This is a genomic window from Baaleninema simplex PCC 7105 (assembly GCF_000332355.1).
Lineage (GTDB): Bacteria > Cyanobacteriota > Cyanobacteriia > Cyanobacteriales > Geitlerinemataceae > Baaleninema > Baaleninema simplex.
Map to the genome: position 1 here is coordinate 255,114 of NZ_KB235958.1, position 50,134 is coordinate 305,247.

The window sequence follows — 50,134 nt, forward strand, 5'->3', positions numbered from 1 at the left end:
CGATAGTCTACGCTGGGGGAACTTCCTTCGTAGGCGATGACGACGCGCAACTCGCTTACGAATTTGGACAATAAGGCGAGTAACGTCCAAACACCGAAGGCGTTGGAAAACACGACATCGGGTTTAAATTTTGACAGTCGCCCGACAATTTGTAGGGGAAGATAGGTGAAGGTACTGCCGTAACCTTTATCGGCTTTTTTGAGAGCGACGAGTTTACGTTCTCCGACAATATCGACGCGAAAAGAATCTTCTAGTCCGGGGGCGAATCCATGCCAGCGACTGGTGTAGACGGTGGTATTGGGGAATAAGTCCGTGAGACATTTCATGGCAGGTTGCCAGTAGAAAAATGCCGAGGTTAACAGCCACGCGACGCGCACTGATGCGGGATCGATCGCTCCCGTTTCTAACGGCGTAGAAGACTCGTTCGTTGCAGTCATGACGATACCTCAGTAGACGCCTTTTGGTTGGAGCGAACTGTCCCATCTGTCCTGACTTGACGGGTTTCTGAATTCGGTTTTTCGTAAGCCGATCGCCGCAAGCGAAGTTGTACGTCTTCGAGCAATTTGCGGTTGGCAGACATCACGTCCGCCACTAACCCGAACATCCACAATTGAAAGCCGATGAGGATTAAAATTGCCGCGAGAATCAAACTCGGCGTGCGGGCGCGATCGGGTTCAAATAAAATCAACCAGCGAATACACAGCAATATCCCCAAGGTGAAGGGAATACTTCCCGCGATCGAAAAGAACCGCAGGGGGCGATAGGTCATGAAAATTCGCAGGATCGTAAAGATCGATCGCTGGATGTAAGCGGGAATGCTTTTCACCAGTCGCGAGGGGCGTAAATAGCCGTTGGTTCGGATGGGAACTGAGGCGATCGCCATTCCCTTTTGTCCCGCTTGAATGATGGTTTCGAGGGTGTAGGTATATTCGTTAAACACGTTTAACTGCATCGCCGCGTTGCGAGAATAGGCGCGAAATCCGCTGGGGGCGTCGGGAATTTTCGTGTTGCTGGCGATGCGAACGACCCAACTTCCGAGGCGTTGCAGGACTTTTTTCGCCGGGGAAAAATGCTCGATCTCGGTGATGGGGCGTTCTCCAACGACCATCTCGGCGGTTCCGTTGAGAATCGGTTCGATGAGTTTGGGAATATCAGCGGCGCAATATTGGTTGTCGGCGTCTGTGTTGACGATGATATCCGCCCCCGCTTTGAGGCTGGCGTCGATACCCGCCATGAACACTTTCGCGAGTCCCTGGTTGTGGTCGAAACTGACGATGTGGTCTACGCCGCAGGCTTGGGCGACTTCGACGGTGCGATCGACGCTACCATCGTTGACAATCAGCCATTCGACCCGATCGATCCCTGGAATGTCGCGGGGGAGTTCGGAGAGCGTCACCCCCAGGGTGGCTTCTTCGTTGTAACAGGGAATTTGAATAATCAGTTTAGTCATTGCTGACGGAGAGGGTGGAGTATACCAGGGATTTTATGCGCGATCGATGGGATTTAGGGGAGAAGGGGAGAGGGGGAGATGGGGAGATGGGGAGAGGGGGAGATGGGGAGAGGGGGAGATGGGGAGAGGGGGAGATCTGATAAGGCTATGACTTTTACTTAGGAGGTATCGAAAGCCAAAGAAGCCCCAGGATAGGGAGAAGTACGGTGGCGTCCCCAACTCAAGGGAAGTCCTTGAAAGAGGCGGACGACAAAAGAGATACAGCCAAGGCGCCAACAAGAAAGAGTTCTCGGTCTGAGGGTCGCGGCGGCCAGACCGGTCGAGTCAGAGTCAGTCCGAGGGGAAGTCGAAGGCTTTTGGGAGTCTTCCCGACAAGCCCCTTCGGTGATGAGCCAAAGTAAAGCCACAGACATGGCCAGCCAAAGACACTCAGCCCGGTGAGGATGAGTCAAACGGGTGCGTTGCCAATTAAAGCCATCGCTCTTGAGATCGCGATAAGCCGCTTCAGTCCAAGAGCGAAAGCCATAAAAGGCAGCCGAAGCCGATTGAGGTGAGGCGTCACTCAGCAACAGCCAAGGGTCTTTGTAATCCTCGTCCCATCGGGCTAACAGGGTACAATCGAGAGGATTTTGGCGAAAGCAGCGTACCGGTTGACTAAAACTCTCACCAACTCGAACCACTTGCTCGAGAGGTTGCCAGTCGGCGAGAGTTTCCCCCGAGCGCACTTGGTAATAGCCTTGTGAGTTAATACGTAACAAAGGATGCCATCCCAGAGCCACAATTTCCTCATACAGCCAACAAGCATAGAGTCCTCGATCGGCCAAAACCCAAACCCTGACCGACTCGGGAACCACTCCGCTCAAGCGACGGAGCAAGTCTTGCCACAGGGGCTTCCAGGGGTGTTTCTGGGAAGCTTTCACGATTTTCCAGGCCACGGGAATGCCACTGCCGCGATAGAGTACGTTGAGTGACAAGACGATAAATTTTTGACCGATATGGGTCGCATCTAAGGCCAGGAACAGGTCGTCGCTCTCTCCTAATAGCTCTAAGACCCACTTCAGCAGCGGCGCGAAACAACTGGCTACATCTAGCTCAGCATATTTACGACCGTAAGCTTGGCGTTTTTCTTTGTACCACTGTTGTAGTCTTTGACGTACGTTGGTGAATTTTTCCCCGTTGACTTGGGCAATACACTCTGACACTTGAGTCAGACTTGAAGAGCGACTCATCATCATGCCAAAGCTCCAGGTGGCTAGCCCTGATACTTGTGGCAAGGAAAGATTCGGAAAATGACGACTGACTTCTTGCGACCACTGTTTGAGGTAAGCTGAGTTGTATTTCATGGCTTCTCCTAAACGAGTCTACGGCTTTCTCTTTGTCGGCTCTTTCTCTCTCTCTTACAATCATAGCCTTGTCAGGAGGGGGAGATGGGGAGAGGGGGAGATGGGGAGTGTGCATTGGCGGTGCGTGACGATTTTTCGGTCTGGTGTTCGATACCCGATTTTTCTCTTGTCTGTGGGCGGTGTACATTGGCGGTGCGTGACGATTTTTCGGTCTCGCGTTCGATACCCCATTTTTCAAGTCACGCACCCTACGGATTGTTACCTGAAAAAACCGCGATCGCACCGTATTTGTCGGCTTGGGTGAAGGTTTGTCCGCCCCACTCCAACTCGGTGGCTTGTACGTCGTCGTTTTGGTTGGCGACGATCACGCAGGGGGTAAACTCGCCGTTGGGATAGGGTAAGTCTTTGGTGGGGTTAGCCTCGACTAAACGCAGGTGTTCGATGCGAAAGGGACTGTCGAGACGCTGTTTTAACAACATCCATAGGGGATATTCCCAAGCGTCGCCGTCGTAGGACAGACCGATATCGGTACAGCCACTTTCGGCCAGCCAGTCGACGGTTTGGTTGTAAGATTGGCGAATTTCCGGCCGGGGCGTGAAGTATTGGTCGTTGCGGGAGGTATTGAAAATATTTTCAAGGCGATTTTCTTCGATGTATTTACTGTTGGCGACGATGGGACGGGTTTCGTTAAACAACAGCCATAGCAACGACGCCAAAATTAGAAATACGGCCACGGCGTTCGTGAGTTGCGGTTTGACGACTCGTTCTAACACCACGGCGATAAACGGCGATAGTAAGACGAACAGCGGTAGATGTAGCCGCGATCGCCAGGGCGACCAGATAATGAGGGAACAGAACAGAAGAAAACCCGCGACGATCGCAGCGAGATACAACGCCAGTTTCAGCCGTTGGTTCCACTCGAACCGCTTCCAATTTCCAAAAAAGGCGATCGCACTGAGAAATCCCAAAATCAGATGGAGGGGATTTCCGGCTAAGTCTTCGTGGTTGACGCGACTGTGAATGTCGAACTGTTGTCCGGGGGGAAAAGTGGTGTTGGGATCGCTGACATCCGCCCCGATGAGATTGTGGAACTGTTCGACGACGCCAATCAGGATCAGGTTGATTTTACGAACGGGGGTACTCAGGTGTAACGCCAGGTTCCGCGAGACGTTCGACAGCAGGAGTTTGAGACTCCAGCCCCCCATATCGTAGGTTTCCGTTGCGCCTAGAGGCGAACCGAAGGCGGCGAAGTTGCGAGAATAATGACCCAGGTTCAACCCGAGGGCGATCGCTCCCATAATTACCCAGGGTTGCCAAATCCGCGTCCGAAACCGCCAAATGCTGGAAATGGCAAACCACAAGCCGAAGGGAAACAGGTACAAGTAGGCAGTACCTTTAGCTAAGATCGCTAAGCCCAAACTCGCCCCCATTTGGGGAACCTGGGACATTTTGCGCTCGTTGTCCCAGTACCGCAAAACGTAGTAGGCGAAACAGGTCATCCAAAACGCGCCCACATAGTCGGTTTGGGTGCTAGAACTCTGTAAAATTCCCATCGGAAGCGTTACGCAGACGACGGCGGCCAAAATTTGCCCCCGCAATGACGCCCCCAACTCTCGAGCGATCGCCGCGACGCCGAACAAACTCCCCACCATCGCCAACCACTGGACGAGATTGGCGAAGCGATCGCCCCCGCTGAGAATTTGCAGTTGAGTAATGGTGAATCCGGCAAAGGGCCCTTGGTAAATTTGTCGGGTGATGGCGGTGGGATAGTGAGCGACGCTTTGATTTTGCATCCAATGCACTACCCGCCCCATGTGGTACGTCATCGAATCCCAGTTGTTGGGGGGGGCGATGAGGGCGATCGCCGCGATGGTGGCGACGAGGGCGATCGTGCAGCCCACGAGGAACCACTGAAACCACGACGAATGCGACATTGAGGTTTTGGGCATCTCCCGAGGCTGATATTTCGCGATGTAGAAAATCGCCAACAGGTCGAACAGTCCCCAGGCGAGAGTCAAACTCACCCCCGTCAGGGCTTGGAACGCCCCAAACAGTTCTGTAGTGACGACGACGAACGCCCCCCAACACAACGCCCCAGACAGTACGGCGTCCGTCCAGGGGTTGCCCCGTTTGCGGAAAACGAGAACCAGCAGGGCTAAGGCGAGAAACGGTAGAACGACCAGCATCGCAATCCCTTCATTGCAAGAACTTCACACCCGACGTAACGGTTCGTCCACGGCCTCGAAGATAACGCGGGCGAATTCTTCGGCCACGTTTTCGAGGGCAAAGGCATCGAGACTCGACTCAATGCACGAAATGTTGTTTTTGTCAAGTAGCCATTGCGTCAATCCTCGGGCGATCGCATCGGAATTCGTCGAATCGACGCTGATGCCTAGATGGTAGCGTCGCACGAGTTCTCCCATTAAGCCGTAGTCGGAACTGAGAACGGGTTTTCCGGCGGCCGCCGCCCAAATTAAAATCCCGCTCATGCCCACGTGACGCTGGTAGGGAGCGAGAACTAAATCCGACAGTTGGAAATAGGCCGGAACGTCGGCTTCGGGGACGAATTCGTACTGTTGCAGGATTTGCACGGGTCGATCGATCTGCACTTCGGCGATCTCGGCTTCGATGCGATCGACGATGCGAGATTCCCCCACCAGCAACACACAGAGTTGTTGGCAGAGTTCCGGGGGCAGTTGTCGCAAGCTGGCGATCGCCTGTAACACCCCTTTCCGCTCGTTCAATGCCCCGAACAACAAGGCGACTCGCCGTTGGGGTTCGATGCCCAATCCGGCGCGAATTTGCGAGACTCGCTCGTCGGAAACCGGATGGAAATCCAACGGATCGGGGAGGGGAACCGCTTTCGGCGTCGGGGAAAGGCGATCGACGGCTTCGACGGAAAAGCGATCGAGACAGAGCATTCGATGCAAGTTGGGATGGCGTAACACCCGCTTCAACACCAGGGTTTCCCGCCAGCGTTGCAGTTGCTCTTTACGAGACGGGCGATCGCCGAAAAACTGGTGGTAGTGGAACGTCGGACGAAAGTAAATCCCCGAAAACGGACAGGGTAGCGACGCCCCCAACGCCAAGGGAAGCAGGTACGTATCGAAATACATCACCACGCAATGAGCCGCCTCGAGCCGTTCTGCCGTGCGGCGCAACAGCTCCCATTCGTCGAAATAGCGGCGTAGGCGTCCCCATTTTGAATTCCGAGACGGTAAAGCCGCGAATTCCTCCTCAGAAATTGGAACGACGCGAGTTCTCGCCGTCTCGTTTGCCAGTTCCACCACATCGGGATGTTCGGTGACGAATGATGGAGATACGACTAAGGCGATCGCGCGATCGTGTCGCCGCACGTATTCGATAAGATGTCGTAAATAACTCGGGTGATGTCCCCGAACCGACAAATCGAACAAAACCGTCGTTTTCCCCGACGGAGACGCGACGGCGGATTGGTTCGGAAAACAAACTGAAGGAGATCGTTCTACCATCGACTTTTCGAGCCTTCGAGACTTGGGATACCGTCGATCGCCATCTCGACGTGCCGAGCGTTGAGTCCGAGCGGAGTCGAGGACTCAAGCCCGTCGCACCCCCGGCTCGAACCCACCCAATCCGCAATTTCGCGGAGGCTGTAGCACCCAGGCGGCAACCCAAAGCAAAATAACATTTCAGGTACGAGTGTACTTCTGCACCTTTAAAGTCAGTGAAATTACGTATAAAATTCACAAAACTTTTAGAATTCACAGGCGAATGTAAAATTCGCGCAAACTCTCCGAACGGGTCGCGGTGGCGCGGTTACAGTCGGGAGTAGCATCGAAAGAAGAACCTCAGTAATGTTATGGGAGACGAGGATGTCGAACGTGACGGGAGCCGAAACCACTCCAGTATCTGCCGACCCCCCCGCGAACAGCGCTCCGACGATCGCCCTCTTTCTCAGCTACTTGGGGGGAGGCGGTGCCGAACGCGTAATCCTCAACCTCGCTCGAGGACTGCGCGATCGCGGCACGAACGTCGATATTGTTTTAGGGAAAGCCTGGGGACCTCACCTCAGTAAAATTCCCGACGACGTGCGCGTGGTGGATTTAAACGCGGGGCGAACGGTGGCGATGTTACCCGCTCTCGTCGGCTACCTCGATCGCGAACGTCCGGCGGCCTTGTTGTCGGCCATGCACTACGCCAACGAAGTGGCGATCGCCGCCAAATACCTCAGTCGAAGTTCCACGCGTATCCTCGTCAGCGAACACAACACCGTCTCGAAATCCTTCGGCAACCTCAAGGGACTCAAGCGGTTCGCCATTCCCTTCGCCGTCCGCTATCTCTATCCCCTCGCCGACGAAGTGGTGACGGTTTCTAAAGGTGCAGCGCAAGCCTTAGCTCGAGCCAGCGGTTTAGACCGGGTTCGCGTAGTGTACAATCCCGTTATCACCCCCCAATTGCGCGATCGGGCCGCCGAGGCGATCGATCGGGCCTGGTTTCGACCGGGAGAACCTCCGGTATTTCTCGGCGTCGGGAAACTCGAAGCTCAAAAAGACTTTCCCAACCTGATTCGTGCCTTCGCTAAAGTTCGGCAAAAACAGCCCTGTCGCCTGGGGATTTTGGGCTGGGGACCCGATCGCGACGCTCTCGAAGCCCTGATTTCCCAACTCCATCTCGAGAACGACGCCGCCTTACTCGGTTACGCGGACAATCCCTATGCGTACATGGCGCGATCGAAAGCCTTCGTCTTGTCCTCCGCCTGGGAAGGCTTACCCACCGTCTTAATTGAAGCCTTAGCGTTAGACGTTCCCGTGGTTTCGACCGATTGTCCCAGCGGCCCGTCAGAAATCCTCGACGGCGGCCGGTATGGAACCCTCGTTCCGGTTGGAGACAGCGACGCCTTAGCCGAAGCCATGACGGAGGTTCTCGAGGGAGGGGGTAAATCGGCACCTCCTGAGTGGCTCGATCGCTTTACCAACGAGAGTGCGGTCGCAGCGTATTTGCAACTGATGAAGGTGAACGCCCCATGAGTCATCCGACGGTTAGCATTATCGTTCCCTCCTACAATCGCGCCTATATCCTCGATCGCGCGATCGACAGCGTTCTGGCGCAAACCGTCGCAGACTGGGAACTCATCGTGGTAGACGACGGGTCGAAAGACAACACGCAACAGGTGGTCGAACAGTTTGGCGACTCGCGAATTCGCTACCTCCGCCACGATCCCAATCGAGGGGTTTGTGCGGCACGCAATACTGGAATCGAGGCCGCCAGCGGAACCTACGTCGCCTTTCTCGACTCCGACGATCGGTGGCGTCCCGAAAAGTTGGAAAAGCAACTGCGCGTCTTCGCCAATTCGCCGCCCAAGGTTGGCGTCGTTTACACTTGGCTGGGGTTTACCGACGCCCAAGGAAATCTCAAGCGCGTCCGCAATCCTCGCGATCGCGGAAATTTGCGAGAAAACCTGCTGTTTTCTAATTTAATCGGCACGCCGTCGACGGTGATGGTGAAACGAGACTGTCTCGATCGCGGCGTGTGGTTCGATCCACGACTGCGATGCGGTGAAGATTGGGATTTTTATTTACAACTGGCGCAAGTTTGCGACTTCGAGGTCGTCCCCGAAGTGTTAGTGGACTACTGCGACGACGAAACCAGTCGTTCTACGGACGGTGCGAAAGCCACGAAAAACAGTCAAATCGTCGTAGAAGGTCATTTAAGATTATTTGAGAAATATCATCGCCCTCGGGATCTCGCCGCGACAACGTTAGGGACGTTAGAGCCTCACGAAAAAGCCGCGTACTTGTTCGATCTCGGGCGACGGTTGATGTGTCATGGAAGGCTGGCACGGTCTTCAGAAGCCATTCAACGGGGTCAGTATTATTTGGGGTTAGCTTGTCGGGTGAATTCCAGACAGCCCTATTTAAGAATGCACTATCTGGTTTCGCAGTTCGGCGGAAACTTTTACGGGAAAGCGATCGAGTTTGAGAATATGTTGAAACGGTCTTTAAAGTCTGTACTTCAACCGATTTTCAAAAAATACAATTTTTCAAAAAATATATAAAAAATCGATCGTTTTAAATTTTTAAAAAAGTATTTGTTAATACAGAATTTGAACTCAAATACTGTATTTTTAAACTCCAAAAGCCCCTCTATCCCCCCAACGCAGCGGGGGGCTAAGGGGGATGGAGTGAAGACTTCTTGAAATCCAGCGTATTGAAACAGGATGGAGTATGATAGTCTCTACATTTTTTGAGATTTGGGTTTAACAGGAATTAGGCGATCGCGATCGTCTGGATCGATGTCGTATGCTGCCCCAAAACCCACGACAAATCGTCCCGAAACCGGCGTTAAAACAAACAACTGAAAGTCTTCTAAATTCCGCAACACGTCGATGAGAGCGCCGAATCGTTCTTGAAAGCGATCGAGCGTTCGATTCCAAACCTCTGTATTACGAGCGATCGTCGCGACGCGACACTCGAAGGACAAACGGCGACGGGCGAAAATTTCCTCAGTTTTGGACTCGTCTTCAATCAGTAAAATACTCGCCTGGGGATTGGCAAGTAAATTTTTCGTGTGACTTGACAAACCGCTGATGTAGATATACAAATTCTGGGTTTCGTCCGTGACAAACGGAGCGTAACTCGCGTGAGGTTTTCCCGAAGTATCGACCGTACTCAGCATTAAACTGCGGAGCGATCGCACGAAATCTCGATATTGAAGTTGCGCTGTTTCGAGAGAACTCATAAGTTTTATCGCTACAGTCTTGACTGAGAACGTGCACCGGCCAATTTCAGGCGATTTCCCCAACTCGGTTTGAGTAGTACGACAGCTTAGTCGAGTTGTGTGAGGTTATTTTACAACGAAGCCCGATGCTTTCTTTAGCAACACGAGATCCCATCTCGAAAAAACCGAGTCCTTAGCCTTTACGCCTGCTGCCAGAGGAACTCAGACACAATAGGAACATTTAAAACCACTGAAATCACGTCCCGGGTTGAGCTACGGCGCGATCTTGCCACTCCGAACCAACAGAAGAGTTAGTCTAACCTACGGCTCCATTAAGGGCGTCCCATTCTCGCTGAAGTGAGTTTTTCAGCGTACCACATACCTGCAGGAGTTCCATTATATGTGAAATTACCAGACATAGCATTTCCTGAAAGGCGACCACTCCCCTCCCCTGGTGGACGAGACGTATAACCTGCGAAAACCTGGGGTTCGCTCTCACGTTCAAATTCAACTCTCATGACTCCCCACCGTTTGCCTGCACCACGCTCTAGAGTCATGACTGTACCTTGGATTTCAGTAATACGTCCTCTCAAGTTAACTAGAAATCCAGATATAGAGTTTCCTTGCTGCTCTACCACCAGTACCCCGTTGCTAGTCCCGTGTACGAAGCGCCATGTTCCAGTTAAGTCGAAACTCGTTTGGGCACAGGCTGGATTGCTACAAAGAGCGAGGAGAGCAAGAGATACAGCAATCAAAACCTTAATCGAAATCTTAAAGTTACGATACATCGTACTTAGCAAATCTTGTTAGAGGTTTAGTAATGCTAATGGATTCTTAAATTTTACCTCCATGAACTGAAGTAAAAAGCGTCTAACTCTCGATTAGGCTGCAAGTGCAGGATAACTTCCCCACTAGAGGTATTGTTAAGCACTGACGATCGCCCTCCAAGACTCTAGACAGTTATCCCACAGTGACTAGATAAAACGCTAGATTAGGGACGTTTTCTCCTTCGTAGCACATCCCTTCGCACCTCGTCGAACACCTCGCCGAACGTCCTTCGACACCTCCCATCAACAAGGGAAGGATGGGTGGAGTTGTGATCGCACAAGTGAGATACACCCGTCCTCGGATGTTTCACCACCTTTCAAACTGACGAGTTGAAGCTGACGTTAAGATCTGCTCCCAACACCAAACCGCATCCGATAATAACACTAGCCTCAGACCCTCTCGCGTCTTAACTGAAAGCGTCTATGTTAGCCCTGTTAATTTTATTCTTCACCGTCCTGCTCTTAGTGGCCTTTACTCCCCTGCTCGGCTACTTCGACAACAAATGGATTTTGCCGTTGATGTGGGGATTGTTCGCCGTTTTTACCCTACTCGGATGGCTGGTTTTCCTGGGGATCGGTTGGCTGAACGTCTAAAATTGACGTTCTCGGCTCGTCTGGTGAGGGTTCGAGGGATTGTGCCGAACTCGACACCCAACGTTCGATCGCCTCGGGTAACGGTTGGCGTCGTCGCTTGTGAGGGTCGATGCAAACGTGGCGCGTGGTCGCACGGCTGGCTCGGCGAGAGCATCCCCTTACGAAAATATCGTAAATGACTTCAAATTCGCTCGAACTGAGTTGATTGGGGGCAAGTCGAACTTCGATCGCGTCGCCACAAAAAAGCGGTTGAAAAAAATCGATTTCAGCCCGCACGATGGGAACGGCCACATCAGAACCGCTAAAAAACGAACGCAGATCGATTCCGGATTCAGCGATCGCGGCTTCGTAAGCTTCGTGACAGACTGACATTAAACTGGCAAAATATACGACACCCGCCGCATCAGTATCGGCAAAGCGGATCGTGCGGAAATAGGTCATGGGCAGTTAAACTAAACGAGCTTCCCTTTTACCTCGAGTCACGTCTTCGTATCGGCTCTCGAAGCGAGGACAGGCCAAACCCGCAAACGGGACGGGGAGAAAGACGGCAGCGGTCGTTACCGCATCCGGTCGAGACGTTCGACGTTCGTTTCAACACCTCATCATAATCGAGTCGAGTGCGATGGTTCGAGCTGAGATTTTCACCCAAGCTAAACAAGGCAATCCCGAGGCGATCGCCTCGTTAATGAACCAGTCGCTGCAAGTCAAGCAGATTACGGTCAACGTGAGAATCGACGGAAATCATCTGTCGGCGATCGCCACGGGAGAACGACCGCCAGATCGAGATTTTATGGTCGATTTCGTCCGCCGGGGGTTGGAAAAACTCAACACCGGCTCGATCGACCGCGTTACGGTTCTCGCTTTCGTGCGCGAGAGTACCGTTCCCCTCTGGCGCGAAACGATCGCCCTCGAGACGCCGAGACCCCCCGACGCGATCGCCTCCCACCCCCTAGACTCCTCGACGAACGGATATCGCCACCGACAGAGTCCAGAGACGCTCTTAGCCTCCCCCGTCCCCCGCAAACTCGCTCGCAAACGCGCTCGCCGACGCCAACAAACGAAAACCGCCTTCGATCGCCTCAAACTCGCAATCGGTGTTCTCCTGTTTTTCATCGTCTCGGCACTCTCGGTTAGTTTAGCTGCGATCGTCAAACTATTCACCACCCTGCTGGCTGAAAATTCTCTGTATCGCATTCAGTTTCTCGGCGATCTCATGCGCGGTATCGAGATTGCCGAAATTTTCAATATTTTAGTCTTTGCGATTCTCGGCTTGGGATTGGGACTCGCCACCGTTTTCGTCCCCAGAAAATTCGGGATTCGCTTTAACGTCGCCGTCGTCATCGTCCTGCTTCCGGTGTTGTTGAGTGTCGGTCCGATCGTACGTTACGACAACTGGATTCAAGAGTTTTCGACAAACGAAAATATTTCGGCGATCGAGTCTAAAGACCGTACCGATGACTATCTCGAAGGCAAAGTCTCTCAAACGGGAGTTTTTGGATTTTATTTACACACCGCACGTTATCCTTCTTTACCTGTACGTATCGCTCAATTAGATTCTGTCGATATTCTCGAATCGAGGGTCGTTTCCCACGTTGAAGGCAAAATGGGACTGACCTCTAAAAAACTTTCCCTTGCCTTTGCTATTTGTATGTGGGGAATTCGCCTGTTTTACTTTTTCGTGTCGGCAATTACAGTTATCGCCCATTTCGGACAAGGGGTCGATTTAGCCAATCGCATTGGCGATCGTTAACGATCGCTTTGGGTACATCTCAAAAATGTAAATTCATCGAATTGGGCGCACTCAATTTCCAGATCCCCGGCATCTCCAAGATGCCGGGGATCTTATACCGGAAGTGCTAATCGGGAATTTTGCCACCCAAAACTGATGTTTTTGCAAAAGTGAGATGCACCCCTTCGTTTCCTCCATAAGTGCCATGAACACCAGAGAAATCAATAACTTCGCCGGATTTACGATCCTGTTAGTTATCCTCGTTCTTCTCACCTTCGGGATTTTGCAGTGGTTGGGGATTCCTACCGGAAACTTCGTCGATTGGATTGTCGGCGTGGCGAGTTTTTGGTGGTTAGTCGCCATCGTCACCATCCCCTGGAACGTTTACTTCAACGCCAAACAAGTCCTCGCAGACGCCGATCGCTCTCGCGAAAGAGGCATTCCCATCGACGAAAAACAAATCCGTTACGTGAAAGTCGTTGTGCGGCGATCGCTTTGGATTGCCCTCGGACTTCACGTCATCTCTGCCCTCGGCTTGTATCTCCTCGCCGCCACCGGAATCAGCGTGATCGGCTACATCAGTTCCGTCGCCACGCTGCTGTTTACCGGATTGCGCCCCGCCGTCGCCTTTTATCAATATTTGGCTTATCGTCTCACGGCGATCGGGCGAGAATTCAAATATCCTCGTCAAGATATCATCGAATTACGAGAACGCTTAGCACAAATCGAAGAAAATGTCAAGTCTTTGTGCGATCGCCTCGATCCCGAAAAGCCCGATTCCGTGGTTTCCACTCAACAGCGTCAATTCGACGGAATTCGCCAAGACTTAAGCCGTCTGGCGAGTTCTCACGAAACCCTGAAATCCGAGAACCACGCCGAACATACCCGGATTTCGAGAGACGCCCAAAACGCGATCGCCCAACTGAGTGCAGACGCCCAATTCCTCGATCGCGTCCGCGAACTCATTCGCTTTTTCAAAGAAGCGTAGGGGAATCGATCGTTGATAGTTGATAACGGGGAAAATTGAGATGACTTACAACAATCCGGCGGATTCGTAAAGTTGGCGGAGAATTGCCATAATGCGATCGCCGTAGGTGATATCAGAAGACCAACGCCCCGAAAGTTGACCCACTAACGGCGCAATTCCTCGCGTGAGAAAGCGGAATCGAGGGTCAACAATTTCCTGTACCAGCGGTTCCGTACTGGCGTAGGCTTTCAAATGCTGAACGTGGGCGCGGACACCGATGCGGGCGCTGGAGAAGGACGCCCCACCCGCACTTCCGGCGGCGTCTCCCAATCCGGCGAAGTTGTTTTGCGCCGCACTAACGCCCTTTCCAAACCGCAGATAGTCCGTTTCCAAACACATCTGCGAAAAAGCAATATCGTAATTGACTCCTTCGATACTGGCTTCTTCTCGATATAACGTGGCGATGTCGGGAAACTGCGTCGCAGCTTGGGGGTTGTCCTTTTTCAGAAATACCAGAAGTTGAACGTCCGTCGTGTTTCCAATTCCCATGATGCGATCGATCTGTCCCTTACAAATCGGAAGAACCGATCGCAGCGTCACCGCCCGACTTTGATTGTCCCATCCCACCGCAATGTTGAACTCGCGCAAATCGACCGCTTTCACGTAAACGATATTGCGATAGTAAATCCGACGCACGAACGACGCCTGTGTCAAATCCACCCCGAAACTGTCCGCGATCGCAATAGGAATATAGGAGTTTCCATTGACAGCGATTCCCGGTTCCCCGTACTCGTGACCGTTGACGCGGATGTTAATCTGCGGGTAGACGATGGTATCCGGGGGTTTTTCGGGCGATCGATTCACCCAAGACAGCAACCCATCCGCCAACCCCGTCGCAATCTCATCGCGACGGTTTTGAATCAAATAACGATCTTCGGGATTCGTCAAAAACCCCACTTCCACGTACAACGAAGGAACCGTCACCGCCCGACAAAACAACAAACTCCCCGTTCCCGTCACCGCATCGGGACGCGCCCCGCGATTCGTCAGTTGCGGAACCCGCTGTAACAGGGCGCGAAGTAGGCGTTCGGCTTCCTGACGGCGTTCGGCGTTATTGGTGATGTAATACACCGTCGTTCCCTTCGCTTCCGGGTTGAGGGCGGCGTTCGTGTGTAATTCCACCGCCACATCGTCAGAACGGGCGCGACTGTTAATCCAATCGATGGTTTGCTGCTGGCTGAGGTCGTCGGGAACCGAGAGAACCGTGACTTTCCGGGCTTGCAGTTCGCTCATAACGCGATCGCGCAACAAAATCATCTCCTGCGCCTCAGTCGTACCGCCTGCGGTAATTCCCGGATCGATTTGTCCGTTCTCGTAACCCCCGTGACCCGCAGAAATAAAAACTCGTCCCATAACCGTAGGGTGTGTGTTTTACAGTGAACAGTGAACAGTGAACAGTGAACAGTGAACAGTGAACAGTGAACAGTGTTTCAGTCACCCGTCACCCGTCACCCGTGAAGAAAGTTTTCAGTTGTAGGGTGCGTGACCTAAAGACACGGGCAATGTGCCGCGAAATCGGCCAACTTGTCACGCACCGAATCCGTTTCTCCCCCTCTCCCCCTCTCCCTTTCTCCCCCTCTCCCTTTCTCAGCTTACATCCGCTCTAACACCTCAATTCCCAATAGGGACAGTCCCAATTTCAACGTCCGGGCGCTTAAATCGCACAACACCAAGCGAGAGGTGCGTAACGGTTCCTCCGCTTGCAACACCGGACATTTATCGTAAAACTGGTTGAATTTCTGACTCAACTCGAACAAATACTGACACAGGCGGTTCGGTAACAACTCCGAAGCAACCTCGTCGAGAATCTCCGACAAACTCAACAGATGTTTCGCCAGGACGAATTCCGGTTCTTCCTGTAACGACATCGACACTTCGCCCAAATTCTCGAAATCGATCGCGCCCTTACGACTGATTCCCTGAACCCGCACGAACGCATACAGTAGATAGGGGGCAGTGTTCCCCTGCAACGAAAGCATCTTGTCGTAACTGAAAATGTAGTTGCTGGTGCGGTTTTGACTCAAATCGGCGTACTTCACCGAACTGAGTCCCACCACGTTCGCCACGTTTTCGATAAACTCTTCGCTTTCCTGGCGTCCTTCTTCTTGGAGGCGTTTTTCCAAATCCGCACGGGCGCGACGTACCGCTTCGTCCAGCAAATCTTTCAGGCGAATCGTTTCCCCAGAACGGGTTTTCAGCTTTTTCCCGTCTTCCCCTTGCACCAAACCGAAGGGAACGTGCGTCGCTTCGACGCCTTCGGGAATCCAACCGGCCCGTCTAGCCACTTGAAACACTTGGTCGAAGTGGGTTCCTTGTCCCGCATCGACGACGTAAACCACCCGCTGCGCCCCGTCTTCGCGAATGCGGTAGCGCAAGGCGGCTAAGTCGGTGGTGGCGTAGTTGTAACCGCCGTCAGACTTCTGAACGATGAGAGGTTGGGGGTTTCCTTCTTTATTTTTATAGCCTTCGAGAAAGACGCATTTCGCCCCTTGGTCTTCGACAACTAACCCCTGTTTTTCCAGGTCTTCGACGACTTGGGGTAACATTTCGTTGTAGAAGGATTCGCCCCGTTCCTGAAGCTGCACGTCCAGGCGATCGTAGATTTTCTGGAATTCCCGCCGCGACTGATCGCAGAGTAATTCCCAAGCTTGACGGGTTTCGGTATCTCCCGATTGCAGTTTGACGACGGTGTTGCGGGCGGTTTCTTGGAATTCGGGATCTTCGTCGAAGCGGATTTTCGCTTTTTTGTAGAACGCCACCAAGTCGCCGATGTCGAGGGCGTCGGGTTGGGTGAGGGCGTCGGGATAGGCTTCTCGTAGGTAGGTAATCAGCATCCCGAATTGGGTTCCCCAGTCGCCCACGTGGTTGAGGCGGAGGACGTTATCGCCGTGGAATTCGAGAACGCGAGCGATCGCATCGCCGATAATGGTCGATCGCAGGTGTCCCACGTGCATTTCTTTGGCGATGTTGGGACTGGAGAAGTCTACAACTGTCGTCTGAGGGGTTTCTGTGGGGTCGATTCCCAGGCGATCGCTCCCTTGCATTTTTTGCAGTTGCGCTTCGAGGAATTCCCGTTTCAAGCGTAGGTTGATGAATCCGGGGCCGGCGATTTCCGGCGGTTCGCAGATCTCTGACACCTCGAGGCGATCGACAATTTGTTGGGCGATGTCGCGGGGTTTCTGTTTGAGGCGTTTCGCCAGCGACATGGCGAGGTTGGCTTGATAGTCGCCGAATTTGGGATTGTTCGTCGAGGCTAACAGGGGATCGGTTCCGGCGAGTTCCTCACCGAAGGCGTCTACGAGAGCGCGATCGAACTTTAAACGAAGCTGTTCGGGAATGGAAGACATGGAGCGTTAAAAATCGAAACCTGAAATCGAGACGTTGAAGAGTCAGAAGGAGAGAAATGGAGGGATCACGCTTGCGTCGCCGCCAGCTTATCGAGTAAATCCTGTTGGATGACTTCTGAAGGGCGATCGCCGTCGATGCGAAGGAGTTTGTTGCGCGGTTTATAGTAGCCGGTAATGGGAATCGTGCGCTGGTGGAACAAATCGATCCGCCGTCGGATGATTTCCGGGGCGTCGTCGTCGCGGGAGCGATCGAGCGATCGTTGCATCAACACCGGAACCGGGGCGTCTAACCAAATCGCCCAGTTTAATTCCTGTCCGAGATCCCCCAGGAGAAAATCCAGTTCTTCGGCTTGAAACGCTGTTCTTGGGTAGCCGTCGAGAAGCCAGCCATTTTCCGTATCCGGTTGCGTGAGGCGATGGCGAATTAGTTCGATGGTAATCGGATCGGGGACTAAATCGCCTTTTTCCACATAGGGCGCCGCTTGACGACCGAGTTCCGTGTCCGATTCGATCGCCGCGCGAAAAATTTCCCCCGTCGCAATCCAGGGAATCCCTAAGTTTTCGCATAACATCCGACCTTGCGTCCCTTTTCCGGCACCAGGGCCGCCCAAAATGACCAATCTCACAAATTCTCTCCTACACTAGACAACTCGGACGTTTCAGACGAGCGCGTGTCCCCGTCAAGTATACGATCGATCTCGTAACGAAATCGACCGCGCCCCGAGACCCTAGCGATTTCACGAAAACTCGTTCTTCCCCAAAATCGATCGTCAAAAGCGATCGTCAACGCGATATCCTAGTCAGTTGGTGGGTACTTTCTCGAAGCAGTGATTAAAAACGATACCTGGATTGCTCAAATGGCAGACAGGGGGATGATTTCCCCCTTTGAACCGCAACAAGTTCGCCACGCCGACGACTTCCCTGTGATTTCCTATGGGTTGAGTAGTTTTGGCTACGATATTCGTCTATCCCCAGCGGAATTTCGGATTTTTCGCCACATCCCTGGAACCGTCGTCGATCCCAAAAACTTCAACCCGGAAAACCTCGAACCGACGAAACTTTACACGGACGAAAACGGCTCTTATTTCGTTCTTCCCGCCCATTCTTATGGGTTAGGCGTCGCCCTCGAAAAACTGGATATTCCCAACAACGTAACCGTGGTTTGTTTGGGAAAAAGCACGTATGCACGTTGTTTTCGAGGCGATACGCGCGTTGCTTTGGTAGATGGAACGGCGCCGACGTTAGAAGAAATGGCGCGACGTTCCGAAGATGGCGAGCAATTTTGGGGCTACAGTATCGGTCTTCACGGACGAGTTATCGTCACACTTCTAGAAGCTCCGAGATATATCGGTCGGGATTCGTTAATGAAGGTGACGTTGGATAACGGTCAGTCCATTTTCTGCACGCCGGATCATCAATTTTTGACCCGAGACGGACGGATGGTCGAAGCGCATACTTTGCGCCCTCAAGATTCGCTGATGCCTTTGTATCGACAATTGCATCGCGGTTATGAAATGGTTTATCAACCGCTGAACGGGCATTTGTATCCGACACATCGGTTAAGCGATGAATGGAACGTTCGCAATGACATCTATGCCGACATTAGCGATTCCCATCGCCATCATATCGACTTTAATCGATTAAATAACAACCCTTGGAATATCATCCGAATGGATGCGTCCGAGCATATCCAACTTCACAATCGAGAATCCTACGGTGCAGAGTTCGACCCCGTCGAACACGGTGAATCGATTAAAGCTGCGATCGCACAATTAAAACAAGACCCGCAATGGAACGCGATTTTTTCACAGCAGCAGCAAGATAAAGCTCAGGCATTTTGGCACGATCCTAAATACGAGCAGCAGCGTCGATCGTTACTCGAACGTCGCCAGCACTGCTCGGAACAAACCCGCCAAGCCCATCGGCAAGCCATGATTCGCTATTATCAGGATCGACAAGCCCGTGCTTTAACCGCAGAGTTAAGCAAAAAGGCTTGGGCGCAAGACGATGGAACCCGACGGAAGCAGCAATCCGACTGGATGAAAGAATTCGTCGATCGATCGAAAACCCGTCACGATATTACAGGAGAAGCGGTTCGAGAGGCATTAGATCGCACGGGTTCGATTCGTGGCGCAGCTCGGTTGCTGAATTGCGATCGCTCGGTATTTCGGCGCTTTCCTGAAGTCATCCAGGCATTTCGAGGAGAATCTCATCAACCTGCAACACGCAATCACAAAGTTGTTTCGGTTGAAGACGTTCCCGGTACGCACGATGTTTATTGTTTGACCGTTCCGGAAGCAGGTAATTTTGCCTTAGATTCGGGGGTTTTCGTTCACAATTGCGGAATTATAGCAAATATTACGCCCGCCGAAGCCGCGTGGAAAGGTCATTTAACCTTAGAATTTTCCAACTCCTCTAGCGCAGACTGTCGAATTTACGCCAACGAAGGCGTGGTTCAACTGCTCTTTTTTGAAGGAGAAGCCTGCGATACGAGCTACGAAGATAGAAAAGGAAAATACCAAGACCAAATCGAAAAAGTGACCTTGGCAAAAGTTTAGAACTTGTAGATTAAAAATTGTAGGTTGGGTGGAACGGAGTGGAACCCAACATCCACAACTTTCGGAATTTCAACGATTTCTTAATTTCAAAAATTAGTGAAATTGAAAATTGTGAAATTCGATTGGGTTATAATCCAACATTCTAAAACCCCACAAAACGCAGTTGGAAGAGTTGGGTTTCGTTCCTCAATCCAACCTATAAGCAACAACTTTTGACGCAAGAACACTGCTGAATCGTCCGACATCATGAAATTAGCCACAGCAAAAGATCTACTCGAAAACTGTCCTAAATTGCGCGTAGAAATCGACCCAGACGGTACGTCGCCCTCTCCCAACCGCGCCATTTGGAAAGGACAACATCAATGCGTTTACGAAGGATTCGCATTTGACGACAAAGCCCCCGACGAACGCCAAGCCGGAAAATCCGTCGTCAACACCCTATTAAAAGCCAACAAAGGGCATTATTCCCCCTTACGATGGGCGCACGTCGTCCTGCATATGAACGGTTTCGACCACAACACGATTATGCAGTTCGTTCGCCACCAAGATAGCGCCCATCTCGTGCAATCGATGCGCTACACTGGAAAGCGAATCGCCGCCTGGTGCAAGCAACAAAAGGACAGGGAATCGATCGATGGAATCGAAGAGATTCACTATCAACGTCCGGCGGGATTTACCTATGTCGATCGCTACGGACAAAAAGTAGAATACACCGAAGAGCTTCGCCAGCAAGATTTAAAACGAGCGGCGCAGTCCTATTTTGAATATGCTGAACAAGTCGATCTCGGATATCCTTTCGAGATGGCGAGAGGCTGTTTGCCCACGGGGTTTCGGCAAAATTACACCCTAGCGGCGGATTTACAAGCTTTATTACATATTCTCGATCAGCGCACGAAAAAAGACGCGCAAATTGAGGCTCAAGTGTTAGCCGATTTGATTTTAAATCAGCTCGATCGCTGGGTTCCTGAAATCGCCCACTGGTATCGCGACGCTCGTTATGGAAAAGCGATTCTCGCTCCTTAAAACTTCCTTTTTTCAATCCTCCATCTCGGAGGATTTCTTGTATGTTTTATTTAGGTTGGGTTTCGTTCCTCAATCCAACAGCCTAACCGTTAATTTGAAACGGTTTTATAAAAAGTTTTCTGATGAATTTTTCGCGATCGAGTCTTTTTAGACAAGGATTTCACGAAGCAAATTTATTATCAAATAAAACATTTTTTGTCAACAAAATTTAAAAAGAATTAAACCGCTCGATCGCCCCCCTCAGTCCAACGACAAAAGCCAGATCCCCGGCATCTCCGAGATGCCGGGGATCTTTTCCGTCCCGATACCCGAGACTCCAACAAGATGGAATAATGGCAGATGGGAGATCTCTCCTTGGCGAAGTCAGACAAAATCCATGAAGACACGCGCGTTTTCTCCATTTTCCATTTCCATTTTGGCGGTTCTGGTGCTAACCGTCGTCTGGAGCGTTTACTGGTTCGGGTTCCAGAGTTCCCTGACCCTGCTGCGGGGTGCGCCGATTTCCGAACCCGTAGCGGCGATGTTCGTTCCCAAAGACGCCCCCCTGGTGATGTCGCTGTTTGCGAACCCGCAGAAACTCCAGAACTTGCGACAACTGCGAACCCCTCTGAGAAAACGCGGTCAAGCCCGCGCGGAGTTCGATCGCCTCAAACGCAGTCTTCTCGCGGACACCGATCTAAACTACGAACGGGATATCAAGCCCTGGCTGGGGAACGAAATCACCCTCGCCGTCACCACCCCCGACCTCGATCGCGACCCCAAAAACGGAACTCAACCCGGCTATCTGCTGGCGTTGGAAGTCAAAGACGCCGAACAAAGTCGCGAATTCCTCGATTTATTTTGGCAAAACAAAGCCGTTTCCGGGCGCGATCTCCAATTCGAGCAGTATAAAGGGGTCAAACTCATCTACAGCACGAAAATCCAACCCCCCAGTCGCGACGGCTTGCAACTAAAAGACTTCAACCCCTTCGCCAAATCTAGCGCCGGAGAATGGTCGAGTGCAGTCGTCGGCGATCGCTTCGTCTTGTTCGCCAACGCCCCGGAAGTCCTCCGCAAAGCCATCAACGACGTACAGGTTGACGATCTCAACCTCAACGGTTCCCCCACCTATCGCAAAGCCCTCGATCGCATGAGCGATCGACGCATCGGCTTACTTCTCGGAGACGTTCCCCAACTCGCCGCATGGCTGGGAGGCGAATCCGTGCGCCCCGACTCCCAACTCCCCGACACCCTCGCCGTCGGCTTGACCCTCTCCCGTAAAGGTCTCGTCGCCGATACCGTCTGGGCCAGCGAATCCGACGAGTCCACCGTCACCCCCCAACTCGATCGCCCCGTCGCCGCCCTCAACTACATCCCCGAAAACAGCGCCCTCGTCATCGCCGGACGGGATCTCGATACCCGCTGGAACCGCCTTTCCAACGCCCTCTCGGGAGACGACCTCTTTTCTCGCCTCGTCTCGCAACCCCTGTCCGAACTCGAAAGCCGTTGGGGTATTTCTCTCCCCGAAGACATCTTTAGCTGGGTCGAGGGAGAATACGCCCTCGCCTTACTTCCCGGTGTCGATCTCCACGAAACCGACTGGCTGTTTGTGGCCGAAGACTCCGACGCCGCTGACGCTTCGATGCAAAAACTGGACGACGCCGCCCTCGAAAAAGGCTACAGCGTCGGCCCGTTTACTCTGAAAGACCAGCATCGCATCCTGGCTTGGACGCGCCTGGTGACAAAAGAAGGAGAAACCGCTGAAGGAAACTTGCGCTTGCGCCTGGAAGCCGACGTGATGGGCGTGCGGGGACAAATCGACAACTATCGCATTCTCGCCAGTTCCATCGAGGCGATCGATCGCGCCGTCAGCGCCCCCCGTCGTTTCTCTTTACTCAGCGATAAAGGCTTCTCCAAAAAACTCGGCATTTTTCCCACTCCCAACGATGGCTATCTCTATTTAAATTGGGAAAACGGCAAACAACCCATTAAAGAACGAATTCCGTTTTTGAAAGTGTTAGAACTAGCTGGAAAACCCGCTTTAGAACATATTCGATCGCTGACCACTAGCACCTACGGTAGCGAAAACGGCGTTCGTCGCGCTGAAGTCCTGTTCGAGTTCTCCCCTTAACCGCGAGTTCTCCAGGCATTTTCAGCATCCCTCGGGTGCATTTTCGCCAGAAGCCCGGTATCTTCCAAGTCCGTAACTCCCGTCAGATACCGGGTTTCTCAAATTTATCAAAATGGGTTTCTCAGACAGATTTCAACAGAATCGAAAACACCGCCGATGGAAAACCGCGATCGCATCGTTGCACTTTTAAAATACACGAGTTTGGGGCGAGACCTGTCCGAGACCGACATCCAAAAACTACTCGAAGTCGGAACCGTCTGCGACGCCGACACGGGACATTTACTGTGTGTCGAAGGAACCCCCAGCGATTCCCTTTGCGTTCTCCTCAACGGCGAAGCCGAACTGCTCAAAAACGACGCCACCGGAAACCCGCTGCTGTTGGGTAAAATTTCCCAAGGCGAAACCATCGGCGAGTTGGGGTTCGTGTTGAACTATCCCCGTCTCGGAAGCGTTCGCACCACCTGTCCGTCGTTGATTTTCGTCCTACACCGCACCGAATTCGATCGCCTGTTCTCCACCAGTCGCGTCGGCGTCAAACTCGCCCTGCGCCTCTGTGAACTCGCCCACCGACATCTGGGCCACCTCGTCGAAAAAAACGATCGCTTCGTCCGCGACTACGGCGACGCCCTCACCAACCTCGATCGCCTGCGAATCGCGCCCCCAGATACCGACACGCAACCGTTACGAGACACCCTCACCCTCGAGATCGATCGCCTACGAGAACAACACCACCAATTGCAACAACAACTCTATCCCGTCCACCAACCCCAAAAACCCAAACGCCGCCCCAATCGAAAACTTCAGATCGCGTTAGGATCGATTCTCGGCTTAGGGGCGATCGCCGGAATTCTGTATCTCATCTTCGAGATCGATCGACTGCGCGACAAAGCCTCCGAACCGCCTTATCCCGCTGTCCTTCCCGACATTTCCGACGCAACCCAATGCACCGGAGACGGACGCTATTGGTACGACGAACAATGTTTCGACTTCACCCAATAGTTGGTAGGGAACGGGGAACGCCGGATCTGGGAACGGGGAACAATTGAGGAACCTCGATTCTCTGTGTCCCGATTCTCTGTGTCCCGATTCTCTGTGTCCTCTGTGTCTCTGTGGTGCAAAACGCCCTCCACTCCTCCACACCCCGCTAACCGCATCATGACCGATTTCGCCAACCTCCCCCTGATTCCCGCCGCCCCAGAAGGCTTTAAATCTGGATTTATCGGCATTATCGGCCGTCCCAACGTGGGAAAATCCACCTTAATGAATCTGATGGTGGGACAAAAAATCGCCATCACCTCCCCCGTGGCGCAAACCACCCGCAACCGCCTACAGGGAATCCTCACCACCCCCGAGGCGCAACTGATTTTCATCGACACGCCGGGAATCCACAAACCCCATCACCAACTCGGAAAAGTCCTGGTTCAAAACGCCAAAATCGCCATCGAATCGGTAGACGTATTGCTGTTTGTCGTCGATAGTTCCGTCGAAGCAGGTGGCGGCGATCGCTACATCGCAGCGTTACTCAAAGACGTATCCGTTCCCGTGATTTTGGGACTCAACAAAAGCGACGTACAAGCGCAAGATAAAGTTGAAGCGATCGATCGCTCTTACCGCGAGTTAATCGGCGATCGCCCTTGGGAACTGGTGAAATTTTCCGCCCTAACCGGAGAAGGCGTCGAACCGCTAAAACACAACCTGAGCGATCGCCTCGAACCCGGACCTTACTACTATCCCCCGGATTTCGTCACCGATCGCCCCGAACGCTTCGTCATGGGTGAATTAATTCGCGAACAAATTCTGTTGTTAACCCGCGAAGAAGTTCCCCATTCCGTCGCCATTTCCATCGAGCGCGTCCAAGAAGACCAAAAAATCACCCGTGTTTTTGCTACGATTCACGTCGAACGATCGTCTCAAAAAGGCATTATCATCGGCAAAGGCGGACAAATGCTCAAACGCATCGGTTCGGCGGCGCGAGAGCAAATTCAAAAGCTGATTAGCGGTCAAATTTATCTAGAACTGTTCGTGAAAGTGCAACCGAAATGGAGACAATCCCGCTTGCACTTGGCAGAATTGGGCTATCAAATCGAAGAATAGACAGACAACGAATCGACCCTCAAAATCTGAAAATCTCCCCCTCTCCCTTTCTCCCCCTCTCCCTTTCTCCCCCTCTCCCCCTCTCCCTTTCTCCCCCTCTCCCCCTCTCCCTTTCTCCCCCTCTCGAATATGTCCACCTCTCCGGTTGATTTACAAAAACCCTCAAAAAGCTCTGTCGGAAGCGCGATCGCCGCTGCATTGCGCCTGTGGTTGCGTTCCCAAGTCGAAACCGTCGATCGCATCGAAATCGACCTCAACGGACGCAATCGCGACATCCTCAGCGGCTACGTTCCCCAAGTCTCCATTTCCGCCCGACGCGCCGTCTATCAAGGCTTACACCTGAGTCACATCGACCTCTGCGGCGATCGCATCCGTATCAATCTGTGGCAAATTCTCAAAGGGAAACCCCTGCGGTTACTCGAACCCGTACCCGTCTCCGTGCGCTTGCACCTCCACGATCGCGATCTCACCCGTTCCCTCGCCTCGCCATTGCTGCAAACGCCCGTACAAGAATTGTTTCAAAGCGTTCTTCCCGACGCCGTAGATTTCTCCACCGCAGAGGTTCGATTCGATCGCGCCTCCCTCATCCTCTCCGCCTCCACACCGCAACCGTTTACCCTCAGTACCGAAGTGCGCGTCGCCGAAAACAACCAACTGCAATTTCTGACGCCACAACTCGAAACCGACAGGCGACAAGACTTTCCCACGATTACCGTTCCCTTCGATTCCCAAGTCCAACTCGACGAACTGAGGCTCGATCGCGGTAAACTCTCCATTTCCGGTTGTCTTATCGTTCGCAGCGACGAACCGTAATTTCAGCCTTCGGTGTTTTGTCGCACCCTTGCCGAGCGCGAAGTGGTAACATCGTTCGAGTAAGTGCGCCCCGCATCCAAAATCCCGAATGTTCGACGAACCTTTACTGCAACAGCTCGTCTGGACGGATTACCGTCTCGCCGTTTTCCTCACCGTCTCGCTTCCCTTGGTTTTGCTGATTTGGGCGTTCGTCCAAAAAGCCGAAGCCATGCAACGCCTCCTCGTCATCTATTGGCGTGTCGCGAGTTTGTTGGCGATTACCGTCTATTTGGCGATCGCGTCGCTTCCCATTAGCTTCATTACGGGATTCATGGCGCGTCTGTTAATTCCCGCCTCCCTGTGGTTTTGGGTCGATATCAACGACGAAATCGAAGACCGTCCGCCCTCTCCGTTAAAATGGACGATGACCGCGTGGCGTTGGGCGGTGACGCTTTATTGCATCATTGGCGCGATTTTTCAAGCCTATTCGTTGCGGTGCGCCGCATTGACGACTGACGCTCTCGTAGAGGATTTCGCCTGTCGCGTCTGGTTGGAAGCACCTTGGGGCTATAAAGCCATGTTCCACCCCAACGGTTCGCCGCAAATCCTCGGCTTCTTTGCGATCGTCGGTTTGGCGGTTTACGTCATTTGCTTGTTGTATTTCTGCTTCGTTCGCCTGGGTAAGCAAGGGCGATCGGCTTTGGGATAGGGTTTAGCATAACCTCGAAAAATTATGGCTTCTGCGATCGCGCGTCTGGAACAGTACACCATCAAACGCCCCCAAGAGGTGCTACTCGTCTCCGCCACAGTAGAGGGGGAAGAGGACGAAATCGTCATTTTCAAGGGGTTTTCCAGTTCGCTAATGCGTCCGACAGCGTTCGATCCCGACGTGTCGGTACTTCCCGACGATGCGACAATTGAGAAGATCGATCGCCTGCAAAGTCCCTACGTTCCCGAAAATCCCCAGTACATCGAACAGGGTTTAACTTGGGAAACCATGCAACCCTATCTCGAATCTGTGGGAGTTTAAGGTATTGCACATAAGTCATTGCAAAACACTGAGGTTCTCGTTTGCAACCTCAAGCCAACCTCGAATCGCATCTTCGAGATTTGCCAAAACTTCTTCCCAGGTATCGCCTTCAGTGATACACCCAGGTAGTGCAGGAACTTCAGCCCAGTAACCACCTTCTTCTGCTGAATGAACGATCGCTTTAAGTTTCATCGCTCGTTTACCTCATACCTTAGAAAACTTCAAAACAAGTTAGAGTATTAAAAGCTAAATTTTATTGTAGCAAATCTTTTTCTCAAAACTCATTCTCGTTGTTCTCGTGCGCTCGTTTCCCGATTTCGCATGGGAATGTAGTCGGGAGGACTATTACCTCCCCACCACCCGAAAACATCAATCTAAGCAAAAACAACCGTGCGATTGTTGTAAGACAAAACGCGACGATGCAAATGCGATCGCACCGCTCTCGCTAACACCATCCGCTCCAAATCTTTCCCTTTCCGAATCAAATCGGCAACCGTATCCCGGTGACTGACGCGCACCACATCCTGCTCGATAATCGGTCCTTCATCGAGATTTTCCGTCACGTAATGCGCCGTTGCCCCAATAATCTTAACCCCCCGTTTGTACGCCCGGTGATAAGGTTTTGCTCCTGCAAACGCCGGAAGAAACGAATGGTGAATATTGATGACTTTCGGAAATTTTTCGACAAAATCCGAACTGAGAATCTGCATATATTTCGCCAACACCACGAGGTCGATATCGTACTGTTGCAACAGTTCCAGTTCTCGGGCTTCCTGTTCCGCTTTCGTCTCTTTCGTAATGGGAACGTGATGAAAATCGATACCAAACTGTTCGGCGATCGGCTGCAATTCTGTATGATTGCTAAGAATTAACGGGATTTCCGCTTGAAACTCTTTCGCCTTTTGACGCCACAACAAATCGAGCAAACAGTGGTCTTGTTTCGTCACCCAAATGGCGATGCGCGGAACGTCATCGGAAAAATGGAGTTCCCAGTCTGCTTCCAAAGGCTTCGCCACCGCATCGAAAGCCGGGGCAATAATCTCTCGAGGCAGGTTAAAACCGTCGAGTTGCCATTCAATGCGGCTGAGAAACAGTCCGGCGGAAAAGTCCGTATGATGGTCGGCGTGGATGATATTTCCGCCGTTGGAATAGATAAAATTGGCGATTTTCGCCACGAGTCCCTGGCGATCGGGACAAGCCAAAAGTAAAATTGCAGTGGAACCGTTCATGAATCGTTGCAGTCGATCGCTGCGCTAGTGCGGTTTTCGAGGGTTTGCTATCAAAGGTTGCACAAATTGCAAACCCCGATTATACACAGCTTCTCGAGCCTTTTATGCCGAACGGGGAAGTTCGATTGCCCCTTGCTGTTGTTGCAGTCGATACATATGCTCGAACAACCGCCAGCAATAGGCTTCGGAGAGTCCGCAAGTCACAGCCCCCCGTAACACTACGTTGAAATACCAGTCGTTGGGGGCGAGTTCGCGGGGAAGTTTGTTCACGACAACGTAAGTCCGAACGTCGCTATAGTGGCGATCGCCACACTGTACGGCGATGGTTTCGCGGCGATAGCCTCCCGTGGGGATTTCTTCCCGTTCGTCGAGGCGATCGCTCAAACGCCAGGGAAGACGGTACAGAACCCCCTCAACGCGAGCGTTATCGTCGCGCACGACATCGAGAACGCCACAGTTGCGACGGCGCGATCGACGGTTGAAGGCGAGGCGATATCCGTCGAGAACCGCCGTACCCACCACGTAGTCTCGCGTACTTTCGCCGAGGGTTCGCTGTAGGTCGATCGGACACATACAACTACCGTAGGCGAAATAATAGAAACTGGTTTCGGACAATACTCGATGGTGGGGTGTGCGATCGAGACAACGTTTGCTCGATCGTGCGATTTCGCTTGGCGACAGTCGATCGGGGCGATCGCTCATAGCAAACCTCCTAAACGTGACAGAGATAACAGCTTGACTTGTAGGCTGTTTGTAAGATTGCGTTGGATAAAATTCTCCACCCATCTTATCAAAACCACAGTATCTCGACCGAGAAACCGTAGATTAACTTAACAAAGCGCCACCAACAACAACGACGCACCGAAAACATCGGTACGCCGTCGATCGAGATATTGAAAAATCAGAGAATTTTAGAGAATTTAGAGACACAAAGCCACAAGAGAACCGAGCTTTCTCATCATCCCCTCATTTCCCAATTAAGCCGGAACCAGAACGTCTTCAAGAGACATCCAACGGAAGACGCGATCGCCGCCCACTTCCACCACCACTTTCACGCGGGGTTCAATTTTCGGAAGTGCCGTCAAATATTCAAGTTCCTGACGAGACAACACTCTTCCATCGAAAATCCACAGCAATAGACCTTTCGATCGATCCGGAAGCGTATCCAGTTGAGTTTGCACGATCGGGGGAACGTAAGCGATCGGCCCCACCGCACCGTCACCGAAATCCTTTTTACCCAAATGAGGGGGACGAACGCCGTGAACGCCCATCAAATAAGACGCCAAATCGCCCAATCCCCGAGCGCAGAGCGAAATACTCGTATAACCCGCAGCCCGAGCGCGTCGTTGGTAACGTCCTTCAAAGCCACCTTCGAGGGGAACGTAAGCCCCCAACGCCCCAAACTGTTCGAGATCTGATAGAAATTTTTTGCCGTTTGCCAGTAATATCATGCCTTTGAAACTCTCTATAGATTGCCATCGACGCGCCTAGCGCGAGACCGCCACAGAACCGTCCGACAAGACGCGATCGCAAATTACCGCAACAATCCTTTAAAAAAGTATAGCCCCACAGCGGGATTCCCACGAGGATACGGCCGAGTCAGCCTACAGGATAGCGATCGCATTTTACCGACCTTCAGTTGAGGAAACAGGGAGCGGGCAACAGTAAGGGATTTTAGTTAGATGCGAGCGATCGGTGTCAGTGAGTATCCTCGACCGCCTGAAGAGTCAGAAGCTCCGACGTAGCGATGGTGTTGGGCGAGGTTAAATCCCCTCCAACACCTGCACGATTCCCTGTTGCCTTTAAATTAAATTCTCCCCGAACTAGACAATTAAGATAGACTCGCGTATACTGGGAAATTGCGACTGAAAGTTATAGAAAAACGTTAGCACTATATACTATAGTGCGACTCGATCGCGTAGCCTACGGGACTGGCTTACTGCCCTCAACAAGGCACCAAGTCGCAAGCGTAGAGGTCTTCCCGCGCCCGAACCGTCCATGTTATCGGCGTCTGGGAAAATTCGGAAACGGTTCCCCAACATCAGTTGCGAACCCGCTCCGGAGATACTGGGCGAACCCAAAGTTTACCTAAGTCTCAGCCGAACTCGGCAACCTCGAAACAGCTTTAACGGACACCCCAGTTCAACGTATCGAATCTCCTCGATCGCGGCAACCGAAGTGGTTCTAGAGAACCATCTGCGGTTGTCGCGTTATAGGGGTGTCAAACGCTGCGAGCGATCTGTGGGTGAGGCATACGCCAACCTATCTTCGTATGTGTAGTGGCTAAACAAGGAGAAAACAGTACCGTGTCTGTTGGGATTCTCGGCAAAAAAGTCGGCATGACGCAAATCTTTAACGAGGAAGGCATAGCCGTCCCCGTTACCGTCGTTGAAGCCGGACCGTGCAAAGTCACGCAAATCAAAACCAAAGAAACTGACGGGTACGAAGCCGTACAAATCGGCTACGACGAAGTCAAACCTAAAGCACTGAACAACCCGCTACTGGGTCATCTCAAAAAATCCGATTCCCCGGCTCTGCGTCACCTGCGCGAATACAAACCCGCCAGTGTCAGCGAGTACGAACTCGGACAGTCCGTCACCGTCGAAATCTTTGAAAACGGACAAATCGTAGACGTAACCGGTCACAGCATCGGCAGAGGCTTCACCGGATATCAAAAGCGCCATAACTTCAAGCGCGGGCCCATGTCTCACGGGTCGAAAAACCACCGCCTCCCCGGTTCGACGGGCGCCGGAACGACCCCCGGTCGTGTCTATCCCGGCAAACGGATGGCCGGTCGCAAAGGAAACGATCGCGTCACCGTCCGCAAACTGACCGTCGTTAAAATCGATGCCGAACGGAACCTGCTGCTCGTGAAAGGGTCCGTTCCCGGAAAACCCGGAAGCTTAATCAGCATCGCCCCCGCCAATATCGTTGGCGCCAAATAGTCCTTCCATCCTCGAACGAGTAACAGACGATCGACATGGTTAATTGTGTAGTTCGCAACTGGCAAGGCGAAGAAGTGGGACAAGCCACCTTCGAACTCAAAGTTGCCAAAGAAGAAAGCGCCGCCCACATCGTCCACCGCGCCCTCGTGCGTCAAACGACCAACGCCCGCCAAGGGACGGCTTCCACCAAAACTCGCGCCGAAGTGCGCGGTGGCGGTCGCAAGCCCTGGCGTCAAAAAGGCACCGGTCGCGCCCGGGCCGGGTCGAACCGGTCTCCCCTGTGGCGAGGCGGTGGGGTCATCTTCGGTCCCAAACCGAGAGAATACAACCTCAAAATGAACCGAAAAGAGCGGCGTCTCGCCCTGAGAACCGCCTTTTCCAGCCGTGCCGAAGATCTGATCGTCGTCGAAGAATTCGCCGAACAGTTTTCGCGCCCCAAGACGAAAGACCTCGTCAACGCCTTCGAGCGTTGGGGCATCGACGCCGACGGCAAAATCCTAATGATTTTGCCGGAAATCCCCGACAACGTATATCTGTCGGCTCGTAACGTCGAGCGGCTCAAAACCATCGCCGCCACCAACCTCAACGTCTACGACCTGCTTCACGCCGACAAAATCGTGACCACGGCCGCAGGATTAGCCAAGATTCAGGAGGTTTACAGTGACTAAAACCGTTTCGCAGCGCGACCTAGCCGATATCATCCGTTGCCCCCTCATCACCGAGAAAGCCACGCGGCTGATGGAGAACAACCAATACACCTTTGACGTCGCGCTCAAAGCCACCAAGCCCGAAATCAAAGCGGCCGTCGAAGCCATGTTCGAGGTCAAAGTGGTTTCCGTGCAAACCCTCCGCAAACCGCTGAAGAAAAAGCGCGTCGGACGTTTCGTCGGATACAAAGCCCAGTACAAACGCGCGATCGTTCGGCTGGCCGACGGCGACTCCATCGACCTGTTCCCCGACGTTTAAAACTGGCGTCCGAACCCTCGCCCCTTCTTTCGTAGCACACCAAACCTGAGACAAACATCATGGGTATTCGTTCGTACCGACCCTACACCCCGAGTACTCGCCAAGCCACCGTCTCGGACTTCTCCGAAGTCACTCGGAGCAAACCCGAGAAAAGCCTGACCAAATCCAAACACCGCGCCAAAGGGCGTAACAACCGGGGCGTCATCACCTGTCGCCATCGCGGTGGCGGTCACAAACGCCGCTATCGCTTCGTCGACTTCCGCCGGGACAAACACAACGTACCCGCCAAAGTCGCAGCGATCGAATACGACCCCAACCGCAACGCCCGCATCGCCTTACTGCACTACCAAGACGGCGAAAAGCGTTACATCCTGCATCCGAGCGGACTGGCCGTCGGCAGCACCGTCGTTGCCGGCCCCGAGTCCCCCATCGAAGTCGGAAACGCCCTGCCCCTGGGAAGCATTCCCCTGGGTACGAGCGTCCACAACGTCGAACTCATGCCCGGTCGCGGCGGTCAAATCGTCCGCGCAGCAGGAACCAGCGCCCAAGTGGTCGCCAAAGAAGGTAACTTTGTCACCCTGAAACTGCCTTCGACCGAAGTTCGCATGGTACGCCGCGAATGCTACGCCACCATCGGACAAGTGGGCAACAGCGAAGCCAGAAACCTGACCCTCGGCAAAGCCGGACGCACCCGCTGGAAAGGTCGTCGCCCGCAAGTGCGCGGTAGCGTCATGAACCCCGTCGATCACCCCCACGGTGGCGGTGAAGGACGGGCGCCCATCGGTCGCAGCGGTCCGATGACCCCCTGGGGCAAACCCGCACTAGGGATGAAAACCCGTCAGAAGAACAAACAAAGCGACAAATACATCGTGCGTCGCCGTCGTAAGACTTCCAAACGCAGCCGGGGCGGACGCGAAAGCTAAACCTCGTCCGGCCGCATCAGAACGGACTCCCTCTGTGTACTTCACTATCGCGAAACTATGAGTCGATCGCTCAAAAAAGGGCCTTTCATCGCCGACAGCTTGATGAAAAAAATCGAAGCCCTCAACGCCAAAAACGAAAAACAAGTTATCAAAACCTGGTCTCGCGCATCTACGATCGTGCCGCAGATGATCGGACATACCATCGCCGTCCATAACGGTCGCGCTCACGTCCCCGTCTACGTTAGCGAGCAAATGGTCGGCCACAAACTCGGAGAATTCGCCCCGACGCGCACCTTCCGAGGCCACGCCAAGAGTGATAAAAAAGCCCGCCGCTAGAGAAGGAGAAGCCTCATGGCTGTCGATACTACCGAACAAGCAAAGGCGACTGCGCGCTATATCCGAATGTCCCCCCATAAAGTGCGCCGCGTACTCGACCAAATTCGGGGACGGACTTACCGGGAAGCACTGGTCATCTTAGAATTCATGCCCTACCGGGCTTGCGACCCCGTCCTCAAAGTCCTGCGTTCGGCCGTCGCCAACGCCGAACACAACCTCGGCATCGATCCGGCGTCCCTCGTGGTGTCCGAAGCCTTCGCCGACCAAGGGCCGAGCCTGAAACGCTATCGCCCTCGCGCTCAAGGTCGCGCTTACATGATTCGCCGACCCACCTGTCACATCACCGTGGCAGTCGCCCCTGAAATTGACGAAGAGTAGACAAGAGGACTAGGACTCGTGGGACAAAAGATTCACCCGACTGGGTTTCGCTTGGGAGTAACCCAAGAACACCGCTCTCGTTGGTTCGCCGATAGCAAACGCTATCCCGAACTGCTCAAAGAAGACCGCCTGATTCGGGAGTATATCCAAAACAACCTGAACAACGCCGGAATTTCGGAAGTTCGCATCGAACGCAAGGCCGACCAAATCGACCTGGAAATTCGCACCGCCCGTCCCGGTGTAGTCGTCGGTCGCGGTGGCAGCGGCATCGAAAGCCTGCGGACGAACCTGCAACGGATTCTCGGCGGTAGCAACCGTCAAATTCGCATCAACGTCGTCGAAGTGACCCGTGTGGACGCCGACGCCGCCTTGATTGCCGAATATATCGCCCAACAACTCGAACGGCGGGTGTCCTTCCGTCGCGTCGTGCGCCAAGCCATCCAACGAGCCCAGCGCGCTGGCGTCGAAGGCATCAAAGTGCAAGTGGCCGGACGCCTCAACGGTGCCGAAATCGCACGGACTGAATGGACTCGCGAAGGTCGCGTTCCCCTGCATACGTTACGGGCTGATATCGATTACTGCTACCGTACCGCCCGCACCATTTACGGCATCCTGGGCGTGAAAGTGTGGATTTTCAAAGGCGAAATCTTGCCGGGACAGGAAGAAAAAGCGCCCGCGAACGCCGATCGCCCTCGCCGTCGCCAACAGCGTCGCAGACAGTTTGAAGATCGCTCCAACGAAGGGTAAAACCGAGTCCCGTCGGTCGCACCCTGTCTGACCCATAGCCAACGTTCGATTCGCAAACCATGCTCAGTCCGAAACGTACCAAATTCCGCAAACAGCAGCGCGGACGACTCCGGGGTCAAGCCACCCGTGGCAACAAAGTCGATTTCGGGGAGTACGGCCTCCAAGCTCTCGAGCCGTCCTGGATTACCTCCCGTCAAATCGAAGCCAGCCGTCGGGCAATGACTCGTTACGTCCGTCGCGGTGGGAAAATCTGGATTCGTCTGTTTCCCGACAAACCCGTGACCATGCGTCCGGCAGAAACCCGGATGGGTTCCGGTAAAGGATCGCCCGAGTTTTGGGTGGCTGTCGTCAAACCCGGCCGCATCATGTTCGAGATCGCAGGCGTCCCCGAAGAAACCGCTCGGGAAGCCATGCGTCTGGCGTCCTTCAAGCTGCCGATTAAAACGAAATTCATCAAGCGCGAAGGAGAGTAGAAACTGACGATGTCTTTGCCCAAGATCGACGAAGTCCGAAATTTCAGCAGTGAAGAACTGTCCCAGCAGGTTCTCGACATTAAAAAACAACTGTTAGACCTGCGGGTGCAACAAGCCCTCGGACAACTCGAAAAACCCCACCAGTTCAAACACCTGCGCCATCGTCTCGCGCAGTTGCTGACCGTCGAACGCGAGCGCGAACTCGAAGCGGCGAAAACGGCCGCCGACGTTCCCGCCGAGGCTCCCGCCGAAGAACCGGCCGCCGCGAGCGATAACACTTCCACCGACGTTCCCGCCGAGGCTCCCGCCGAAGAACCGGCCGCCGCGAGCGATAACACTTCCACCGACGTTCCCGCCGAGGCTCCCGCCGAAGAACCGGCCGCCGCGAGCGAGGAAGAAGAGGCGTAATCTCCCTATCCGTTTATCGACCAAGAAAGTCATCCGCTTATGGCAGTTAAAGAAAGAGTCGGCACCGTCGTCAGTAACAAAATGCAGAAAACGGTCGTTGTCGCCGTCGAAAACCGGGTTCCCCACCCCAAGTACGGCAAAACGATGGTTCAAACCAAACGCTACAAAGCCCACGACGAAAATAACGAGTGCCAGATCGGCGATCGCATTCGCATCCGCGAAACCCGCCCCCTCAGCAAACACAAGCACTGGGTCGTGGTTGAAACTCTCAGCCACACTCCGGACGCTTAGTCGGTTTCGATAAGTCATCGCAGGCTTGTTAAAGAACGCTCGGAGTAAGGGAGAACGACCGTGATTCAGAAAGAAAGTTATCTCAACGTGGCGGACAACAGCGGGGCGCGCAAGCTCATGTGTATTCGCGTCCTCGGGGGAAATCGCCGCTACGCCCACGTCGGCGACACGATTATCGCCGTCGTCAAAGACGCCATCCCCAACATGGCGATTAAAAAATCCGACATCGTGAGAGCGGTTGTCGTCCGCACGCGCAAAAACCTACGTCGCGAAAGCGGAATGAGCATCCGTTTCGACGACAACGCCGCCGTCATCGTCAACCTCGACGGCAACCCCAGAGGAACGCGGGTGTTCGGCCCCGTCGCTCGCGAACTTCGGGAGAAAAACTTCACCAAAATCGTTTCGCTCGCGCCGGAGGTGCTCTAGATGCCTAAGAGCCAACAGAAAACACCGACTCGCCTGAAAATGCACGTCAAAAAAGGCGACACCGTTCAGGTCATCGCCGGGAAAGACAAAGGCAAGGTCGGCGAAGTGCTAAGAGCGTTGCCCGAAACCAGTCAAGTAGTGGTTAAAGGCGTCAACGTCCGCACCAAGCACGTCAAACCCACCCAAGAAGACGAGTCCGGTCGCATCGTGACCTTTGAAGCCCCCATCCACAGCTCCAACACGATGCTGTATTCGACCAAAGAAAAGGTGGCCAGCCGCGTGTGCTACACCTTCACCGAAGACGGACGAAAAGTCAGAAAGCTCAAAAAAACTGGAGAGATCCTTGATTGACGATCCGTTGTCGGTTCGCTTCCGATACAGCTTTACTCGTCCTGACCAAGACCAGGACACTTCCGAGGTACTACGACCATGACACAGCGACTCAAAACCCTTTACCTAGATACCATCGTCCCCAAGCTGAAAGACCAGTTCGGCTATACCAACATCCACCAAGTTCCCAAAGTGGTGAAAATCACCGTCAACCGAGGTCTGGGAGAGGCATCTCAAAATGCCAAAGCCCTCGAATCCTCCGTGCGGGAACTGGCGATTATTACGGGTCAAAAACCCATCGTCACCCGTGCCAAAAAATCCATCGCTGGATTTAAACTTCGCGAAGGAATGCCCGTAGGCGTGATGGTGACGCTTCGCCAAGAGCGGATGTACGCATTTTTGGCTCGGTTGATCGATTTGGCCTTGCCTCGGATTCGAGACTTTCGCGGCATCAGTCCCAAAAGTTTCGACGGCCGAGGAAACTACACCCTCGGCCTCCGAGAGCAGCTCGTTTTTCCGGAAGTGGATTACGACAGCGTCGACCAAGTGCGGGGCATGGACATCTCGATCGTTACCTCGGCTGAGACAGACGAAGAGGGTCGCGCTTTGCTCAAGGAAATGGGAATGCCCTTCCGCAGTAATTGAGGCAGGTTAGATAAGAGGAAACTATGGCGGCTAACGATACTATTGCAGATATGCTGACGCGCCTTCGCAACGCGAACTTGGCTCGGCACGACACGACGCAAGTGCCGTCCACCAAGATGACGCGCAGCATCGCCCAAGTTTTAAAAAACGAGGGATTTATTTCTGAATTTGAAGAAGTCGGCGAAGGAGTCAAGCGACATCTCGTCGTTTCGCTGAAGTACAAAGGCAAAAACCGCCAGCCGATTATCAAGATGCTCAAGCGGGTGAGTAAGCCGGGATTGCGCGTGTACTCCAATCGTAAGGAACTCCCCCGAGTTCTCGGTGGAATCGGCATTGCCATTATTTCGACATCTCGCGGCATCATGACCGATCGCGAAGCACGCCAGCACGGCGTTGGCGGAGAAGTGCTTTGCTACGTCTACTAAGTTCTCGCACCCTCTCGAACGGCGACGTCCGCTTCGATACGCCGCCAACTGACGGCGATCCTCGGGTGCGAATCCGTTAAACACTTCAAGAACTAGCTATGTCTCGAATTGGCAAACGACCTATAAGCGTCCCTAAAAACGTCACCGTGACCATCGACGGGCAAGCTGTTTCCGTGAAAGGCCCCAAAGGCGAACTGTCTCGGGTGTTTCCGAAAGAAGTTTCCTTCGATCGCGACGGCGAGGCGATTCTCGTCAAACGTCACGACGAATCCCGCGTCTCTCGGTCGCGTCACGGACTCAGTCGCACGCTGCTTTTCAACATGGTCGAGGGCGTCTCGAACGGATTCGAGCGTCGCTTGGAAATCCAAGGGGTCGGCTACCGCGCCCAAGTGAAAGGCAAAACCCTCGTTCTCAACGTCGGCTACAGCCAACCGGTCGAAATCGACCCCCCCGAAGGCGTTGAGTTGGCGGTCGAGAATAATACCAACGTGATCGTCAAAGGCATCAACAAGGAAGTCGTCGGGAATACCGCTGCTAAAATTCGCGGCGTCCGTCCCCCCGAAGTCTATAAAGGCAAAGGAATTCGCTACGCTGGCGAGCAAGTTCGGCGCAAAGCGGGTAAGGCCGGTAAGAAATAACGCCTCGAGCGCATTACTCATCACCGTCACAGCAGCTATGAAACTGACACGCACACAGTCTATTCAGCGCAGACACCGCCGGATTCGGCGGAAAGTTCGCGGGACGTCCGAACGTCCTCGCCTGGCCGTGTTTCGATCGAACCAACATATCTACGTCCAGGCCATCGACGACACGCGAGACCACACCCTCGCGGCGGCCTCTACTGTCGATAAGGAACTCCAACTCGACAGTACGGCCACCTGCGACGCCGCCGCCAAAGTCGGCGAACTCGTCGCCAAGCGTTTGGTAGCGGCCGGTATCGATAAGGTGGTCTTCGATCGCGGAGGCAACCTCTACCACGGCCGAGTCAAAGCCCTCGCCGATGCCGCCCGCGAAGCCGGGCTAAACTTCTAAAGTACACCACGCGACTTCAATCAAACATGGCAGATCGACAAGACCGTCGGAAAAAAGGGAACCGCAACCGCGAAAAAGATTCTGAATGGCAAGAGCGCGTCGTTCAAATCCGCCGCGTGACCAAAGTGGTTAAAGGCGGTAAAAAGCTCAGCTTCCGTGCCATTGTCGTCGTCGGTAACGAACGCGGCCAAGTGGGCGTCGGCGTCGGGAAAGCCGGAGACGTCATCGGCGCTGTGAAAAAAGGCGTCGCCGATGCGAGAAAACACGCGGTTTCTGTTCCTCTGACGAAAGCCAACTCGATTCCCCACCGCTCTAACGGCATCGCCGGAGGGGCCAAAGTGATGATGCGTCCCGCCTCTCCCGGTACGGGTGTAATTGCTGGGGGTGCCGTGCGTACCGTCCTCGAACTGGCGGGCGTCCAAAACATCCTCGCCAAACAACTGGGATCGAGCAACCCCCTCAACAACGCACGGGCGGCTGTGGACGCTCTGGCGAACTTACGCACCTTCTCCGAGGTGGCTCGCGAGCGTGACATCGCTTTAGAACAGCTTTTCGCGCGTTAGTGCCGTTTGGCGCGATCGCCCCTGGCGGTCGATATCCTGTTCACTTCACTGCAAACTAGAACGATGAGATTCCAAGACGTACAGCCCCAACCCGGCTCTAAGAAGCGTCGCCGCCGCCTCGGCCGTGGCATCGCTGCCGGCCAGGGTGCCAGTTGCGGCAAAGGAATGCGCGGTCAAAAGTCTCGTTCGGGCGGTGGAACCCGACCGGGCTTTGAAGGGGGTCAAATGCCCTTGTACCGCCGCGTTCCCAAGCTCAAGCACTTTACGGTCGTCAATCCCAAACAGTACACTGTTGTCAACGTCGGTAAACTGGCCTCCCTCTCCCCTAACAGCGAAGTGACCCTCGCTTCGTTGATGGAAGCCGGAATCGTCACGACCGACGACGGCCCCCTCAAAATTCTCGGCGACGGCGAACTTAGCGCAGCCCTGACGGTGAAAGCCGCAGCCTTTACCGCCAGCGCCCGCCAGAAAATCGAAGCGGCCGGCGGCCGTTGTGAAATCGTCGCCAAAGGCTCGGCGAACGACTCCGCGTCTGAAAGCAGCGACGCCGAGTAGTCGAGGCGCGAGAGTAGCCGTTCGCAATTCGGCGATGGTACGTACTGGTAGAGGTTCCCTTCATGGTAGTCAATCGAGATAAAGCTCCAACGGCTCAAGAAACGTTCTTGCAGATGGCTCAGGCGGCCGGCCTTCGCGGCCGGATTCTGGTGACCGTCGGTTTGCTCGCGATCGTACGACTGGGGATTTACCTGCCCGTTCCCGGTATCGATCGCGCGCGGTTTGCCGCTGACTTGCAAAACAGCCCGTTTTTCGGACTGCTCGACGCCTTCTCTGGCGGCGGCTTGCAAGCCCTCGGTATTTTTGCATTGGGGATCTTACCGTTTATTAACGCGTCGATCGCCATTCAGTTGCTGACGGCTGCTATTCCCAGCCTCGAAGACTTACAGAAAAACGAAGGCGAAGCGGGACGGCGCAAGATCTCTCAGATTACTCGCTACATCGCCCTGGGCGTGGCCGTGTTGCAAAGCATCGGGATTGCCTTGTGGACGAGCGCCTACGCCTACGATCCCAGCCCCATATTCGTCGCACAAACGGTATTGGCTCTCGTGGCCGGTGCGATGTTCGTGATGTGGGTCTCGGAACTGATTACCGAACGGGGAATCGGCAACGGGGCGTCTCTATTGATCTTCGTAAACATCGTCGCCGTCCTGCCGCGATCGCTCGGCAACACCATCGAACTGGCCCAACAGGATCGCGCCATCGTCGGACGGGTCGTCTTGCTGCTGCTGGTCTTTCTGGTCACGATCGTCGGCATCGTCTTCGTCCAAGAAGGGGCGCGGCGCATTCCCATCGTGTCCGCCCGTCGCCAAGTCGGCCGTCGCCTGTATCGGGAACGCACCAGCTATCTGCCCCTGCGACTCAACCAAGGGGGCGTCATGCCGATTATTTTCGCCTCCAGTTTCCTGATTTTGCCGGGGATTATCGCCAACTCCACGAACAATCCCGTTTTGCTTCGCGTGGCGGAATACCTCAGTCCTAGCGGTCCGGCACCTTGGATGTACGCCCTGTTCTATCTGCTGTTGATTATCTTCTTCAGCTACTTCTACGCGTCGCTGATTCTCAACCCCGTGGATTTGTCCCAGAACTTGAAAAAAATGGGTTCGAGCATTCCCGGCATTCGACCGGGACGCGCCACCAGCGACTACATCGAGCGAGTTCTCAACCGCTTGACGTTCCTCGGTGCCGTGTTCTTGGGGTTAGTGGCGACGGTTCCGACGGCTGTTGAAAGTGCGACGCGCGTGACGACGTTCCAAGGGTTGGGGGCGACCTCGTTACTGATTTTGGTGGGGGTTGCGATCGATACGGCGAAGCAGATTCAAACTTACGTGATCTCGCAACGATACGAAGGAATGGTGAAACAGTAAACTCATGCGTTTGATTTTTTTGGGACCGCCGGGTGCGGGAAAGGGGACACAAGCTCAACGGATTGCCGAACAGTTTGAGATTCCCCATATTTCGACGGGAGATATTCTCCGACAGGCTGTGGCGAACGAAACGCCCCTCGGACAGAAGGCAAAGGAATATATGGATCGGGGCGATTTGGTCCCCGACGAGTTGATTCTGTCGATGGTGCGGGAACGCCTTTCTGAAAGCGATGTCCAACCGGGCTGGATTTTAGATGGGTTTCCCCGCAACGTGAGTCAAGCGGAATTTCTCGATAAGTTGCTTCAAGAAATTCAGCAAGCCTGCGATCGCGCCGTCAACTTCGAGGTGCCCGACGAGATGTTGGTGAAGCGCCTGTTGGGACGGGGTCGTAAAGACGACAACGAAGTGACCATCCGCCACCGCCTCGAAGTCTACCGTGCGGCGACTGCCCCGGTGATCGACTTCTACCGCCAAGGCGATCGCATCGTTTCTATCGACGGCAGCCAATCCATCGACCACGTGACCCAAACCCTGGCGATCGCTCTCGAAAGAACCTAAAAATAAAGATTTGTCAAGTCAATTTTTGATAAGATCTTTAAAGAGATCGCGAGCCGCTGCTCCTAACATCTACAGTTATCGCAGCCCTCTCCGATCCCTGTCGAATTCAGAGGAACCCCCCCCGTGGCCAAACAAGATCTCATCGAGATGGAAGGAACCGTAACGGAATCCTTGCCCAACGCTATGTTTCGCGTCGATCTCGATAACGGATTCAACGTCCTCGCTCACATTTCTGGGAAAATTCGCCGGAATTACATTAAAATTCTGCCCGGCGATCGGGTCAAAGTGGAACTGACCCCCTACGATCTCCAAAAAGGTCGCATCACCTATCGCTTACGTAAAAAATAAACGATCGAGCGAGTTTCGAGCCACTAGAAACGCTCCCCCGGAGTCGTTTTTAGTTTTCTACACCCGAAAAATCTGATATAATATGCAGTTTGTAAGTATCGCAGCAAACCCATGAAAGTCCGAGCATCAGTCCGCAAAATGTGCGAAAAGTGCCGCGTGATTCGTCGGCGCGGCCGCGTGATGGTGATTTGCACCAATCCCAAGCACAAACAGCGTCAAGGATAACTGGGTTTTCTTGGCTCTATTTTTCTTGGCTCTATTGTAGTACAGATAGCCAGCTCCGTCGGCAACCTTCCATCTGACCGTCCGCACTGGCTGCCCGCATTCACTCAGGAACAATAATGGCACGAATCGCTGGAGTAGACCTTCCCCGAGACAAACGGGTCGAAATCGGCCTGACTTACATTTACGGCATCGGTCTCACGAGATCGAAACAAATTTTAGCAGCGACGGGCATCAGCCCCGACACCCGCGTCAAAGACCTAGCCGACAAAGAAGTCGCCACGTTGCGCGAACACATCGAAACGAACTATCAAGTCGAAGGGGACTTGCGACGTTGGGAATCGATGAATATCAAGCGGCTCGTCGACATCGGTTGTTATAGAGGTCGCCGCCACCGCATGGGCTTGCCCGTTCGCGGTCAGCGCACCCGAACCAACGCACGCACCCGTCGGGGAACTCGTCGCACCGTGGCTGGCAAGAAGAAACCCGCCGCTAAGAAATAACGTTCGAGCCGATTTCGGCTTTGCTCTACCGCGACAGACAGACCTTTACCGACAAACACAAATATGGCGAGACAATCAGGTAAAAAATCCGGCGCCCGCAAACAGAAGCGCCACGTTCCCAACGGCGTCGCCTACATCCAATCGACGTTCAACAACACCATCGTCACCATCACCGATCCTCGGGGAGAAACGATCTCCTGGGCTTCTGCCGGATCGAGCGGTTTCAAAGGCGCTAAAAAAGGAACCCCTTACGCCGCCCAAACTGCTGCCGAAAGCGCTGCCCGTCGCGCCAGCGACCAGGGAATGCGCCAGATCGAAGTGATGGTCAGCGGTCCGGGATCGGGGCGCGAAACCGCAATTCGCGCCATTCAAGGGGCCGGTCTCGAAATCACCCTCATTCGCGATATCACTCCCATTCCTCACAACGGCTGCCGTCCGCCGAAACGCAGACGAGTATAGCGATCGCCGCCGGTTCGGCGCCAAATCGCCGCTAGTTTTGCCTCGATCGCGCGAGGTAACTTGCAATCTAGGCTCAGATGGGGAATAAGGAGAAGGGAGGTCACGCCGTGGCGCAGTTTCAGATTGAGTGTGTTGAGACAAACACCGAAAAAGACCAGGGTCAATACGGAAAGTTCACGATCGAACCCCTCGAGCGGGGTCAGGGAACCACCGTCGGTAACGCCCTGCGGCGGGTGCTGCTGTCCAACTTAGAAGGGACTGCCATCACCGCCGTCCGCATTGCCGGAGTCAACCACGAATTCGCAACCATTCCCGGCGTCCGCGAAGACGTTCTGGAAATTCTATTAAACATGAAAGAGGTGGTGCTAAAAAGCCACACCTCGCAACCGCAAATCGGTCGTCTCCTAGTCAAAGGGCCGGCCATGGTGCGGGGCGAGCATTTCGACTTACCTTCAGAAGTCGAAGTGACCGCTCCCAACCAGTACATTGCCACGCTCGCCGAGAACGCCACCTTAGAAATGGAGTTTCGCGTCGAGCGCGGTATCGGATACCGTTCTGTCGATCGCAACCGAGACGAGTCTGGGGCCCTCGACTTCCTCCAGATCGACGCGATTTTTATGCCCGTGCGGAAAGTCAACTACACCGTTGAAGACGCACGCATCGGCGGTTCTCTCGAAAAAGACCGCCTGATCTTAGAAATCTGGACGAACGGTAGCATCAGCCCCCAAGAGGCGCTCAGCGAAGCGGCCAATATGTTGGTCGATCTCTTCGTTCCCCTCAAAGACATCACCCTCGAATCGCTCAAAGACGATTACACGCCGGACGAAGACCCGACCAGCCAAATTCCCATCGAGGAACTTCAGCTGTCCGTTCGCGCTTACAACTGTCTCAAACGCGCTCAGATCAACTCCGTAGCCGACTTGCTCGACTACTCCCAAGAAGACCTCTTGGAAATCAAAAACTTCGGTCAGAAATCTGCCGAAGAGGTGATCGAAGCGCTCCAAGAACGCTTGGGGATTACTTTACCTCAAGAAAAAACTAAAGCGTAGCCGACAGTCGCGACCCGCGCCGACTCGCGCGGCCGGGGCGTCGCTGCGCTACTCTAAACTCTCGTCGTTATTGAAACTCAGCCGATCGAACTATGCGCCACCGTCGTCGCGTCCCTCAACTCGGCAAACCTGCCGACCAACGTAAAGCCCTGCTGCGGTCTTTGACTACCGAGCTGATCCGTCACGGTCGCATCGTGACCACCAAAGCTCGAGCAAAAGCCGTGCGATCTCAAGCCGATCGCATGATTTCCCTGGCCAAAGAAGGCACTCTGTCCGCTCGCCGTCGCGCCCTGGGCTATATGTACGATAAAGACCTCGTACACGCCCTGTTTATCGGCGTCCAAGAACGCTACGGCAACCGCAACGGCGGTTATACCCGTATCCTGAGAACGGTCAGCCGTCGCGGTGATAACGCGGAAATGGCGATCGTGGAATTGGTTTAAAACTTGGTTTAACGTTTCGATCGCTATGCCCGAACGCTGTCCCAGACCCAATCAGCGCGTTGCCCTCGTCGTTCAGTACGTCGGACGCGGCTTTTATGGATGGCAGCGTCAACCGCAGCATCGCACCGTTCAGGAAGACCTCGAAACCACGATCGCTTCCCTCGCGGGGCATCCCGTGACCGTCCACGCCGCCGGACGAACCGATACCGGCGTCCATGCAGCGGCACAGGTGGCACACTTCGACGTCAACAGTCCCATTCCGGCTCGCAAATGGGCAGTCGTGTTAAACAACCACCTCCCCGACGGCATTCTCGTGCGAGCCTCTGCCCCAGTGAGCTTCGACTGGCACGCCCAGTTTTCCGCCACGTGGCGTCGCTATCGCTATACCTTGTATACCGAAGCCCGCCCTAACTTGTTCGTCGATCCCTTCGTTTGGCATTACTATCGCGAACCCATCGACGAAACGGCGATTCGCAGCGCCCTGACGCCCCTCCTCGGACGCCATCACCTCTCGGCGTTCCGACGAGCTGGCTCCAACCGCGCCCATTCCTGGGTTGACGTTCAGGACGTTTTGTGCTATCGTCGCGGGCCGTTCGTGACGGTCGAAGTTCAAGCCAGTGGGTTTCTCTACGGCATGATGCGCCTGTTGGTGGGTATGCTCGTTCAAGTCGGAACCGGACGGCGTGCGATCGAGGAATTCCACCACATCTGGAAAAACGAACGGCGCGAAGCCGTCAAATACGCGGCACCGGCCAAAGGACTCTGTTTCCTGGCCGTGGGCTATCCCGACTCGCCGTTTCCCCCCGAAGCGCGATCGAACGCCATGCCACACTTCGCATTCGACCCCTTACCGATTAGCTGTTAGTTCCCCATGAGTACCAAAACCTACGTTCCTCCCGTCGATTCGATCGATCGCAAGTGGTACGTCATCGACGCCGCCGACCAACGGCTCGGACGCCTCGCCAGCGAAATCGCGAAAATCCTCAGAGGAAAAAACAAACCGAACTTTACCCCCCACATGGACGCCGGTGACTTCGTCGTTGTCGTCAACGCCGAAAAAGTCCAAGTGACCGGGAAAAAACGCTTTCAAAAACTCTACCGTCGTCACTCCGGCCGTCCCGGCGGAATGAAAGTCGAAACCTTCGACAAACTGCAAAACCGCATCCCCGAACGGATTATCGAAAAAGCCGTTAAAGGGATGTTGCCGAAAAACGCGCTCGGTCGGAAACTCTTTACCAAACTGAAAGTGTACGCCGGACCCGAGCATCCCCACGAAGCTCAACAGCCTGAAGTGCTGACTGTCGATACCAATACTGGAGAACAAGGTTAATGGAAGCCGTCGAACAACAAAACCGCGTCGTGTACTGGGGAACCGGACGCCGTAAAGCCTCCGTCGCCCGCGTCCGCCTGGTTCCGGGCGAAGGTAAATTGGTGGTCAACGGAAAACCCGGCGACCTCTACCTTCAATTCAACCCGTCTTACCTGTCCGCCACCCGCGCCCCCTTGGAGACCCTGGGTCTCGAGAACGAGTACGATATCCTCGTCAACGTTCGCGGCGGCGGACTGACCGGCCAAGCCGACTCCATTCGTCTCGGCGTGGCTCGCGCCCTGTGCAAGCTCGACCCGGACAACCGCCAACCCCTCAAAAGCGAAGGCTATCTCACTCGGGATTCCCGCAGTAAGGAACGGAAAAAATACGGTTTGCGGAAAGCTCGCAAAGCCCCTCAATACTCCAAACGCTAACGTGTTTTTGCCAGTTCTCTCTTGTCTCGGGCCGATCGGTTGTTTTGGATTCGCGCGATCGCGGCAAGAGAGAATTCTCGTGAAGGCATCGTTGGAGAACGTCGCGTTAAACTTCGCGTTAAAATAAAAAAGCCGCCTCAAGCAGCTTTATCCCGCAACGTTTGTTGTCATCCCATCGCAGAAATCGAGGAAATCGTCATGCCTAAAGAAGGTATTCACCCCGAATGGTATCCCGAAGCCAAAGTCTACTGTAACGGTGAAGTCGTTACGACCGTAGGCGCGACTCAACCGGAAATTCACGTCGATGTTTGGTCGGGCAACCACCCCTTTTACACCGGCAACCAGAAGATTATCGACACCGAAGGACGAGTCGAACGTTTCTTGCGGAAGTACGGCATGATGGACACCAGTTCTCAAGAGCAAAAAGACTCTGGCGAAAAATAGTTGGGTTGTCGTTTGGAACCTCACCTTTGCCGATCGATCTCGCTGTAGGTCGTTCGGTTCTCTTGCATTAAACCTATCCACACAACTCCAACGACATCATGGCCGAACGTTACCTGCTAGACAAACTCCAATCCGTCGAACAAACCTTCAACGAACTGACGCGACGGATGGCCGACCCCGACGTCGCCACCGACCCCAACGAGTTTCAGAAAGTGGCGAAAGCCCGCGCTTCTCTTGAAGAAACGGTGGCGACGTACCACCAATGGCAAGACGCGGGTGAAGAACTCGTTGGCGCTCAGCAGGTTCTCAAGGAATCTTCCAGCGACCCGGAAATGCACGAAATGGCGGCGATGGAAGTCGAGGAACTTCAAGAGCGCCTGGTTCGATTGGAACAACGCCTCAAAATCCTGTTGCTGCCCCGCGACCCCAACGACGATAAAAATATTATGTTGGAAATTCGCGCGGGAACGGGCGGCGACGAAGCTTGTATTTGGGCGGGGGATTTGGTGCGGATGTACTCTCGCTACGCGGAAGGCCAAAGCTGGCAGGTGAAACTCGTCAGTGAATCGACGGCGGATATGGGCGGGTTTAAAGAAGCTATTTTGGAAATTAAGGGCGATTCGGTCTACAGCAAACTGAAGTTCGAGGCGGGGGTTCACCGGGTACAGCGGGTTCCCGTCACTGAAGCGGGCGGCCGCGTGCATACGTCGACGGCGACGGTGGCTGTGATGCCGGAAGTGGACGATGTGGAAGTGAAAATCGACCCGAAAGATTTGGAGATTTCTACGGCGCGATCGGGCGGTGCTGGCGGTCAAAACGTGAACAAGGTGGAAACTGCCGTCGATTTGCTGCACAAACCTACGGGAATTCGGATTTTCTGCACGGAAGAGCGATCGCAGCTTCAAAACCGCGAACGGGCGATGCAGATTTTGCGCGCGAAGTTGTACGAGATGAAGTTGCGGGAGCAACAGGAAGCTGTCACCTCCATGCGGCGATCGCAGGTGGGAACGGGGGCGCGATCGGAGAAAATTCGCACCTACAACTATAAGGACACCCGCGTCACCGATCACCGTCTCGGCCAGAACTTCAATCTCGACGGGATTCTCGAAGGAGACTTAGAAACCGTCGTACAATCTTGTATTACGCAAGACCAGCAGGAACGCTTAGAACAGTTAGCAGAAGCCACTACTGCGACGACTTCTGTGTAGTACAAACGTCTGCGTAATACAAAAAACCGAAAAATTGTAGGTTGGCGTTAAGGGACGACATCCATTGACCTAACCCCAATCTGAGAAACCTGGTATCTCCACGATGCCGGGTTTCTGGCTATTCTGACAGGCGAGGCATCAACGACACGAGGTTACAGGGACGGTAGCGACTGTCTAGCTGCCAGCGTAAAATCTCGTCCCAGGCGTCGCGACAGGCTCCCGAGGACCCCGGTACGGCAAATAAATAGGTTCCAGCAGCAACACCAGCCGTTGCCCGCGATTGCAACGCCGAGACGCCAATTTTCTGATAGCTGAGGTGACGGAACAACTCGCCGAAACCGGGAATTTCTTTTTCACAGACTTGTTGAAAGGCTTCGGGGGTCACGTCTCGTCCTGTAATTCCGGTTCCCCCCGTTGAAATGACGACATCGATGTCGGGGTTAGAAATCCAGGTTTTCAGGCGATCGACGATCGCCTCGCAGTCGTCGGGAACGATCGCGCGATCGACGAGGTGGTGTCCCGTCTCGGAAATTAAATCCACGAAGACCTGTCCCGATTTATCCGTCTCGAGGGTTCGCGTATCCGATACCGTCAGCACAGCAATGTTGACGGGAACGAACGCCCTCGATTCATCAATACCTACCATGTTCCTAGACTCGAAAAATATCGCTCGGGTTATTGTAAAGGCAAACGAATCTCGAACGTTGCTCCGTCCCCAAATTTCGACGATAGCTTCAGCTCTCCACCGTGATTCTCCGTGATAATTTGATAGGCGATCGCCAATCCTAACCCCGTTCCCTTTCCGGGGGGTTTAGTCGTAAAAAAGTTGTCAAAAATTCGCTGTTGGATCGCTTCGGGAATTCCGGGGCCGTTGTCGGTAATTCTCACGATCGCCCGTTCGTCATCGACGATTTCCGTAGTCAGCGTAATGCGAGGCGTTTCGGTCGAATTTTCCAAAGATTCTAGCGCATCGATGGCATTTCCAACCAGATTCATAAATACCTGACTGAGCTGTCCCGAATAGCATTTGACTAACGGCAAATCTCCGTACTGCTTGACTACCTCAACCCCTTTTTTGAGACGGTTACTTAAAATCAATAACGTGCTATCGAGACAATCATGTAAGTTAGCGAGTTTTCGGCTGCCGTGACCGACGTGAGAAAAGCTATACAAACTGCTGACGATCTGTGTCAGTCGCTCGGCACTGACTTTCATCGTGTCTAAAATTTTCGGTAAATCCTGCTTGAGAAAATCGAATTCGAGATCGGCTTTGAGAGTTTCGATCTCCTCATTCTCGATATCGGACGATCTTTCGTAGGCGTTCGTCAACTCCATTAAATCTTCAAAATAGTTAATGAGAAATCCTACATTTCCATTGATACAGTTAACAGGATTGCGAATTTCGTGTGCGACACCCGCCACCATGCGACCCAAACTCGACATTTTCTCCGTTTGCATCATTTGAGCTTTCGTTTGCTCGTTGAGGAGTTGAGTCGTGAGTTGGTGGATTTCCGATTGCGCGACGAGGAGCTGGTGAACGTCGAGAAGTCGATATTCGTTCGGCTCGATTTCAACGAGAATTGGTTCGTAAAGCAGTTCTGGCGGTCGTTGCAGCGATCGCCTCGCGGCCATAACGATGAGCGTCTCGCGTTGGCAGCACAGAACCTCGGTGTGGGCGAAACTATATAGGGAAGCGATGGGACGACGGGAGAACAGTTCGACTCCGTAAGGACGACTCATGTGTTCGAGAAACCGCCGTCTCGAAACAACACCAACTAAATGACCGCGATCGACTAAAATCACACCCGGTAACAACGAGTCGAGATCGAAAAGCTTAACGACATCACGACCGGGGCGCGACACGTCAATTTGACAGTCGTGTAATGAGAGTTCTGCGAGGGTTGAGTCTAAACTCAAGTTCGATTTGAACGAGTCAGACCGGATTAGAGAGGAAGATTCGATCGAGGAAAGGAGAGGAGCAGCCATTGCTAGAAACTTGTGAAAGCTTCGAGTATTTGTGTCGGACACTACTAATATAAGTGTAGTTCGATCTAAGTCAAAAAAATCGATAATATCGATCGTTTCTTGATTTTTAATTTTTTTAATCTTTTATTAACCAAAAAATAACCTTAAATTTAAACAAACATGATAAGTAATAAATCTTGAATAAATTTGACGATCGCAAATTAAATTTTATTCAAAACAATAAATATTATCAAAACATAAAATTGCAACATAAAATCACAAAAAAATACGTTTTAACGTTCTTCAATTCGAGTGTATTCTATTAATGTTTTCGTATCTATTGAGTACGATCTAGTGAATTTGCGCCAACTTTACCAAAGTAAAGACTGGTTCCCAAAAAACTTAAACTTTAACGATCGACGACAAAGAAGGTGTGATACGGAATCCGAATTTCAACGCTTCGACTTCGCTCGGACTCAAATACTGGTTTTGCCCAACCCGACAAGTTCCTCTATCCCCCCAACCANCCCCC

General features: G+C 53.5%; 61 protein-coding genes and 1 pseudogene. 45 read left to right on the forward strand and 17 right to left on the reverse strand.

From position 1 onward, the window contains the following. The 5 genes and pseudogenes from GEI7105_RS28830 to GEI7105_RS0103015 all read right to left on the reverse strand — a co-directional run. Positions 1-437: pseudogene (locus tag GEI7105_RS28830) on the reverse strand (glycosyl transferase); the annotation flags it as partial. Then, entirely contained in the window at positions 434-1,450 is a 1,017-nt protein-coding gene (locus tag GEI7105_RS0102995; RefSeq protein WP_017659000.1) for a glycosyltransferase family 2 protein, read from the reverse strand. The pseudogene GEI7105_RS28830 and the gene GEI7105_RS0102995, both read right to left, overlap by 4 nt. 158 nt (positions 1,451-1,608) lie before the next feature. Continuing rightward, complete coding sequence (locus GEI7105_RS0103005; RefSeq protein WP_071591958.1) at positions 1,609-2,793, reverse strand: transposase; 1,185 nt, start codon at positions 2,791-2,793, stop codon at positions 1,609-1,611. A gap of 248 nt (positions 2,794-3,041) precedes the next feature. Then, positions 3,042-4,979, reverse strand: a complete 1,938-nt coding sequence (locus GEI7105_RS0103010) for an ArnT family glycosyltransferase (RefSeq protein ID WP_017659003.1) — start codon at positions 4,977-4,979, stop codon at positions 3,042-3,044. 24 nt (positions 4,980-5,003) lie between these two features. Beyond that, positions 5,004-6,284, reverse strand: coding sequence for a glycosyltransferase family 4 protein (locus GEI7105_RS0103015; RefSeq protein WP_017659004.1), 1,281 nt, complete (start codon positions 6,282-6,284; stop codon positions 5,004-5,006). A gap of 360 nt (positions 6,285-6,644) precedes the next feature. Between GEI7105_RS0103015 and GEI7105_RS0103025 the strand changes: the two genes are divergently transcribed. Continuing rightward, positions 6,645-7,799, forward strand: coding sequence for a glycosyltransferase (locus GEI7105_RS0103025; RefSeq protein ID WP_017659006.1), 1,155 nt, complete (start codon positions 6,645-6,647; stop codon positions 7,797-7,799). After that, on the forward strand, positions 7,796-8,827 hold the full coding sequence (locus GEI7105_RS28840; RefSeq protein WP_017659007.1) for a glycosyltransferase family 2 protein: 1,032 nt from the start codon (positions 7,796-7,798) through the stop codon (positions 8,825-8,827). Before GEI7105_RS0103025 ends, GEI7105_RS28840 begins: the two co-directional genes overlap by 4 nt. A gap of 179 nt (positions 8,828-9,006) precedes the next feature. Here the strand turns inward: GEI7105_RS28840 and GEI7105_RS0103035 are convergent, their stop codons facing one another. Continuing rightward, a complete protein-coding gene (locus GEI7105_RS0103035; protein WP_017659008.1) occupies positions 9,007-9,510 on the reverse strand; it encodes a HugZ family pyridoxamine 5'-phosphate oxidase in 504 nt (167 codons plus the stop codon). 311 nt (positions 9,511-9,821) lie between these two features. Then, a complete protein-coding gene (locus GEI7105_RS39395; RefSeq protein WP_218959054.1) occupies positions 9,822-10,277 on the reverse strand; it encodes a hypothetical protein in 456 nt (151 codons plus the stop codon). A 462-nt stretch (positions 10,278-10,739) separates the two neighbouring features. On the opposite strand from GEI7105_RS39395, the gene GEI7105_RS38965 reads away from it, so the two are divergent. Next, entirely contained in the window at positions 10,740-10,910 is a 171-nt protein-coding gene (locus GEI7105_RS38965; protein WP_190288764.1) for a hypothetical protein, read from the forward strand. Here the strand turns inward: GEI7105_RS38965 and GEI7105_RS0103045 are convergent. Continuing rightward, positions 10,863-11,351 carry a thioesterase family protein gene (locus tag GEI7105_RS0103045; RefSeq protein ID WP_017659009.1) on the reverse strand — a complete coding sequence of 163 codons (489 nt, stop codon included), beginning with the start codon at positions 11,349-11,351 and terminating at the stop codon, positions 10,863-10,865. The genes GEI7105_RS38965 and GEI7105_RS0103045 overlap by 48 nt on opposite strands. A 181-nt stretch (positions 11,352-11,532) precedes the next feature. Between GEI7105_RS0103045 and GEI7105_RS33055 the strand changes: the two genes are divergently transcribed. Both GEI7105_RS33055 and GEI7105_RS0103055 read left to right on the forward strand, forming a co-directional pair. After that, positions 11,533-12,660: a hypothetical protein gene (locus GEI7105_RS33055; protein WP_017659010.1), complete on the forward strand. Its 1,128-nt coding sequence runs from the start codon at positions 11,533-11,535 to the stop codon at positions 12,658-12,660. Between the two features lie 184 nt (positions 12,661-12,844). After that, complete coding sequence (locus tag GEI7105_RS0103055; protein ID WP_017659011.1) at positions 12,845-13,627, forward strand: UbiA prenyltransferase family protein; 783 nt, start codon at positions 12,845-12,847, stop codon at positions 13,625-13,627. 45 nt (positions 13,628-13,672) lie between these two features. On the opposite strand, the gene tftA is transcribed toward GEI7105_RS0103055, so the two are convergent. The 3 genes from tftA to GEI7105_RS0103070 all read right to left on the reverse strand — a co-directional run bounded on the left by tftA (position 13,673) and on the right by GEI7105_RS0103070 (position 17,639). Then, positions 13,673-15,019, reverse strand: coding sequence for a hormogonium tapered terminus morphoprotein TftA (tftA, locus tag GEI7105_RS0103060; protein WP_017659012.1), 1,347 nt, complete (start codon positions 15,017-15,019; stop codon positions 13,673-13,675). Positions 15,020-15,258: 239 nt separating this feature from the next. Further along, entirely contained in the window at positions 15,259-17,013 is a 1,755-nt protein-coding gene (gene argS, locus GEI7105_RS0103065; RefSeq protein ID WP_017659013.1) for an arginine--tRNA ligase, read from the reverse strand. Between the two features lie 65 nt (positions 17,014-17,078). Next, positions 17,079-17,639 carry an adenylate kinase family protein gene (locus tag GEI7105_RS0103070; RefSeq protein WP_035492425.1) on the reverse strand — a complete coding sequence of 187 codons (561 nt, stop codon included), beginning with the start codon at positions 17,637-17,639 and terminating at the stop codon, positions 17,079-17,081. A gap of 201 nt (positions 17,640-17,840) precedes the next feature. On the opposite strand from GEI7105_RS0103070, the gene GEI7105_RS0103080 reads away from it, so the two are divergent. The 8 genes from GEI7105_RS0103080 (at position 17,841) to GEI7105_RS0103115 (ending at position 26,620) form a co-directional block, all read left to right on the forward strand. Further along, on the forward strand, positions 17,841-19,571 hold the full coding sequence (locus tag GEI7105_RS0103080) for a dCTP deaminase domain-containing protein (protein WP_026097383.1): 1,731 nt from the start codon (positions 17,841-17,843) through the stop codon (positions 19,569-19,571). Between the two features lie 246 nt (positions 19,572-19,817). After that, entirely contained in the window at positions 19,818-20,594 is a 777-nt protein-coding gene (gene thyX / locus GEI7105_RS0103085) for an FAD-dependent thymidylate synthase (RefSeq protein ID WP_017659017.1), read from the forward strand. A 376-nt stretch (positions 20,595-20,970) separates the two neighbouring features. After that, positions 20,971-22,704, forward strand: coding sequence for a DUF3352 domain-containing protein (locus GEI7105_RS0103090; RefSeq protein ID WP_017659018.1), 1,734 nt, complete (start codon positions 20,971-20,973; stop codon positions 22,702-22,704). A gap of 156 nt (positions 22,705-22,860) precedes the next feature. Then, positions 22,861-23,703 carry a Crp/Fnr family transcriptional regulator gene (locus GEI7105_RS0103095; RefSeq protein WP_017659019.1) on the forward strand — a complete coding sequence of 281 codons (843 nt, stop codon included), beginning with the start codon at positions 22,861-22,863 and terminating at the stop codon, positions 23,701-23,703. Positions 23,704-23,859: 156 nt separating this feature from the next. Next, positions 23,860-24,798 carry a GTPase Era gene (gene era / locus GEI7105_RS0103100; protein WP_017659020.1) on the forward strand — a complete coding sequence of 313 codons (939 nt, stop codon included), beginning with the start codon at positions 23,860-23,862 and terminating at the stop codon, positions 24,796-24,798. Positions 24,799-24,927: 129 nt separating this feature from the next. Continuing rightward, a complete protein-coding gene (locus GEI7105_RS33065; protein ID WP_071591959.1) occupies positions 24,928-25,611 on the forward strand; it encodes an LmeA family phospholipid-binding protein in 684 nt (227 codons plus the stop codon). An 88-nt stretch (positions 25,612-25,699) separates the two neighbouring features. Then, complete coding sequence (locus GEI7105_RS0103110; RefSeq protein WP_017659023.1) at positions 25,700-26,299, forward strand: DUF3177 family protein; 600 nt, start codon at positions 25,700-25,702, stop codon at positions 26,297-26,299. Between the two features lie 24 nt (positions 26,300-26,323). After that, the gene (locus GEI7105_RS0103115) at positions 26,324-26,620 is read left to right on the forward strand and encodes a DUF7734 family protein (RefSeq protein ID WP_017659024.1); all 297 of its coding nucleotides are present in this window, start codon (positions 26,324-26,326) and stop codon (positions 26,618-26,620) included. Positions 26,621-26,635: 15 nt separating this feature from the next. Here the strand turns inward: GEI7105_RS0103115 and GEI7105_RS34320 are convergent, their stop codons facing one another. From GEI7105_RS34320 to ndhN, 4 genes are all read right to left on the reverse strand, one after another. Continuing rightward, positions 26,636-26,812 carry a type II toxin-antitoxin system HicB family antitoxin gene (locus GEI7105_RS34320; RefSeq protein ID WP_017659025.1) on the reverse strand — a complete coding sequence of 59 codons (177 nt, stop codon included), beginning with the start codon at positions 26,810-26,812 and terminating at the stop codon, positions 26,636-26,638. Between the two features lie 182 nt (positions 26,813-26,994). Next, positions 26,995-27,849 (reverse strand): formyltetrahydrofolate deformylase, encoded by an 855-nt coding sequence (gene purU / locus GEI7105_RS0103125; protein WP_017659026.1) that lies wholly within the window; start codon positions 27,847-27,849, stop codon positions 26,995-26,997. Positions 27,850-27,951: 102 nt separating this feature from the next. Beyond that, on the reverse strand, positions 27,952-28,551 hold the full coding sequence (locus GEI7105_RS0103130) for a gamma-glutamylcyclotransferase family protein (protein WP_017659027.1): 600 nt from the start codon (positions 28,549-28,551) through the stop codon (positions 27,952-27,954). 275 nt (positions 28,552-28,826) lie between these two features. Then, positions 28,827-29,300 carry an NAD(P)H-quinone oxidoreductase subunit N gene (ndhN, locus tag GEI7105_RS0103135; RefSeq protein ID WP_017659028.1) on the reverse strand — a complete coding sequence of 158 codons (474 nt, stop codon included), beginning with the start codon at positions 29,298-29,300 and terminating at the stop codon, positions 28,827-28,829. Positions 29,301-29,321: 21 nt separating this feature from the next. On the opposite strand from ndhN, the gene GEI7105_RS38165 reads away from it, so the two are divergent. The 32 genes from GEI7105_RS38165 (at position 29,322) to prfA (ending at position 47,637) form a co-directional block, all read left to right on the forward strand. Beyond that, positions 29,322-29,492: a hypothetical protein gene (locus tag GEI7105_RS38165; protein ID WP_158413148.1), complete on the forward strand. Its 171-nt coding sequence runs from the start codon at positions 29,322-29,324 to the stop codon at positions 29,490-29,492. A 663-nt stretch (positions 29,493-30,155) separates the two neighbouring features. Beyond that, the gene (rplC, locus tag GEI7105_RS0103145; protein ID WP_026097385.1) at positions 30,156-30,794 is read left to right on the forward strand and encodes a 50S ribosomal protein L3; all 639 of its coding nucleotides are present in this window, start codon (positions 30,156-30,158) and stop codon (positions 30,792-30,794) included. Positions 30,795-30,829: 35 nt separating this feature from the next. Next, positions 30,830-31,462 (forward strand): 50S ribosomal protein L4, encoded by a 633-nt coding sequence (gene rplD / locus GEI7105_RS0103150; protein ID WP_017659031.1) that lies wholly within the window; start codon positions 30,830-30,832, stop codon positions 31,460-31,462. Further along, positions 31,455-31,760 (forward strand): 50S ribosomal protein L23, encoded by a 306-nt coding sequence (locus tag GEI7105_RS0103155; protein ID WP_017659032.1) that lies wholly within the window; start codon positions 31,455-31,457, stop codon positions 31,758-31,760. The genes rplD and GEI7105_RS0103155 overlap by 8 nt, the downstream gene beginning before the upstream one ends. Positions 31,761-31,819: 59 nt before the next feature. Then, positions 31,820-32,683, forward strand: a complete 864-nt coding sequence (rplB, locus tag GEI7105_RS0103160) for a 50S ribosomal protein L2 (protein WP_017659033.1) — start codon at positions 31,820-31,822, stop codon at positions 32,681-32,683. 57 nt (positions 32,684-32,740) lie between these two features. Then, a complete protein-coding gene (gene rpsS, locus GEI7105_RS0103165; protein ID WP_017659034.1) occupies positions 32,741-33,019 on the forward strand; it encodes a 30S ribosomal protein S19 in 279 nt (92 codons plus the stop codon). Between the two features lie 15 nt (positions 33,020-33,034). Continuing rightward, positions 33,035-33,397 (forward strand): 50S ribosomal protein L22, encoded by a 363-nt coding sequence (gene rplV / locus GEI7105_RS0103170; RefSeq protein ID WP_017659035.1) that lies wholly within the window; start codon positions 33,035-33,037, stop codon positions 33,395-33,397. Between the two features lie 18 nt (positions 33,398-33,415). Then, complete coding sequence (gene rpsC / locus GEI7105_RS0103175) at positions 33,416-34,144, forward strand: 30S ribosomal protein S3 (RefSeq protein ID WP_017659036.1); 729 nt, start codon at positions 33,416-33,418, stop codon at positions 34,142-34,144. A gap of 59 nt (positions 34,145-34,203) precedes the next feature. After that, positions 34,204-34,617, forward strand: a complete 414-nt coding sequence (gene rplP, locus GEI7105_RS0103180) for a 50S ribosomal protein L16 (protein ID WP_017659037.1) — start codon at positions 34,204-34,206, stop codon at positions 34,615-34,617. 9 nt (positions 34,618-34,626) lie between these two features. Next, positions 34,627-35,025, forward strand: coding sequence for a 50S ribosomal protein L29 (rpmC, locus tag GEI7105_RS34325; RefSeq protein ID WP_017659038.1), 399 nt, complete (start codon positions 34,627-34,629; stop codon positions 35,023-35,025). Positions 35,026-35,064: 39 nt separating this feature from the next. Next, positions 35,065-35,316, forward strand: coding sequence for a 30S ribosomal protein S17 (rpsQ, locus tag GEI7105_RS0103190; protein ID WP_017659039.1), 252 nt, complete (start codon positions 35,065-35,067; stop codon positions 35,314-35,316). A 60-nt stretch (positions 35,317-35,376) separates the two neighbouring features. Beyond that, a complete protein-coding gene (gene rplN / locus GEI7105_RS0103195) occupies positions 35,377-35,742 on the forward strand; it encodes a 50S ribosomal protein L14 (RefSeq protein ID WP_017659040.1) in 366 nt (121 codons plus the stop codon). Beyond that, positions 35,743-36,093, forward strand: coding sequence for a 50S ribosomal protein L24 (gene rplX, locus GEI7105_RS0103200; RefSeq protein ID WP_017659041.1), 351 nt, complete (start codon positions 35,743-35,745; stop codon positions 36,091-36,093). 78 nt (positions 36,094-36,171) lie between these two features. Beyond that, positions 36,172-36,717, forward strand: a complete 546-nt coding sequence (gene rplE, locus GEI7105_RS0103205; RefSeq protein ID WP_017659042.1) for a 50S ribosomal protein L5 — start codon at positions 36,172-36,174, stop codon at positions 36,715-36,717. Positions 36,718-36,740: 23 nt separating this feature from the next. Further along, positions 36,741-37,142, forward strand: a complete 402-nt coding sequence (gene rpsH, locus GEI7105_RS0103210; RefSeq protein ID WP_017659043.1) for a 30S ribosomal protein S8 — start codon at positions 36,741-36,743, stop codon at positions 37,140-37,142. A gap of 98 nt (positions 37,143-37,240) precedes the next feature. Beyond that, the gene (rplF, locus tag GEI7105_RS0103215; RefSeq protein ID WP_017659044.1) at positions 37,241-37,780 is read left to right on the forward strand and encodes a 50S ribosomal protein L6; all 540 of its coding nucleotides are present in this window, start codon (positions 37,241-37,243) and stop codon (positions 37,778-37,780) included. Between the two features lie 37 nt (positions 37,781-37,817). After that, positions 37,818-38,174 (forward strand): 50S ribosomal protein L18, encoded by a 357-nt coding sequence (gene rplR / locus GEI7105_RS0103220; protein WP_017659045.1) that lies wholly within the window; start codon positions 37,818-37,820, stop codon positions 38,172-38,174. 26 nt (positions 38,175-38,200) lie between these two features. After that, complete coding sequence (rpsE, locus tag GEI7105_RS0103225; RefSeq protein WP_017659046.1) at positions 38,201-38,737, forward strand: 30S ribosomal protein S5; 537 nt, start codon at positions 38,201-38,203, stop codon at positions 38,735-38,737. A gap of 63 nt (positions 38,738-38,800) precedes the next feature. After that, on the forward strand, positions 38,801-39,292 hold the full coding sequence (gene rplO / locus GEI7105_RS0103230) for a 50S ribosomal protein L15 (protein ID WP_017659047.1): 492 nt from the start codon (positions 38,801-38,803) through the stop codon (positions 39,290-39,292). A gap of 62 nt (positions 39,293-39,354) precedes the next feature. Beyond that, entirely contained in the window at positions 39,355-40,659 is a 1,305-nt protein-coding gene (gene secY, locus GEI7105_RS0103235) for a preprotein translocase subunit SecY (RefSeq protein ID WP_017659048.1), read from the forward strand. Between the two features lie 4 nt (positions 40,660-40,663). Next, positions 40,664-41,218 carry an adenylate kinase gene (locus GEI7105_RS0103240; RefSeq protein ID WP_017659049.1) on the forward strand — a complete coding sequence of 185 codons (555 nt, stop codon included), beginning with the start codon at positions 40,664-40,666 and terminating at the stop codon, positions 41,216-41,218. A gap of 123 nt (positions 41,219-41,341) precedes the next feature. After that, on the forward strand, positions 41,342-41,566 hold the full coding sequence (gene infA, locus GEI7105_RS0103245) for a translation initiation factor IF-1 (protein ID WP_017659050.1): 225 nt from the start codon (positions 41,342-41,344) through the stop codon (positions 41,564-41,566). A 111-nt stretch (positions 41,567-41,677) separates the two neighbouring features. Next, positions 41,678-41,791: a 50S ribosomal protein L36 gene (gene rpmJ, locus GEI7105_RS34330; RefSeq protein WP_071591960.1), complete on the forward strand. Its 114-nt coding sequence runs from the start codon at positions 41,678-41,680 to the stop codon at positions 41,789-41,791. Positions 41,792-41,907: 116 nt separating this feature from the next. Further along, complete coding sequence (gene rpsM, locus GEI7105_RS0103255) at positions 41,908-42,291, forward strand: 30S ribosomal protein S13 (RefSeq protein WP_017659052.1); 384 nt, start codon at positions 41,908-41,910, stop codon at positions 42,289-42,291. 63 nt (positions 42,292-42,354) lie between these two features. Further along, entirely contained in the window at positions 42,355-42,750 is a 396-nt protein-coding gene (gene rpsK / locus GEI7105_RS0103260; RefSeq protein ID WP_017659053.1) for a 30S ribosomal protein S11, read from the forward strand. A 107-nt stretch (positions 42,751-42,857) separates the two neighbouring features. Next, the gene (locus GEI7105_RS0103265) at positions 42,858-43,799 is read left to right on the forward strand and encodes a DNA-directed RNA polymerase subunit alpha (RefSeq protein ID WP_026097386.1); all 942 of its coding nucleotides are present in this window, start codon (positions 42,858-42,860) and stop codon (positions 43,797-43,799) included. 92 nt (positions 43,800-43,891) lie between these two features. Beyond that, positions 43,892-44,242 (forward strand): 50S ribosomal protein L17, encoded by a 351-nt coding sequence (gene rplQ, locus GEI7105_RS0103270; RefSeq protein WP_017659055.1) that lies wholly within the window; start codon positions 43,892-43,894, stop codon positions 44,240-44,242. A 25-nt stretch (positions 44,243-44,267) separates the two neighbouring features. Next, the gene (gene truA / locus GEI7105_RS0103275) at positions 44,268-45,107 is read left to right on the forward strand and encodes a tRNA pseudouridine(38-40) synthase TruA (RefSeq protein ID WP_017659056.1); all 840 of its coding nucleotides are present in this window, start codon (positions 44,268-44,270) and stop codon (positions 45,105-45,107) included. 6 nt (positions 45,108-45,113) lie between these two features. After that, positions 45,114-45,572, forward strand: coding sequence for a 50S ribosomal protein L13 (gene rplM, locus GEI7105_RS0103280; protein WP_017659057.1), 459 nt, complete (start codon positions 45,114-45,116; stop codon positions 45,570-45,572). Then, positions 45,572-45,985, forward strand: coding sequence for a 30S ribosomal protein S9 (rpsI, locus tag GEI7105_RS0103285; RefSeq protein ID WP_017659058.1), 414 nt, complete (start codon positions 45,572-45,574; stop codon positions 45,983-45,985). The genes rplM and rpsI overlap by 1 nt, the downstream gene beginning before the upstream one ends. Before the next feature lie 198 nt (positions 45,986-46,183). Beyond that, positions 46,184-46,429, forward strand: coding sequence for a 50S ribosomal protein L31 (gene rpmE / locus GEI7105_RS0103290; protein WP_026097387.1), 246 nt, complete (start codon positions 46,184-46,186; stop codon positions 46,427-46,429). Positions 46,430-46,527: 98 nt separating this feature from the next. Beyond that, on the forward strand, positions 46,528-47,637 hold the full coding sequence (gene prfA / locus GEI7105_RS0103295; RefSeq protein ID WP_017659060.1) for a peptide chain release factor 1: 1,110 nt from the start codon (positions 46,528-46,530) through the stop codon (positions 47,635-47,637). 118 nt (positions 47,638-47,755) lie between these two features. Here prfA and moaB read toward each other — a convergent pair whose 3' ends face one another. Continuing rightward, positions 47,756-48,283 carry a molybdenum cofactor biosynthesis protein B gene (gene moaB / locus GEI7105_RS0103300; RefSeq protein ID WP_017659061.1) on the reverse strand — a complete coding sequence of 176 codons (528 nt, stop codon included), beginning with the start codon at positions 48,281-48,283 and terminating at the stop codon, positions 47,756-47,758. 29 nt (positions 48,284-48,312) lie between these two features. Next, the gene (locus tag GEI7105_RS0103305) at positions 48,313-49,554 is read right to left on the reverse strand and encodes a sensor histidine kinase (RefSeq protein WP_017659062.1); all 1,242 of its coding nucleotides are present in this window, start codon (positions 49,552-49,554) and stop codon (positions 48,313-48,315) included. Positions 49,555-50,134 lie beyond the last annotated feature (580 nt).

Bases quoted from the DNA above. Each gene is read 5' to 3' on its own strand.
- rpsQ (WP_017659039.1), top strand. From the start codon at position 35,065: ATGGCAGTTAAAGAAAGAGTCGGCACCGTCGTCAGTAACAAAATGCAG.
- rpsM (WP_017659052.1), top strand. From the start codon at position 41,908: ATGGCACGAATCGCTGGAGTAGACCTTCCCCGAGACAAACGGGTCGAA.
- GEI7105_RS0103045 (WP_017659009.1), bottom strand. From the start codon at position 11,351: ATGACCTATTTCCGCACGATCCGCTTTGCCGATACTGATGCGGCGGGT.
- rplE (WP_017659042.1), top strand. From the start codon at position 36,172: ATGACACAGCGACTCAAAACCCTTTACCTAGATACCATCGTCCCCAAG.
- rplB (WP_017659033.1), top strand. From the start codon at position 31,820: ATGGGTATTCGTTCGTACCGACCCTACACCCCGAGTACTCGCCAAGCC.
- GEI7105_RS0103090 (WP_017659018.1), top strand. From the start codon at position 20,971: ATGAAGACACGCGCGTTTTCTCCATTTTCCATTTCCATTTTGGCGGTT.
- GEI7105_RS0103115 (WP_017659024.1), top strand. From the start codon at position 26,324: ATGGCTTCTGCGATCGCGCGTCTGGAACAGTACACCATCAAACGCCCC.
- GEI7105_RS0103095 (WP_017659019.1), top strand. From the start codon at position 22,861: ATGGAAAACCGCGATCGCATCGTTGCACTTTTAAAATACACGAGTTTG.
- moaB (WP_017659061.1), bottom strand. From the start codon at position 48,283: ATGGTAGGTATTGATGAATCGAGGGCGTTCGTTCCCGTCAACATTGCT.
- GEI7105_RS0103010 (WP_017659003.1), bottom strand. From the start codon at position 4,979: ATGCTGGTCGTTCTACCGTTTCTCGCCTTAGCCCTGCTGGTTCTCGTT.
- GEI7105_RS33065 (WP_071591959.1), top strand. From the start codon at position 24,928: ATGTCCACCTCTCCGGTTGATTTACAAAAACCCTCAAAAAGCTCTGTC.
- GEI7105_RS0103055 (WP_017659011.1), top strand. From the start codon at position 12,845: ATGAACACCAGAGAAATCAATAACTTCGCCGGATTTACGATCCTGTTA.
- rpmC (WP_017659038.1), top strand. From the start codon at position 34,627: ATGTCTTTGCCCAAGATCGACGAAGTCCGAAATTTCAGCAGTGAAGAA.
- ndhN (WP_017659028.1), bottom strand. From the start codon at position 29,300: ATGATATTACTGGCAAACGGCAAAAAATTTCTATCAGATCTCGAACAG.
- rpmE (WP_026097387.1), top strand. From the start codon at position 46,184: ATGCCTAAAGAAGGTATTCACCCCGAATGGTATCCCGAAGCCAAAGTC.
- rplP (WP_017659037.1), top strand. From the start codon at position 34,204: ATGCTCAGTCCGAAACGTACCAAATTCCGCAAACAGCAGCGCGGACGA.
- argS (WP_017659013.1), bottom strand. From the start codon at position 17,013: ATGTCTTCCATTCCCGAACAGCTTCGTTTAAAGTTCGATCGCGCTCTC.
- secY (WP_017659048.1), top strand. From the start codon at position 39,355: ATGGTAGTCAATCGAGATAAAGCTCCAACGGCTCAAGAAACGTTCTTG.
- truA (WP_017659056.1), top strand. From the start codon at position 44,268: ATGCCCGAACGCTGTCCCAGACCCAATCAGCGCGTTGCCCTCGTCGTT.
- GEI7105_RS28840 (WP_017659007.1), top strand. From the start codon at position 7,796: ATGAGTCATCCGACGGTTAGCATTATCGTTCCCTCCTACAATCGCGCC.
- rplX (WP_017659041.1), top strand. From the start codon at position 35,743: ATGCCTAAGAGCCAACAGAAAACACCGACTCGCCTGAAAATGCACGTC.
- era (WP_017659020.1), top strand. From the start codon at position 23,860: ATGACCGATTTCGCCAACCTCCCCCTGATTCCCGCCGCCCCAGAAGGC.
- rpsH (WP_017659043.1), top strand. From the start codon at position 36,741: ATGGCGGCTAACGATACTATTGCAGATATGCTGACGCGCCTTCGCAAC.
- rplF (WP_017659044.1), top strand. From the start codon at position 37,241: ATGTCTCGAATTGGCAAACGACCTATAAGCGTCCCTAAAAACGTCACC.
- GEI7105_RS38965 (WP_190288764.1), top strand. From the start codon at position 10,740: ATGTTAGCCCTGTTAATTTTATTCTTCACCGTCCTGCTCTTAGTGGCC.
- rplR (WP_017659045.1), top strand. From the start codon at position 37,818: ATGAAACTGACACGCACACAGTCTATTCAGCGCAGACACCGCCGGATT.
- GEI7105_RS0103110 (WP_017659023.1), top strand. From the start codon at position 25,700: ATGTTCGACGAACCTTTACTGCAACAGCTCGTCTGGACGGATTACCGT.
- GEI7105_RS34320 (WP_017659025.1), bottom strand. From the start codon at position 26,812: ATGAAACTTAAAGCGATCGTTCATTCAGCAGAAGAAGGTGGTTACTGG.
- GEI7105_RS0103035 (WP_017659008.1), bottom strand. From the start codon at position 9,510: ATGAGTTCTCTCGAAACAGCGCAACTTCAATATCGAGATTTCGTGCGA.
- purU (WP_017659026.1), bottom strand. From the start codon at position 27,849: ATGAACGGTTCCACTGCAATTTTACTTTTGGCTTGTCCCGATCGCCAG.
- GEI7105_RS0103025 (WP_017659006.1), top strand. From the start codon at position 6,645: ATGTCGAACGTGACGGGAGCCGAAACCACTCCAGTATCTGCCGACCCC.
- rpsS (WP_017659034.1), top strand. From the start codon at position 32,741: ATGAGTCGATCGCTCAAAAAAGGGCCTTTCATCGCCGACAGCTTGATG.
- GEI7105_RS39395 (WP_218959054.1), bottom strand. From the start codon at position 10,277: ATGTATCGTAACTTTAAGATTTCGATTAAGGTTTTGATTGCTGTATCT.
- rpsE (WP_017659046.1), top strand. From the start codon at position 38,201: ATGGCAGATCGACAAGACCGTCGGAAAAAAGGGAACCGCAACCGCGAA.
- thyX (WP_017659017.1), top strand. From the start codon at position 19,818: ATGAAATTAGCCACAGCAAAAGATCTACTCGAAAACTGTCCTAAATTG.
- rpmJ (WP_071591960.1), top strand. From the start codon at position 41,678: ATGAAAGTCCGAGCATCAGTCCGCAAAATGTGCGAAAAGTGCCGCGTG.
- prfA (WP_017659060.1), top strand. From the start codon at position 46,528: ATGGCCGAACGTTACCTGCTAGACAAACTCCAATCCGTCGAACAAACC.
- rplO (WP_017659047.1), top strand. From the start codon at position 38,801: ATGAGATTCCAAGACGTACAGCCCCAACCCGGCTCTAAGAAGCGTCGC.
- rpsI (WP_017659058.1), top strand. From the start codon at position 45,572: ATGGAAGCCGTCGAACAACAAAACCGCGTCGTGTACTGGGGAACCGGA.
- GEI7105_RS0103015 (WP_017659004.1), bottom strand. From the start codon at position 6,284: ATGGTAGAACGATCTCCTTCAGTTTGTTTTCCGAACCAATCCGCCGTC.
- GEI7105_RS0103240 (WP_017659049.1), top strand. From the start codon at position 40,664: ATGCGTTTGATTTTTTTGGGACCGCCGGGTGCGGGAAAGGGGACACAA.
- GEI7105_RS0103005 (WP_071591958.1), bottom strand. From the start codon at position 2,793: ATGAAATACAACTCAGCTTACCTCAAACAGTGGTCGCAAGAAGTCAGT.
- rplM (WP_017659057.1), top strand. From the start codon at position 45,114: ATGAGTACCAAAACCTACGTTCCTCCCGTCGATTCGATCGATCGCAAG.
- rpsK (WP_017659053.1), top strand. From the start codon at position 42,355: ATGGCGAGACAATCAGGTAAAAAATCCGGCGCCCGCAAACAGAAGCGC.
- rplQ (WP_017659055.1), top strand. From the start codon at position 43,892: ATGCGCCACCGTCGTCGCGTCCCTCAACTCGGCAAACCTGCCGACCAA.
- GEI7105_RS0103130 (WP_017659027.1), bottom strand. From the start codon at position 28,551: ATGAGCGATCGCCCCGATCGACTGTCGCCAAGCGAAATCGCACGATCG.
- GEI7105_RS0102995 (WP_017659000.1), bottom strand. From the start codon at position 1,450: ATGACTAAACTGATTATTCAAATTCCCTGTTACAACGAAGAAGCCACC.
- GEI7105_RS33055 (WP_017659010.1), top strand. From the start codon at position 11,533: ATGGTTCGAGCTGAGATTTTCACCCAAGCTAAACAAGGCAATCCCGAG.
- rplV (WP_017659035.1), top strand. From the start codon at position 33,035: ATGGCTGTCGATACTACCGAACAAGCAAAGGCGACTGCGCGCTATATC.
- tftA (WP_017659012.1), bottom strand. From the start codon at position 15,019: ATGGGACGAGTTTTTATTTCTGCGGGTCACGGGGGTTACGAGAACGGA.
- rplD (WP_017659031.1), top strand. From the start codon at position 30,830: ATGGTTAATTGTGTAGTTCGCAACTGGCAAGGCGAAGAAGTGGGACAA.